Origin of the sequence: Hymenobacter siberiensis, from assembly GCF_018967845.1 — a bacterium.
Classification (GTDB): domain Bacteria; phylum Bacteroidota; class Bacteroidia; order Cytophagales; family Hymenobacteraceae; genus Hymenobacter; species Hymenobacter siberiensis.
This window is the reverse complement of sequence record NZ_JAHLZZ010000001.1, coordinates 3,736,028-3,793,698: the sequence shown is the minus strand read 5'-3', so window position 1 is coordinate 3,793,698 and position 57,671 is coordinate 3,736,028. Positions and strand designations below refer to the sequence as shown.

39 protein-coding genes are annotated in these 57,671 nt (G+C 61.2%); 20 read left to right on the top strand and 19 right to left on the bottom strand.

Going from position 1 to position 57,671, the window contains the following annotated elements:
• The first annotated feature begins 348 nt into the window (after nt 1-348).
• The 3 genes from KQ661_RS16550 (at nt 349) to KQ661_RS16540 (ending at nt 7,918) form a co-directional block, all read left to right on the top strand.
• Nucleotides 349-1,464 carry a sensor histidine kinase gene (locus KQ661_RS16550; protein ID WP_216727529.1) on the top strand — a complete coding sequence of 372 codons (1,116 nt, stop codon included), beginning with the start codon at nt 349-351 and terminating at the stop codon, nt 1,462-1,464.
• Between the two features lie 73 nt (nt 1,465-1,537).
• Nucleotides 1,538-2,272 (top strand): LytR/AlgR family response regulator transcription factor, encoded by a 735-nt coding sequence (locus KQ661_RS16545; RefSeq protein WP_216727528.1) that lies wholly within the window; start codon nt 1,538-1,540, stop codon nt 2,270-2,272.
• A gap of 1,173 nt (nt 2,273-3,445) precedes the next feature.
• A complete protein-coding gene (locus tag KQ661_RS16540) occupies nt 3,446-7,918 on the top strand; it encodes a T9SS type A sorting domain-containing protein (RefSeq protein ID WP_216727527.1) in 4,473 nt (1,490 codons plus the stop codon).
• A 162-nt stretch (nt 7,919-8,080) separates the two neighbouring features.
• Here the strand turns inward: KQ661_RS16540 and KQ661_RS16535 are convergent, their stop codons facing one another.
• The 4 genes from KQ661_RS16535 to KQ661_RS16520 form a co-directional block, all read right to left on the bottom strand.
• Entirely contained in the window at nt 8,081-8,407 is a 327-nt protein-coding gene (locus KQ661_RS16535; RefSeq protein WP_070728920.1) for a HesB/IscA family protein, read from the bottom strand.
• A 123-nt stretch (nt 8,408-8,530) separates the two neighbouring features.
• Nucleotides 8,531-8,923: a hypothetical protein gene (locus tag KQ661_RS16530; protein ID WP_216689335.1), complete on the bottom strand. Its 393-nt coding sequence runs from the start codon at nt 8,921-8,923 to the stop codon at nt 8,531-8,533.
• Between the two features lie 96 nt (nt 8,924-9,019).
• Nucleotides 9,020-9,430, bottom strand: coding sequence for a Fe-S cluster assembly scaffold IscU (gene iscU, locus KQ661_RS16525; protein ID WP_046244756.1), 411 nt, complete (start codon nt 9,428-9,430; stop codon nt 9,020-9,022).
• A gap of 104 nt (nt 9,431-9,534) precedes the next feature.
• Nucleotides 9,535-10,749, bottom strand: a complete 1,215-nt coding sequence (locus KQ661_RS16520; protein WP_317196124.1) for an IscS subfamily cysteine desulfurase — start codon at nt 10,747-10,749, stop codon at nt 9,535-9,537.
• Between the two features lie 209 nt (nt 10,750-10,958).
• Here KQ661_RS16520 and mce point away from each other — a divergent pair, with 209 nt between their 5' ends.
• The 3 genes from mce to KQ661_RS16505 all read left to right on the top strand — a co-directional run bounded on the left by mce (nt 10,959) and on the right by KQ661_RS16505 (nt 13,642).
• The gene (gene mce / locus KQ661_RS16515; protein ID WP_216727526.1) at nt 10,959-11,372 is read left to right on the top strand and encodes a methylmalonyl-CoA epimerase; all 414 of its coding nucleotides are present in this window, start codon (nt 10,959-10,961) and stop codon (nt 11,370-11,372) included.
• Between the two features lie 150 nt (nt 11,373-11,522).
• A complete protein-coding gene (locus KQ661_RS16510) occupies nt 11,523-12,095 on the top strand; it encodes an L-threonylcarbamoyladenylate synthase (protein ID WP_216727525.1) in 573 nt (190 codons plus the stop codon).
• Nucleotides 12,096-12,202: 107 nt separating this feature from the next.
• A complete protein-coding gene (locus tag KQ661_RS16505) occupies nt 12,203-13,642 on the top strand; it encodes a CCA tRNA nucleotidyltransferase (RefSeq protein WP_216727524.1) in 1,440 nt (479 codons plus the stop codon).
• A 98-nt stretch (nt 13,643-13,740) separates the two neighbouring features.
• Here KQ661_RS16505 and KQ661_RS16500 read toward each other — a convergent pair whose 3' ends face one another.
• Together KQ661_RS16500 and KQ661_RS16495 are read right to left on the bottom strand one after the other, a co-directional pair.
• Nucleotides 13,741-16,416 (bottom strand): PspC domain-containing protein, encoded by a 2,676-nt coding sequence (locus KQ661_RS16500; protein WP_216727523.1) that lies wholly within the window; start codon nt 16,414-16,416, stop codon nt 13,741-13,743.
• 61 nt (nt 16,417-16,477) lie between these two features.
• Nucleotides 16,478-16,825 (bottom strand): PadR family transcriptional regulator, encoded by a 348-nt coding sequence (locus KQ661_RS16495; RefSeq protein ID WP_168673967.1) that lies wholly within the window; start codon nt 16,823-16,825, stop codon nt 16,478-16,480.
• Nucleotides 16,826-17,200: 375 nt separating this feature from the next.
• On the opposite strand from KQ661_RS16495, the gene KQ661_RS16490 reads away from it, so the two are divergent.
• A complete protein-coding gene (locus KQ661_RS16490) occupies nt 17,201-18,316 on the top strand; it encodes a putative type IX sorting system protein PorV2 (protein WP_216689330.1) in 1,116 nt (371 codons plus the stop codon).
• Nucleotides 18,317-18,389: 73 nt separating this feature from the next.
• Entirely contained in the window at nt 18,390-23,582 is a 5,193-nt protein-coding gene (gene porU2 / locus KQ661_RS16485) for a putative type IX secretion system sortase PorU2 (protein ID WP_216727522.1), read from the top strand.
• Nucleotides 23,583-23,662: 80 nt separating this feature from the next.
• On the opposite strand, the gene KQ661_RS16480 is transcribed toward porU2, so the two are convergent.
• From KQ661_RS16480 to KQ661_RS16470, 3 genes are all read right to left on the bottom strand, one after another.
• A complete protein-coding gene (locus tag KQ661_RS16480; RefSeq protein ID WP_216689328.1) occupies nt 23,663-24,151 on the bottom strand; it encodes a dihydrofolate reductase in 489 nt (162 codons plus the stop codon).
• Nucleotides 24,152-24,269: 118 nt separating this feature from the next.
• Entirely contained in the window at nt 24,270-25,211 is a 942-nt protein-coding gene (fmt, locus tag KQ661_RS16475) for a methionyl-tRNA formyltransferase (RefSeq protein ID WP_216689327.1), read from the bottom strand.
• A 45-nt stretch (nt 25,212-25,256) separates the two neighbouring features.
• A complete protein-coding gene (locus tag KQ661_RS16470; RefSeq protein ID WP_216689326.1) occupies nt 25,257-26,480 on the bottom strand; it encodes an exo-beta-N-acetylmuramidase NamZ family protein in 1,224 nt (407 codons plus the stop codon).
• 110 nt (nt 26,481-26,590) lie between these two features.
• Here KQ661_RS16470 and KQ661_RS16465 point away from each other — a divergent pair, with 110 nt between their 5' ends.
• Nucleotides 26,591-27,814 (top strand): ABC transporter permease, encoded by a 1,224-nt coding sequence (locus tag KQ661_RS16465; protein WP_216689325.1) that lies wholly within the window; start codon nt 26,591-26,593, stop codon nt 27,812-27,814.
• Nucleotides 27,815-27,976: 162 nt separating this feature from the next.
• Here KQ661_RS16465 and KQ661_RS16460 read toward each other — a convergent pair whose 3' ends face one another.
• Nucleotides 27,977-28,663, bottom strand: coding sequence for a peptidoglycan DD-metalloendopeptidase family protein (locus KQ661_RS16460; RefSeq protein WP_216689324.1), 687 nt, complete (start codon nt 28,661-28,663; stop codon nt 27,977-27,979).
• Nucleotides 28,664-28,859: 196 nt separating this feature from the next.
• On the opposite strand from KQ661_RS16460, the gene KQ661_RS16455 reads away from it, so the two are divergent.
• Together KQ661_RS16455 and KQ661_RS16450 are read left to right on the top strand one after the other, a co-directional pair.
• On the top strand, nt 28,860-29,960 hold the full coding sequence (locus KQ661_RS16455; protein ID WP_216727521.1) for a ferredoxin--NADP reductase: 1,101 nt from the start codon (nt 28,860-28,862) through the stop codon (nt 29,958-29,960).
• A gap of 242 nt (nt 29,961-30,202) precedes the next feature.
• Nucleotides 30,203-31,945, top strand: coding sequence for a M3 family oligoendopeptidase (locus KQ661_RS16450; RefSeq protein WP_394369629.1), 1,743 nt, complete (start codon nt 30,203-30,205; stop codon nt 31,943-31,945).
• 77 nt (nt 31,946-32,022) lie between these two features.
• On the opposite strand, the gene KQ661_RS16445 is transcribed toward KQ661_RS16450, so the two are convergent.
• Both KQ661_RS16445 and KQ661_RS16440 read right to left on the bottom strand, forming a co-directional pair.
• Nucleotides 32,023-32,190, bottom strand: coding sequence for a hypothetical protein (locus KQ661_RS16445; protein WP_216689322.1), 168 nt, complete (start codon nt 32,188-32,190; stop codon nt 32,023-32,025).
• A gap of 103 nt (nt 32,191-32,293) precedes the next feature.
• Complete coding sequence (locus KQ661_RS16440) at nt 32,294-32,914, bottom strand: hypothetical protein (RefSeq protein ID WP_216689321.1); 621 nt, start codon at nt 32,912-32,914, stop codon at nt 32,294-32,296.
• A gap of 302 nt (nt 32,915-33,216) precedes the next feature.
• Here KQ661_RS16440 and KQ661_RS16435 point away from each other — a divergent pair, with 302 nt between their 5' ends.
• From KQ661_RS16435 to KQ661_RS16415, 5 genes are all read left to right on the top strand, one after another.
• Entirely contained in the window at nt 33,217-34,350 is a 1,134-nt protein-coding gene (locus KQ661_RS16435) for a T9SS type A sorting domain-containing protein (RefSeq protein WP_216689320.1), read from the top strand.
• Between the two features lie 165 nt (nt 34,351-34,515).
• A complete protein-coding gene (gene thiL, locus KQ661_RS16430; RefSeq protein WP_168674145.1) occupies nt 34,516-35,547 on the top strand; it encodes a thiamine-phosphate kinase in 1,032 nt (343 codons plus the stop codon).
• Between the two features lie 326 nt (nt 35,548-35,873).
• The gene (locus tag KQ661_RS16425) at nt 35,874-36,395 is read left to right on the top strand and encodes a glycine zipper domain-containing protein (RefSeq protein WP_216689319.1); all 522 of its coding nucleotides are present in this window, start codon (nt 35,874-35,876) and stop codon (nt 36,393-36,395) included.
• A 122-nt stretch (nt 36,396-36,517) separates the two neighbouring features.
• Nucleotides 36,518-36,982, top strand: a complete 465-nt coding sequence (locus tag KQ661_RS16420) for a YybH family protein (protein ID WP_216689318.1) — start codon at nt 36,518-36,520, stop codon at nt 36,980-36,982.
• A gap of 229 nt (nt 36,983-37,211) precedes the next feature.
• Nucleotides 37,212-38,255 carry an LLM class flavin-dependent oxidoreductase gene (locus KQ661_RS16415; RefSeq protein ID WP_216727520.1) on the top strand — a complete coding sequence of 348 codons (1,044 nt, stop codon included), beginning with the start codon at nt 37,212-37,214 and terminating at the stop codon, nt 38,253-38,255.
• A 145-nt stretch (nt 38,256-38,400) separates the two neighbouring features.
• Here KQ661_RS16415 and KQ661_RS16410 read toward each other — a convergent pair whose 3' ends face one another.
• The 5 genes from KQ661_RS16410 to KQ661_RS16390 all read right to left on the bottom strand — a co-directional run bounded on the left by KQ661_RS16410 (nt 38,401) and on the right by KQ661_RS16390 (nt 48,855).
• Nucleotides 38,401-38,775 (bottom strand): hypothetical protein, encoded by a 375-nt coding sequence (locus tag KQ661_RS16410; RefSeq protein ID WP_216689316.1) that lies wholly within the window; start codon nt 38,773-38,775, stop codon nt 38,401-38,403.
• Between the two features lie 11 nt (nt 38,776-38,786).
• The gene (locus KQ661_RS16405) at nt 38,787-39,323 is read right to left on the bottom strand and encodes a hypothetical protein (RefSeq protein WP_216727519.1); all 537 of its coding nucleotides are present in this window, start codon (nt 39,321-39,323) and stop codon (nt 38,787-38,789) included.
• A 2-nt stretch (nt 39,324-39,325) separates the two neighbouring features.
• Nucleotides 39,326-40,738 carry a 23S rRNA (uracil(1939)-C(5))-methyltransferase RlmD gene (rlmD, locus tag KQ661_RS16400; RefSeq protein ID WP_216726496.1) on the bottom strand — a complete coding sequence of 471 codons (1,413 nt, stop codon included), beginning with the start codon at nt 40,736-40,738 and terminating at the stop codon, nt 39,326-39,328.
• Nucleotides 40,739-40,981: 243 nt separating this feature from the next.
• Nucleotides 40,982-46,489 carry a T9SS type B sorting domain-containing protein gene (locus tag KQ661_RS16395; RefSeq protein WP_216727518.1) on the bottom strand — a complete coding sequence of 1,836 codons (5,508 nt, stop codon included), beginning with the start codon at nt 46,487-46,489 and terminating at the stop codon, nt 40,982-40,984.
• 149 nt (nt 46,490-46,638) lie between these two features.
• Nucleotides 46,639-48,855, bottom strand: coding sequence for a GEVED domain-containing protein (locus KQ661_RS16390; RefSeq protein ID WP_216727517.1), 2,217 nt, complete (start codon nt 48,853-48,855; stop codon nt 46,639-46,641).
• 327 nt (nt 48,856-49,182) lie between these two features.
• Here KQ661_RS16390 and KQ661_RS16385 point away from each other — a divergent pair, with 327 nt between their 5' ends.
• The gene (locus KQ661_RS16385) at nt 49,183-49,992 is read left to right on the top strand and encodes an SDR family oxidoreductase (protein WP_168674137.1); all 810 of its coding nucleotides are present in this window, start codon (nt 49,183-49,185) and stop codon (nt 49,990-49,992) included.
• A 108-nt stretch (nt 49,993-50,100) separates the two neighbouring features.
• Here the strand turns inward: KQ661_RS16385 and KQ661_RS16380 are convergent, their stop codons facing one another.
• Nucleotides 50,101-51,756, bottom strand: a complete 1,656-nt coding sequence (locus KQ661_RS16380) for a S8 family peptidase (RefSeq protein WP_235726998.1) — start codon at nt 51,754-51,756, stop codon at nt 50,101-50,103.
• 112 nt (nt 51,757-51,868) lie between these two features.
• Entirely contained in the window at nt 51,869-52,267 is a 399-nt protein-coding gene (locus tag KQ661_RS16375) for a hypothetical protein (RefSeq protein WP_216689306.1), read from the bottom strand.
• 494 nt (nt 52,268-52,761) lie between these two features.
• Between KQ661_RS16375 and KQ661_RS16370 the strand changes: the two genes are divergently transcribed.
• The 3 genes from KQ661_RS16370 (at nt 52,762) to KQ661_RS16360 (ending at nt 57,625) form a co-directional block, all read left to right on the top strand.
• Complete coding sequence (locus KQ661_RS16370; RefSeq protein ID WP_216727516.1) at nt 52,762-55,386, top strand: PIG-L family deacetylase; 2,625 nt, start codon at nt 52,762-52,764, stop codon at nt 55,384-55,386.
• Between the two features lie 122 nt (nt 55,387-55,508).
• Nucleotides 55,509-56,885, top strand: coding sequence for an aspartate kinase (locus KQ661_RS16365; protein WP_216727515.1), 1,377 nt, complete (start codon nt 55,509-55,511; stop codon nt 56,883-56,885).
• Between the two features lie 98 nt (nt 56,886-56,983).
• Nucleotides 56,984-57,625 (top strand): phosphatase PAP2 family protein, encoded by a 642-nt coding sequence (locus KQ661_RS16360; RefSeq protein WP_216727514.1) that lies wholly within the window; start codon nt 56,984-56,986, stop codon nt 57,623-57,625.
• Nucleotides 57,626-57,671: the final 46 nt, after the last annotated feature.

Genomic DNA, 57,671 nt, shown 5'->3' with positions numbered 1-57,671 from the left:
CCTCCTTACCAAGGAGGGGATGCTGACGCAAAGCGTCAGCTGGGGTGGTTGCGTGCGTTGAACGGTGACAGGGCGGTGCGGAACTGGTCCCGGGTGGTGTTGAACCGGTCCCGGGTGGTGTTGAACTGGTCTCGACCGTTCAATGCCCACAACGCCCACAACCACCCCCGTTTCAGCTTTGCTGAAACATCCCCTCCTTGGTAAGGAGGGGAGTGTCGTCCTTCAAACCCCGCCCACCTGCCCGACGGTAAAACGCTGCCCGCCGTCGATGGAATTGCGGGTGCGGTCGGTTTGGCCCGGCTTTGGAATACGGGACCGGCTATGTTTGTTCCGATTTCTCCCTCATCTATGGCCGTCCTCACGCCCCGTCGCTACCTCACGCCGCTTATTCATGTACTGGTGTGGGGGCTGTTCGGGCTCACGTTTTTGCTGTTTCAGCCGCTCACCGGGCGGCTCACCATGCCGCCGCAGTTCTGGCTGAAGCAGGGGCTGATGTTTGCCGCGTGGGTGGCCACTTATTACCTCACGGCCAACGTTACGGTGCCGCGCCTGCTGCTGCATGGGCGCAACGGCTGGTTTATTCTGGCCCTGGTGGCCACTACGGCGGTGGTGCTCAGCTTCAGTAAGTTTCTGGAATCGGTACTCGACCTGCCCGCCCTCATGGACAAAGCCTTTGAGGCGGCGGCCGGTCGGCCCCGGCTGAACCGAGGCAGCTTCCGCATCGACACCATGGGCCTGCTCACCACCATGTTTGTGCTGGGCATCAGCACGAGCATTACGGTGGTGCAGAAGTGGCAGAACGATGCCCAGATTCGGCAGACGCTGGAGCAGCAGCGCGTGAGCTCGGAGCTGTCGGTGCTCAAGGCCCAGATTAACCCGCACTTCTTCTTCAATACCCTCAACAACATCTACGCCCTCACGCTGCTCGACGGCGAGCAGGCCCGCGTGGCCATTCACCGGCTCTCGCGCATGATGCGCTACGTGCTGTACGACACCGCCGGCGGCCTCACGCTGCTCAGCCAGGAAATTGCCTTCGTGCAGGACTACATCACCCTCATGCAGCTGCGGCTCGATGAGCGCGTGACCGTCACCTTCGACCGCCCCGAGCCCGTGCGCGATGTGCCCGTGGCCCCCATGCTGCTGCTGCCCTTCCTCGAAAACGCCTTCAAGCACGGCGTGGCCGCCACCCAAAGCAGCCGCATCTTTATCGGCCTCACCCAGCCCTCGCCCGATGTGCTGGAGCTGGAAGTGCGCAACACCCTGCTCGCGCTGCCCAGCACCGACCTGGCCGGCAGCAACGGCATCGGCCTTGCCAACACCCGCCGCCGCCTCGACCTGCTGTACCCCGGCCGGTTCAACCTGCTGGTGGATGACCACACGCCCGCCAACGAATTCCGGGTGCACCTCACGTTGCATGTTGGGGACAAGGAAAAGGGTATAGGGGATAAGGAATTGAGGGCGTAGTCGCTCCTTTCGTTTCAGCTCCTTATCCTTAATTCCCACGTCCTTATTCCTTATCCCCTGTTCCTTATTCCTTATGACGCCCCTCAAAACCATTGCCGTCGATGATGAGCCCCTGGCCCTGGGCCTGGTCGCGTCCTTCGTTCAAAAAACGCCGTTTCTGGAGCTGGTGGGCAAGTTTGGCAGCGCCGTGGAGGCCCTCAAGTACCTGCACGAGCACCCCGGCACCGTCGATTTGGCCTTCCTCGATATTCAGATGCAGGAGCTCAACGGCCTGGAGCTGGCCCGCGTGCTGGGCCCCACCGGCCCGCGGGTCATCTTCACCACCGCCTTCAGCCAGTATGCCCTCGAAGGCTACCGCGTCGATGCCCTCGACTACCTCGTCAAGCCCTTCAACTACGAGGAGTTTCTGCGCGCCGCCGGCAAGGCCCGCGCCTACGCCGAGCTCACCAGCCAGCACGCCACGGCCCCCGCCGCCAGCCCCGAGGAGGAAGAATACCTCTTCCTGAAAGCCGAGTACCAGCTGGTACGCGTGGCCCTCAGCGACATTCTCTATATCGAAGGCCTGAAGGACTACGTGAAAGTGCACCTCAAAAGCTCGCCCCGCGCCCTGCTCTCCCTCATGAGCCTCAAGGCGATGGAGGAAAAGCTGCCCGCCCGGCGCTTCATGCGCATCCACCGCTCGTTCATCGTGGCGCTCGATAAGATTGAGGCCGTGCGCCGTCTCACCGTCCAGATTGGCGCCATCACCATCCCCGTGGGCGACCAGTACAAAGAAGCCTTCCTGCAGTTCCTCAGCCGCTGGACCTGATGGGGGTGGGGTAGGCGAACCAAAATAGCGCGTCATGCTGAGCTTGTCGAACCATGACCGATGTACTCCCACCGCCGCCAGTGCGCCCTCGCCGAAGCCGTGATTCGGGGGCTGGGCCCGGTGCCCGCGCCTTGTACAGGCTGCCAGGCAAACGGCCGCGCCTGCGGCCATCAATGCCGCTTTCGCTTCCCCGTTTTCCCGTTAGCTACTGCCCGTTTTCCCGGGCCCAAGTCCTGTTGTTTCGTGGCCGGCCCGGCTGCCGGGCCGGGGCCACCCACCCAGTAGTTTTGCCGCTGCTGGCTGCCCCGGCCCACGTAGCCTCCGGCCCGAAACGACAGGCACCACTACACAAATGCCCCCGCCGCCGCGGGGGCATTTGTGGTGTTTAAGCAGCACCCCGGGCGGTACTCCCAATAGCAATCTGAAGTCAGCCGGGAGGGGCCGCGCCGAAGTGAAACCCTCGCGGTAGCGCCGGGCGTGCGCGCTAAGTGCCTGATTTGGGACTGATATGCTGTGTGGCGCTCATTCAAGGGGGATATAATGATTTAATAATTCGAATGAGTGGGTACTACTTGTGCTACTCTATACCTTTACACGTTCCGTGTCCACCCCGCGATAATTTGGTAAACCCCTAAAACACCCGTTTTTATGCGAAACATGTTTACTGTTTTTTCTGCGAGCCTCAGTCGTAGCGCGGCGCTGCTGTTGATACTTATGTTACCCCTGCTTGGGTGGGGACAGAGCACTATTTTTTCCGAGACATTTGGTACTCCCGGTGGGACTACACTCATTAGCGCCTATGCTACTGGCACTGCTCCCGCGACTTTTTCGACTAAAGCGCTTGGCTACACTTATTCTCAAGGCACGGCAACCAATCCTTCTGACATTCGGGCAACTTCTGTATCAAGTGGTTACTCTGGTGCCACGGGTAGCGGGAATACATTTTTTACCTCTACAGCAGGGGAATACGGCTTTGCAATTGGAAACATTAATACCAGCACATTCACTGGCTTGTCGCTTTCATTCGGACTTCGGAAAGAAGCTGCTGCTGCTTATACGTTCATTGTAGACTATTCTACGGATGGCACTACATTCACCCCTGTTACGGTAAGCGGCCTGCCAACAACTGGCGCTGCCATTGGTTGGTACGGAATTACAGGCGTAGCCCTTCCAGTGGGAGCGCAGTCCAGTATACTCACGCTGCGATTTCGTAAACAAGGTGCCACGGGGCTTCGCATCGATGATATAATCCTTTCTGGCACTTCAGGCGCACCTGTCGCTACCATCACCACCGGCACTCTCACGCCCGCCGGCAGCTTCACCACTACCCAAGGCACCGCCTCAGTAGCCAAGTCCTACACCTTAACCGGTAGTAACCTCACCGCCGCCCTGAATGTAGGTCCGTTCGCCGGCTACGAATTTTCGACGGATGGTTTTGCCACGGCCCCAGTCGCTTCGTTGAGCCTCACCCCCGACGCTACCGGCGCGGTATCGGCCACGGTATCGGTGCGTCTCACGGCTGCTACTACAGTTGCTGGTAGTCCTTATAGTGGCAATATTGCCAACGCTAGTACCGGCGCTACTACCCAAAACGTAGCCGTAACCGGCACCGTGAGTGCTGCCGCCACGGTCCCCACCGGTGTGAGCACTACGGCGGCCACGGCTATCACCAGTACTATGGCTACCACCGGCGGCAACATCACCACCAACGGTGGCACGGCCATTACGGCTCGCGGCGTATTGTATTCCACTACGGCCAATCCCCGCCTCGGCGGGGCTGGTGTCACCAACGTGCCCGATGCGGCTAACGCCGTGGGCAGCTTCACGAGCAACCTGACGGGCCTCACGGCCAGCACCACGTACTACGTGGCGGCCTACGCCACCAACAGCGTGGGCACCACCTATGCAACCGACCAGAGCTTTACTACCCTGGCTCCGGCCACCGCGCCCAGCGTGGCCACCACGGCGGCCTCGGCCATCACGGCCAGCACGGCCACGAGCGGCGGCAACGTGATGGCTTCGGGCGGTGCCACCATCACGGCGCGGGGCGTAGTATACAGCACCACTCCCACCCCGCAGATTGGCGGCACTGGCGTGACGCAGGTGGCCAATGCCTCGCCCGGTACCGGCACTTTCACCAGCAGCCTCACCGGCCTGAGCGGCGGCACTACTTACTACGTGGCCGCTTACGCCACCAACAGTGCCGGCACCGGCTACGGCACCGATGTGACATTTACCACCACGGCCCCAACCCTCACGGCCACCCCCGGCAGCCTGAGCGGCTTTTCGAACTACTCCGGCACGGCCTCGGCCGAGCAGACTTACGTCCTCGCCGGCAATGGCCTCTCGGCTCCGATTACCGTCGCGGCTCCTTCGGGGGTTGAAGTTTCGCTGACCACGGGCACCAGCTTCGGTAGCACCGTATCAGTGCCCGCTGCCGGCGGCACGGTGTATGTGCGCATTGCGGCTGCTACGCCGGTGGGTCCGATTAGTGCCATCATTACCAACGTGTCGGGTGCGGCTTCGCAGGATGTGACCGTGAGTGGCACGGTGCTTTCGCCGCCGCTGCTGGGTTACACCTTCCCAGCCACCAGCTCCGCTTCGCCCACCACCCAGGCCGCTAACGTAACAGGCAGCGTCTTTTCGCGGGCCACGAGCCTGACGAGCACGCAGGATACCCCGGACTTCCGTTCCACGGGCTTCCCCATTTCCACGGCTTCGCCGGCTGCGAACTCGGTTACCGGCTATTACCAGTTCACCTTCACGGCCGCTGCCGGCAACACTGCCAACCTGACCACGCTCATTGTTTCGGACCGTAGCTCCGGCACCGGCCCCACCAAGTGGGAGGTCCGCACCAGCCTCGATGGTTACACGGCTACTGTGGGCGCCGTTCAAACTAACCCCACCACCACCCTCACGCCCCGCACCGTGAACCTGACCGGTACGGCAGCCCTGTCGACCGTGACGGGCGCGGTAACCTTCCATATTTATGCCTACGGCGGCTCCAGCAGCGGCAGCGGCACCTTCGCCGTAGATGACGTAAACCTCTTTGGCTCGCTCACGGCCGGCACCCCGCCCGCTGCCGAGCCCACGGTGCAGCCCACCGTCACGGCTTCGGGCGCTACCACCACCACCGTGCTGCTCAGCCTGAGCGGCGGCGATGGCACCAAGCGCCTCGTGGTAGTGCGGCCCAACGCTGCGGCCGCTGCGGCTCCCGTTGATGGCACTATGTACACCGCCAATACCACCTACGGTACCACCACCGGCACCAACCCCGCCACGGGCACCAGCAACTTCGTGGTGATTGCCGATGGCAGTACCACCAGCCTCACCGTAACCGGCCTGGCCTCCGGCACGGCCTACAACGTAGAGGCCTATGCTTACAACGACAACGCCACGGCCGGCCTCGAAAACTACCTGGCCACCTCGCCGGGCACAGCCACCTTCACCACGCTCACCCCCCCGGCCATTACCTACACCTGGAATGGCACCGGCACCAGCTACAGCGCGGCTACCAGCTGGACGCCGCCGCGTGCGGTAACTGCCGCCAGCGACATCCTGCTATTCGACGGCACGGTGACCACCACGGCCAATGTGACCCTCGACTTCACCACCCCCGAAACCATTGCGGCCCTCAAGCTGCAGGGCGGCGTTATCGCTACGCTCAGCACCGATGCCAACCGTACCCTCAACCTGAGCGGTGTGGCTACCCCGGCCAACCTCGTAGTAGGTACTGCCGACTCGCTGCGCCTGTATAACACCGTAGCCAACATGGGCCTCACCATCCAGCTCGCTACGGGTGCCACGGCCAGTATCGACGGTGGAATTGCCGCCGATGGTTCGGCTTTCAGTTCCGGCACCACGCACAAGATTCTGGGCACCAGCGCCACTCCAAACGCTATTGTGTTCCACACGGGTAGCGCCATCACGGCTACCGCCAACTTTGGCGGCAATGTGTTTGGCAGTGCTATTGGCTTTGCTGGCACGGTACTGTTTGAGGCCGGGTCGAGCTACTTCCAGCAGGGGGGGGCTTCGCCGTTTGGCGCGGCCGGCACTAGTGCTTCGGTCACGTTCCAGAGTGGCAGCTACTACCGTTTCGTCCCCGCGATTCTGACTGCCCCTTCGTTCTCGGGCCGCACCTACGGCACCTTTGTCTACAATCCCGGCTTCACCACGGCCCCCACCACTTCGGGGGGCAATCCACTGGTGATTCGGAACGACCTGCGGGTGCTCACCGGCAGCCTGCCTATCAACCTCACTGGTAGCATTTCCATCAAAGGCGATATCAAAGTTGATGGCAACGCCATCCTTTCCTTCCTGCCGGCTTCCACGCCCACGGCTCCCCTACAGCTGAATGGCACCACCGTGCAAACCATCGGTGGCACCAATACCAGCACGACCGGCCTGGCCCTGGGTTCCAACGTAACGCTGCAAATCAACAACGCCCAGGGCGTACTGCTCCAGCGTCCGCTCACAGTGCCGGGTACTTTGCAGCTTACCAGCGGCAACATCACTACAGCGGCCATCAACCTGCTCACCCTGTCCAGTAACGCCACCGGTGGTAGCGCCACCAGCTTCGTGAATGGTCCGCTGGCCCGTGTAACGGATGTGGGCGCAGCCACCACGGTGTTCCCGGTGGGCAAGGGCACATTCTATCGCCCCATCACGCTCATTAGCACGGCCCAGGCTCTTGCTTCGACCTACACCGCTGAGCAGTTCGAAGGCAACCCCACCCGTACCCTGGCCCCGGGCAATGGGCTGGGCACCGCGCCTCTGGCCCGTGTATCGTCGAAGCGCTTCTACACCGTCACGTCCTCGAATACGGACCCGGGCAACTTCAGCGGCACTGTCACCCTCAGCTTCGGGGCCGAAGATTACGTGAACGTACCCAGCAGCACCGATTTCGTGATTGCTAAGCGCGACGCCACCGGCTCATTCGCCAACCAGTGGACCAACCTGGGCCGCTCCGGCAACACGGGTACCGATTCCGGGGCCGGCGGCCCCTCGGTGGCAGGCACGCTCACCTCCGCTTCGTTCTCTGATTTCTCCGACTTCGTGCTCGGGGCACAGAATGACCTGTCCAACACCAACGTGCTGTCGGCCATCAACCCGCTGCCCGTCGAGCTCACCGCTTTCAGCGCCCAGCGCCAGGCCGATAAGACGGTTTCGGTGAAATGGGCCACGGCCACCGAGAAAAATAGCGCCCGCTTTGAGGTGCAGCGCAGCGTCGATGGCCGCGAATTCGCCAAGCTGGCCACCGTAGCTGCCCAGGGCAACAGCATGAACCCCACAGCCTACGCCACCCTCGACAAGGCCGCCCCGGCCGCCAAGCTCTACTACCGCCTGCGCCAGGTCGACCTGGACGGCAGCAGCAGCTTTTCGCCGGTGGTCACGGTAGCCGGTTCCGGCGAAATCGCCAAAGTGGAGCTCTACCCCAACCCCGCCCACAGCCGCATCAGCTTCATCGCCGAAGCCGCCACGCCCTACCGCGTGCTCAACCAGCTGGGCCAGTCCCTGCTGCACGGCACTACCGAAGCCGGCACCGCCAGCATCGGTCTCGAAGCTCTGCCCACCGGCCTCTATTTCCTGGAGCTGCAAACCGCTGCCGGCCGCACCCTGCAGAAGTTTGAAAAGACCACGGATTAGCACGGATTTTAGCGGATTCCACGGATTTCGTGGACGTACGTCAAACTGTTTTAAGCAAATAAAAAAGGCTTGCCAGATGGCAAGCCTTTTTTATTTGCTGTGAGTGAGGATTGGAGTTTCCTCGGCAGCACAAAATCCGTGCTAATCCGTGCTAATCCGTGGTCAGACGGAGAAGCTTTCCCCGCAGCCGCACTCGCGCGAGGCGTTGGGGTTATTGAACTGGAATCCCTTGCCATTGAGGCCGTCGGAAAAGTCCAGCTCGGTGCCGGCCAGGTAGAGGAAGCTTTTCATGTCGACCACTACGCGCACGCCTTTGTCCTCGAATTCCTGGTCCATGGGACGCACTTCGTTATCGAAATCCAGCTTGTAGCTCAGGCCCGAGCAGCCGCCGCCAGCCACTGAGGCGCGCAGGCGGTAGGTATCGTCAAGATGCGCGTCTTCAATCAGGCGTGCTACTTTTTCTTTGGCTTTATCGGATACGGTAATCATGGCAGTAGGAGCGGAGCCGTTCAGGCTTGATGGAAAGTCGAATGGACCCGCAATTTAGACACATTATAAACAAGCGGCCGAATTTCTTTGTTCGCTCGCTCGCTAAACAATTCATCGAAGCCCTTAAGAGCTTGGGTTCAACACTACGCTAAACACGGTAATCGTGTTCAAATCGCGGTCGAAATAAAGCTTGTCCAGTGCCTCATATACGTTGTGTGCCCGGAAGTAGGACGTTTGCAGCTCCCGGTCGCCCCGGGCGCGCCATTGCAGCGTGTAGGAGCTTTCGGTATCGCGGTAGCTGCGCACGTAGGCCAGCATCTTTTCCAGGCACTCCACCTTGTCACGGCCGGTTTCGTAGCGAAACAGGAAGCTTTGCTGATGGCGCGGATTCACCGTAATCAAATCCAGTCGGGTCAGCCCTTCCAGCTCCCGGAACTCGAATTGTAGCTGCGTGGGCTCCAGCCCCAGGTACTGCCGAATCTCGCGCTCCAGTCGGGCAATGTCAAATTCGTCCATGTGTTAATGAAGAATGAGGAATGAAGAATGAGGAATTGAAGAACCAGCCGCAAGGCTAATTCTTCATTCCTCATTCTTCATTCCTCATTAAAAAAACTAGTGGTGCGCCAGCTCCAGGGCGGGCAAACCGTTTTTCACGCGGTAGTCCGAGATAGCCGACTTGATGGCATCTTCAGCCAGTACCGAGCAGTGGATTTTCACGGGCGGCAGGGCCAGCTCTTCCACAATCTCCATGTTGTCGATGGCCAGGGCCTCGTCGATGGATTTGCCCTTCAGCCACTCCGTGGCCAGCGACGACGAGGCGATGGCCGAGCCGCAGCCGAACGTCTTGAATTTGGCGTCGGTGATGGTGTTGGTGGCTTCGTCCACCTCAATTTGCAGGCGCATTACGTCGCCGCACTCAGGTGCGCCCACGAGGCCGGTGCCTACGTTCTTCTTGCTTTTGTCCAGCGTGCCCACGTTACGGGGGTTGCTGTAGTGGTCGATTACCTTATCGGAGTAAGCCATGATTTTGGAGTTATGAGTTAAAAGTTATGAGTTAGGAGTTGAAAAGCAGAGCCATGAGGGCAAATGAAAAACTCATAACTCATAACTTTTAACTCATAACTATTTTAGTGTTCCGCCCACTCGATTTTGCTCAAGTCGATGCCTTCTTGGAACATCTCCCACAGGGGCGACATTTCGCGGAGCTTGGTCACGGCCTCTTTTACATGGCCGATGGCGTAGTCGATTTGCTCGTCGGTGGTGAAGCGGCTCAGGCCGAAGCGCAGGCTGCTGTGGGCCAGGTCGTCGCTCAGGCCCAGGGCCTTGAGTACATAGCTGGGCTCCAACGAGGCCGAAGTACAGGCCGAACCGGACGATACGGCCAGGTCCTTCACGCCCATCATCAGGCCTTCGCCTTCTACGTATTTGAAGCTGATATTGGTAACGTGGGGCAGGCGGTGTTCTACCGAGCCGTTCACGTAGGTTTCCTCCATCGTCATCAGTTCTTTTTCGAGGCGGTCGCGCATCACGCTCAGGCGGGCAGCGTCGGCGGCCATTTCGAGGCGGGCCAATTCGCAGGCCTTGCCCAGTCCCACAATGCCGGGTACGTTGAGGGTACCCGAGCGCATACCGCGCTCGTGGCCACCGCCGTCCATCTGGGCGGTCACTTTCACCCGGGGGTTCTTGCGGCGCACGTAGAGGGCACCCACGCCTTTCGGGCCGTACATCTTGTGGGCCGTGAAGGCCATGATGTCGATGCCTTCGGCAATCACATCAACCGGGATTTTACCCACGGCCTGGGTGCCGTCCGTCATGAACAGGGCGCCGTGATTGTGGGCGATTTTGGCGATTTCGCGGATGGGGTTGATGGTGCCCGTCTCGTTGTTGCCGTACATGATGGTCACGAGAATGGTCTCGGGCGTCATGGCGGCTTCAAGGTCGGTGAGGCTGATGAGGCCCTGCTCATCAACGGGCAGGTAGGTCACCTTGCCGCCCAGCTTCTCGATGTGCTTGCAGGTATCGAGTATTGCTTTGTGTTCGGTGGTGGTGGTAATGACGTGGTTGCCTTTCTGGCTATACATTTCGAACACGCCCTTGATACCCAGGTTGTCCGACTCGGTAGCCCCCGAGGTGAAGATGATTTCCTTTGAGTCGCAGTTGATGAGCTTCGAAATCTGCTCGCGGGCGTAGTCCACGCCTTCCTCAGCGGCCCAGCCGAAGGGGTGGTTGCGCGAAGCGGCGTTGCCGAATACATCGGTCAGGTAGGGCATCATGGTATCCAGCACACGCGGGTCGAGTGGGGTGGTGGAGTTGTTGTCGAGGTAAATAGGGAGCTTCAGCATTGCGCGCAGCGGTATAGCAAAAAGATAAACCAATGAAAGCCTGGTCGGCTCTTAGAACACGGTTCGGGGGCAATCAGTTTTCTTTGGTCTCACAAAAGTAGACACAATCTAAATAAGGAAATGCGCCGACTTCCGGTAACGATGCAAAATGCGCGGTAAAACCCGCTTTTTTGCCCGGTAAGCGGCATTATCTCTTCCACACTCACCTCATGCTTATCAACCTCGAACATCTCGGCCTGGCCGTACACGACCTCGAAGCCGCCACCGAACTCTACACCAAACTGCTCGGCGCGGCTCCCTATAAGAAGGAGCACGTGGCCAGCGAGGCCGTTGATACCGTCTTTTTTCAGGTCGGCGGCTCAAAGATTGAGTTGCTGGCCGGCACTTCGCCGGACAGCGCCATCACGAAATTCCTGGCTAAAAAGCCCGAGGGCATTCACCACGTCGCCTTCGAGGTTGATGATATCCGCGCCGAGATGGCGCGGCTGAAAGAGGAGGGGTTCGTATTATTAAATGAGGAACCCAAGCGCGGGGCCGATAATAAGCTGGTGTGCTTCGTGCACCCCAAGAGCGCGGCCGGGGTGTTGGTGGAGCTCTGCCAATCACTGATTGCCGCTGATTAGCCGTGATTTCGCTGATTTCTTTCGGCGGTAATCTTTGCGGTTTGGTCATTAATTGAATTAGGAGATTGAAATTAATAAAAACAAAAAGCCATGATTTCGCGGGCAATAAAAACCCGGTGAAATCACGGTTAATCAGTGTAAATCAGTAATATGAACCGTTTCCAACAAGAAGTCGATGCTGCCGTTGACGCGCTGCTGCTCCAGCAGGTTATTCTGTACCCCACCGATACCGTGTGGGGCCTGGGCTGCGATGCCGAAGCCCTGCCCGCCGTGCAGCAGCTTTATAAGCTGAAGGGCCGCGAGGCCGGCAAGCCCAGCATCGTGCTGGTGGCCGATTTTGACATGCTGAAGCGCTACGCTGCCGAAGTGCCGGCCGAGCTGGAAGCCATGCTGGCCGCCGATACGCGGCCGACCACTTACATCCTGCCTGCTGGCCGGGCGGTGGCCAAGGAGCTGGTGGCCCCGGATGGCACCGTGGGCCTGCGCGTGGTGAAGGATGAGTTCTGCTTTAAGGTTGTGCGCCGGCTGGGGCATGGGTTGGTATCGACCTCTGCCAACAAAGCCGGCGAGCCGACCCCGGCGGTGTACACGGAGGTGGATGCCGCCATCGTGCGCGGGGCCGACCATGTAGTGAACTGGCGGCAGGACGATGCCACGCGCACCACGCCTTCGCGGCTGGTGCGGCTGGGCGCGGATGGCAAGCTGGAGGTGGTGCGGGCGTAAGTCGCCCTCCGCGTCACCCTCCTCCCCTGACCCCCTCTTTTTTGGAGAGGGGGTCAGGGGAGGAGGGTGACGCGGAGGGCGACACGCCGGGTTTTACCTTTGCGCCCATGAATATGCCTAAACTGCCCGACCTGCCCATTTTCCACACCATTGCCGAAGCGGCGGCCGAACTGGGCCAGCCGGCCTACGTTATCGGCGGCTATGTGCGCGATTTGGCGCTGGGCCGCGAGAGCAAGGATATTGACGTGGTGACCGTGGGCGATGGCATTGCCCTGGCCCAGGCCGTGGGCAATAAGCTGAAAGGTCGGGGCCGAGTGCAGGTATTCAAGAACTTCGGCACGGCCATGCTGCCCACCAAAGAGGCCGGCGACATTGAGTTTGTGGGGGCCCGCAAGGAGAGCTACCGCACCGAAAGCCGCAAGCCGGAAGTGCAGGCCGGGACTTTGGAAGAGGACCTGGCCCGCCGCGATTTTACCATCAACGCTCTCGGCCTGAGCCTGAATCCCGGAAATTTTGGCGAGCTAGTGGACCGCTACGACGGCATGAAGGACCTGGCCGGCAAAACTATTCGCACGCCGCTGGGGCCGGACGTGACGTTCTCCGACGACCCGCTGCGGATGATGCGCGCCGTGCGCTTCGCCTCGCAGCTAAACTTTGATATTGAGCCCGATACGTTCGATGCCATTATTCGGAATAAGGAGCGGATAAAGATTGTGTCGCAGGAGCGGATTACCACCGAGCTGAATAAGATTATTGAGTCGCCCACGCCGAGCTACGGGTTCAAGCTGCTGTTTCAGACGGGCCTTTTGCAGCTCATTTTCCCGAAGATGGCGCTGTTGTACGGCGTGGAAAAAGTGGGTGCCCACGCCCACAAAGACAATTTTTACCATACTCTGCAAGTGCTTGACAACGTGGCCGCCGCCGGCGGCGACCTGTGGTTGCGCTGGGCTGCCGTGCTGCACGACATCGCCAAGCCCGCTACCAAGCGCTACTTCCCCAAAGTGGGCTGGACGTTTCACGGCCACGAGGACAAGGGCGCACGCTGGGTGCCGGGCATCTTCACCGACCTGAAACTGCCGCTGGGCGAGGAGATGCGCATGGTGCAGAAGCTGGTGAAGCTGCACCTGCGCCCCATCGCCCTGGTAAAGGAAACTGTGACCGACTCGGCCGTGCGCCGCCTGCTGTTCGAGGCTGGCGAGGACATTGACCGGCTGATGCTGCTGTGCCGGGCCGATATCACCAGCAAGGACCACACCCGTAAGGAGCGATACCTGCGCAACTTTACGGAGGTGGAAGAGAAGCTGAAGGAGGTGGAGGAAAAGGACCACCTGCGCAGCTTCCGGCCGGTCATCACCGGCGAGATTATCATGGAAACCTTCGGGCTGAAACCTTCGCGAGCCGTGGGCGAGCTGAAAGAAGCCGTGATGGAAGCCATTCTCGACGGCATTATTAAAAACGAAATGGAGCCAGCCCTGGCCTTCCTGTTGCAGCAGGGGGCGGCCAAAGGACTGGCTCCGGAAGGAGGCCTCGTTCACTCACCAAACTAAGCCTGACTTCGTTTTCTGTTTTTCGTCGGGGGAATAGATGTTAATAGTACGGGTAAAGTTGCCTCGATAGCTATAACCCGGCCTAAATCTTCGGTGGGCTACAAACGTTTGATGCTGGACGCACCCACCGCGTCCACTTTCACGGTTGCGGGCTGGCCACTGTAGGCTATTTCGCTGGCACCCACGGCGTCGCCCTTCAGGCTTTCCGTCACGTTGAGGCGGGCTTTGCAGGCCCCGACGAGCGAAACTTTGGCAACGCGCGTTTTCAGGTTGGCCCCGGCCAGCTCGCAGGCCACGGCCGCGTTGAGGGTCAGGTTGTCGGCCTGGCCGGTGGCGGTGGTGCGGCAGGCCCCGGCGAGGTCAATTTTCAGGTTGGCGTAGTTGCCGTTCAGGCGCAGGTGGCTGGCGCCGGCCTGCTCGATGCGCATATTCTCCTGGCGGTCGAAGCCGCCGAGGTCGCCCTGCACCGCGCCGGCTAGCTCAAGATGGTCGATGGTAGGCATCTCGATGCGAATGAGGACTTTGTGGTCGGCATCGCCAAAAAACTTGCGGCTGCGGGAGGGTTTCACCACCAACTCGCCGCCGTTGCGCTCCACGCGCAGGTTATCGAGGGCGCTGTCATCGCCGCCGGTCTCAATCTTGAAGCTATTGCCGTGGCGCACCACCACCCGGTAGCCCCCGGCCACCGAAACGCGGGTGAAACCGGTTTCGTCGAAGGTGCGGCGGCCGCTACCATAGCTGCTCAAATCGGTATTGAAGCTGGGTGCGCCGCCGTAGTTCAGCGATAGGCCACCGCGGCTGTTGCCATCGCTGTTGTCGTTATTATCGTCGCTGTTGTCGTCGGCGCTGTCGCTGTCGTCGCTGTCGATATTGATGTTCACGTTCGAGTCGTCGTTGTTTTCGTCGCGGCCCAGCTGCTCGTTGGTGCAGCTGATGCACTCCAGCTTGTTGCCGCGCAGGCGGTAGCGGTGCTGCTCGGGGTCGCGGGGTCGGCGGTTGCCCACAAAATCATCCTCATCAAGCAGGTCGTTGGCAAAGTTGCGGCTGATGCGGAATGTGCGGTCGCGGGGCAGGCGCAGGGTTAGGCTCAGCTCCTGCTTGCGGTAGGCTGCCTCGGGCAGGAAGGAGAAATGGTCGTCGAACACCAGCGAGGAGTCGCCGCTGGGGCGCACCGTGTAGTTGATGGTGGTGAGGGCCGTGTTACGGGCCACTTCTTCGCTGGGGCCTTTGGCACTCAGGGTGCGCAGCACTTCCACCACTTTGCCGCTGTCGACGGCGGCGAGGCGCAGGTCGACGTGCTGCTCCCACTGGCGGTCTACGCGGCGCGAGTCGAACATGAGCACGGGCGAGGTGAGCTTGGGAAACTGCTCCAGCTGCTCTACTTCGGCATCGTACTGGTACTGGCGGCTCTGCTGGGCCACGCCGGCTACCACGCCCACAATGCTCAGCAGCCACAGGCCCAGCAGCGACAAGCCTACGGTCCGCGTCAGAATCGTGTGGCGGAACAGCAGGTTCAGCCCGCCCAGCAGCAGCCACAGGGCCGGAATGCCTGCGGCTAAAAAGCCTGCCAGCAGCGCCCAGCCGGGAATACCGTGCAGCATGACGTAGGCCGGGGCATCGCCCATCACAATGTTCTGCGAAGCGGGCAGCAGGCCAATGCCCGCCCCGGTGCATACAACCACGGCCAGCAGCAGGCCAAACCCTATGATGCTGAGCAGCACGCCCGCCGAAACCCGAATGGCCGAGCCCGCGAAGTTCACCAAAGGCCGCAGCCCACGGGCCGCATCTTCCACAAAGGCACCTACGGGGCGGTTAGTGGTGGCCGCCCCTTCCGTAAAAGCCGGGTCACGCAGGCTGCTGTCGAAGCTTTCCAGCGTCATCGCGCCGCCGCGCATCCGCAGCTTGTCCGAGACCGTTTTGGCCTCGGGCAATACTATCCAGAGAATAATGTAGAGCAGGAAGGTGAAACCTCCGGCAAAGAGGCCAGCCAGCAAAATCACGCGCACCAGCGTCACATCAATGCTGAAGTAGGCGGCCAGGCCAGAGGCCACCCCGGCTACCTTGCCCGTGCCGGTGTCGCGAAACAGGCGGCGGCCGGCCAGCGGGCCCGTGCTCAGCAGCGCCTCGGTAGGGGCGGGGGCATCGTAGCGCTTGGGCAGCAAAATCCAGAGCACCACGTAGGCAACCACCAGCCAGCCGCCAAAATCGACGCGCATGTTGTGGCGCGACCAGATACTGATAGCGGGCGAAAACACGGTGCCGAATATCAGCGCCAGCCGAATCCACAGCGGGTTCACCATGAAGTACTGCGCGATGCCGGCCGCCACGCCCGCCACCTTGCGGTTGGCCATGTCGCGGTACAGGCGCTTGGTTTCGCCGGGAGCCGAGGGCTCGCTGCTGTTGGCAAACGCACCTTCGGGACTAAACGGGCCCTTGCGACCAAAAGCGCCTTCGGGGCCGACAGTATCGCTTGAGGGAGCAGTGGCTTCTACCTCGTCGTCCTCATCGGCATCGGGAGCGAAGTCGCTCACACGGCCCATTTTAGCCGTCATGGCATTCACGTCATCGAGGCTGATGACCTGCTGCATGGGCGAGAGGCGGGCGGCGAAAAGCTCCGCGACGCGGCCTTCGATGTCGGTCACGATGTCCTGGTGGCCGCGGTAGCTGGCAAAGTGAGCTTTCACCTCGGCCAGATAGCGACTCAGAACGTCGAAACCGTCTTCCTCGATGTGGAAGATGATGCCTTGCAAGTTGATACTGATGTTCTTTTTCATGTGAAAGAAGGCCGAACGGGCCAATTGGATGCTGGTGAGTGAAGCAGAAAAAGAGGTAGGGTTAGCGGCTGTCGCCGGGTGGCCGGCTGTGGCGGATGATGCCCACCGAAGCAGCCATTTCCTCCCAGGTGTCGCGCAGCTCCGCCAGGAACTTACGGCCCTCCTCGGTGAGGGTGTAGTATTTGCGGGGCGGGCCGCTGGTGCTCTCCTTCCACACGTAGTCGAGCAGAGCAGCATTTTTGAGGCGAGTGAGCAGCGGGTAGAGCGTACCCTCCACCACTATCATGCGGGCCGAAGTCAGCTCCTCCAGCATGTCGGAGGCGTAGGCTTCGCCGCGGGCGATAATTTCCAGGATGCAGAACTCAAGGATTCCCTTGCGCATCTGAACCTGGGTGTTCTCGAGTTTCATGGGCGAGTAGGTTGACTAGTGGGTGACGAACAGTACAAATGTATGGTAGGTACTTTGTAACGCAAGGTACTGGATAAATAATTCCATCAAATCCAATTGAATATGATATTACGTATTGATTATCAGCGATAAAATTTCGATAATTAAGGCGGTGCCCCCCCAAAATACCTGCTTTTGCCTGGCTATGAGTGGGTAAAATGGTCCGTGCCTTGCCCGAACCTCGGCGTTGCGGGCCGTCAAAAGCCGGGCAACGCCACTTCTGCCGTTGGCCGAACAGCGCGTATCCGGCGGTTTGGCCCGAAATTCGCAGGGCCGGACGCACTATAATGAAGTAACTTGCGTTCCGTCCGCGCAAACTTTACTAGTCGCCTTTCTATGTCCCAATTTTCCTCTGTTGCCCGCGGGCTGGCCCTCGTGGGAGCCACCGCCGCGCTGGCCCTGCCGGCCGCCGCGCAGTCTACCAAAACGCCCAAGTACAGCAACGAATTTCTGAACATTGGCGTGGGGGCCCGGGCCCTGGGCATGGGCAAAGTGCAGGTGAGCCTGGCCACCGACGCCACCGCCGGCTACTGGAACCCCGCCGGCCTCACCAACCAAACCCACAAGTACGACGGCGTACTGATGCATTCCGAACTGTTTTCGGGGGTGGTGAAAAACGACTACGCCGCTTTCTCCATGCCCATCGATGATAAGAGTGCCTTGGGTGTGAGTGTGTTGCGCCTTGGCGTAGACAACATCGCCGATACCCGCGCCCTGGTAAACGAGTACGGTTACGTCGACTACAGCAAGATTGAGTACTTCTCGGTGGCCGACTACGCGCTGCTGCTTTCCTACGCCCGCAAGCTGGGCGTGGAAGGCCTGAGCGTGGGCGGCAGCGGCAAAATCATCTACCGCAACATCGGCAAGTTTGCCCACGGCTACGGCTTTGGTATTGATGCCGGGGTGCAGTACAACCACAAGGGCTGGAACATGGCCCTGATGGCCCGCGACATCACCACCACGTTCAATTCCTGGAACATCAACTCGGCCGAGTACGTGAAGGGGCTGAACAGCAACGTGGCTATCAAGTCGGATTCCATCCCGAAAAACAGCACCGAAATCACACTGCCGCGCTTCGTGCTGGGTGTGGGCCGTCGCTTCGACCTCCCCAAGCAGTTCTCCGCTCTCGTCGCCGTCGACCTGGAGGCCACTACCGATGGCCAGCGCAACACCCTGGTTTCCAGCAAAACCGTGAGCGTGGACCCGCGCCTGGGCGTGGAGTTGGGCTACAAGAACCTCGTGTTCCTGCGTGGTGGGGCTGGCAACTTCCAGAAAATCAGCAGTGTGGTTGACCAGTCCCTGCAGTGGAAGGGCCAGTACAGCCTTGGGGCCGGCGTAGCCGTGAGCGGACTGCGCATCGACCTGGCGCTCTCGCGCCTGGCCGTAGAGAAACTGGGCAGCGCGTCCCAGACCAACTCCCTGATTGTATCACTGGGCTACGGCTTCAAATAGCAGCCCAGGTTGGTAAATAGCTGCATAGGTGCCTGATGGATAGTATTGTAAATAGATGAATTTTCAAAATAGAATGAATAAAAAGTACACGTATTCGACGCGGCGATGGGTAGTGCTGTTGATGTGGGTGGGATTGTGGCTGAGCAGTACTACCGCCCAGGCCCAGTCCGGCCCGGTGGGCAATGAGTGGATTGTGCCCGGCCAGACGTACTATAAAATGAAAATAGTGCGGGATGGATTATATAAAATTGATTATCAGTACCTGACCCAAGCCGGTATTACCGGCGTGGTGCCCAACGAGCTCCAAATCTGGCGGCGCGGCCGGGAAATTGCCACCTACGTGGGCGGCAGTCGCACCACGCTGGATGCCACTTCTTTCATCGAATTCTACGCCGTGCACAACGATGGCCGGCTCGATGCGGAGCTCTATAAAAACCCCGCTGACCAGCCGCATCAATACTTCAGCCTGTACACCGATACGGCCAGCTACTTCCTGACCTGGCGCGCCGGCACCGCCGGTCGCCACATGCAGGAGCCGGTAGCAGCCGGCGGCACCGTGCATCCCACCAGGATGCTGAATACGCTGGATTTGAAGCAGAAATATTTCGTCGACCTGCCCCACGAACAGTATACTTATCTGCCATGGTTTGAAGCAGGCGAAGGCTTCGTGATGGATTATGTGCACGACGAAGTCACCGATACCATTGTAGCCTCGGTGAACCCAGTAGCGAGTACGACTGCGCCGCGGGTGGAGGTATCGCTGTTTGGCGCTTTTGACAATGCCATCCGTTCCGGGGGCGGGGGCGTACAACACAATACGCAGGTATATGTGGTGCCCCCGAGCGGTACCCCGCGCCTACTGGGCACCATGAGCTATAGCGGCTTGGTGCGTATCCGGCGCATCTTTCAAATCCAGGCTTCCGACATTAGTAACCGGGGCAAGATTACCATCAAGCTGAAAGCGCAACTGCCGCTGGCCGCGAATGACTACTTTTTCCTGAACTACATCCGCACGGTGGTACCTCAGGCTAATGCCTGGCCAGCCGGTGGGCGCAGTCTTGCTTTTGAAAACGACTCGTTGCTAACAGGCCCGGCCACGTACGAACTACTCGGCGTACCGGCCACAGTGGCGGGTTTCGATATTCAGGATTTGTACAACGTGCAGCGTGTGACCAGCACAGTTGGGTCTAGCGCCAGCCTTAGCCGCTTTATTTTTCCCGGGGCCAATGCCTCGGCCACGCACCGGCTACTGATGAGCGACGAGGCCTACCTGCTGGTGCCGTCGGCCGCCCGCCGCGTACGGTTCCGGGTTATAAACCCTGCACTGGCCAACTTCGTTATCATCACCCACCCGCAACTGATGCGGCCAGCAGGCACAGTGCCCAACGCGGCTCTTGAATATGCCAAATATCGTGCTTCGACTGCTGGCGGTCATTATGATACGCTGATGGTGACTAGCCAGCAACTGTATGATCAGTTTTTTTATGGTGAGAAAAATTGGCTGGCCCTGCGCCATTTTTCGCGGTGGCTGGCCGCCGCTAGTCCAGCTGGTAGCAACCGCTTTTTGATGCTATTAGGCAAAGGAATAGTACCCAGCGAACCTGTAGGCGGGGGCAGTGTCCTGAACTACGTGGCCCGAAGCGGGGAGTTTGGTCTGGACCTCGTTCCCACCAGTTCCCGTTCCGTATCGGATAACCTGCTGACGGCCGACTACTTCAACAACGATTTTGTGGCCCGGCTGCACACTGGCCGCCTCACCGTGACCACTCCGCAGCAGATAATGAACTACCTGAATAAGGTAATCGACCAAAATGCGCAGAATCTGGAGCCCCTGGGGTCCCAGCCGTGGCGCAAAAATGTGCTGCACTTGGTGGGAGCTAAGGATGCCGGTGAAGCAATTGAATACAAATCGTATATGGACGCTGCGAAGGCCCGGGTCGAGCGGCCGCTGTTCGGAGGGCACGTCGAAACGGAGGTCCGGAACACGCCGCTGCCGGTTGCCGTTGATATTTCGTCCCAGCTAAATGCTGGCGTTTCATTGATTTCTTATTTCGGGCACGCGGGTTCCACCGCTTTTACGTTGAACTTTGGCATGCCGTCCACTATGCCAGCTTTTACCAATTACCGCAAGTATCCATTTTTATTTCTGACTGGTTGCTTTGCCAATGCCACCTTCACCAGGTCCGCTACAGTGGTAGAAGACTGGCTGTTTGCCGACCGCAAGGGCGCACTGGGCTCGCTGGCAGAATCGGGTTTCAGCTACGCTACTCCCTTGAGTATTGCCCAGGACACGCTTTATAAACTCCTTTTCAACGACCCGGCCTGGTACGGTAAGCCTATTACGGTAGTACACGACGAGGTGGTGCGCCGCCTGCAAAGCTCTTTCACGCAGGACTACGAAAAAGAACAGCTGCTGTGTACCGGCTGGCAGGGTGACCCTACCCTGAGCCTGTACGCGCCGCCACTGCCCGATTTCATTGCCAGTGCGGCCAGGCTGTCCATTGTGCCCGCTCCGGGCCAGACCGTAGTGCGGGCTGATTCGCACGACTTTGTGCTGAACGTAGGTGTAGCCAACCCCGGCAAAATTCCCTACGAGCCGTTGGAAATTCGGGTAACGCGGAAGTTTCCCGCCGCCCTGAACCGAGCCGACTCGGTGTTTAGCTTCACCCGGCGGGCCGCCTGGGGTCCCGATACTACCTACGCCCTGCCCATGCGCAACAGCGTGGGAACCAGCGGTGGCAGCACGTTTGTGGTGATGCTGGACCCGAACAACCGGATTGCGGAATCCAACGAAAACAACAACTCTGCCCAAATCGATTATACTTTTCTGAGCGGGGGCGTTTCGATACTGAACCCCACGGAGTTTGCCATCGCCGGCTCGAACCAGCCCCGGCTGGTGGTGCAATCGAACAACCTGCTGGGCGCACAGCGCGACTACGATTTCGAGATTGATACCGTGGCCACCTTCAATGGAGCCGTGCAGCGCACCACCATAACGGCGGGCCTGCTGGCGGAGTGGACGCCCACGCTGCCCGCCCGCCTGGGCCAGCGCGACAGCTTGGTATGGTACTGGCGCGCCCGTTTCCACACCCCGGGGACCGGCGAAAGCGGTGATTGGGCCACGTCCTCGCTGCGCGTAATTCCGGGTAGCCCCGGCGGCTGGTCGCAGAGCCACTACACGCAGTTCCGGCAGGATACGCGCATCGGCGTAGAAGTGAAGGCCCCCACCAAGCGTTGGGAGTTTGCCGCCACGCGGGTGCCGCTGGTGTTGCGCACGCAGGGTGGCGGCCCTCTCCGCAGCCTGCCCAACTTTGTTTCCCTGAGCGGGGCGGGTATTTACATTCGCACGGCGGCGGGGCTGCCCTCCGTGTACGGGTGTGGTGTGCGCTCGCCCAACCTGCTGATTGCCGTGTACAACGGGGCTTCGCTGCTGCCGGTGGCCATGCCGGCCAGCTACCAGCGGTGCGGGCAGGCTCCGGATAATTTCTACTACTTCTCGGCGGCCGACCCGGCCAACGGCAACACGCCGGTCGATACCCTCGACAACCTGAACTACAGCGCTATTCGTCAGCAGCAGCTCAGTGCTTTCCTGACGGATATTCCGGCGGGCTCCTATGTGGCCGTGGTATCGGCCAACCGCCTGCGCTACACCTTGCTTCCGGCGGCCCTCAAAACCCGTCTGCAAACCCTGCTGGGCTCGCAGCTCATCGGCCGGCTGGCCGATGGGGAACCTCTGGCCCTGCTCGGCCAGAAGCTCACGGCCACTACCGGCCGCCTGGTGCACGAAATTGGACCGGATGCCAGCAGCACCATTGCCAAAAATATTCAGACCATTGTGTTGCGCGACACCTTGCAGCTGGCCAGCTCTTCGGGCCGCATCCTTTCGATGCGTATTGGCCCGGCCAAGCAGTGGACCAACCTTTACAGCACCATTCGCAACCTCACGCCCAATGGCCAGCACACGCTGAGAGTGGTGGGTATCGACTCGCTGGGCCACGAAACTGTGGTGCTACCCAATGTGACGGCCGCCGTGCAGCCGCTGACCACCCTGGTTTCGGCCAAAGCCTATCCCTACCTGCGCCTGGAGTTGGCCCTGTCCGACGCCGTGACCCGCATTCCGCCGCAACTGGAGCAGTGGCTCGTCACCTCGCAGGGTGTGCCCGAAGGCGTGGTGCGGCGCGACCTGGCCACTGCCGCCGACTACGACCCGGCCAAATTTGCGCGGCAGGCCGCCGACTCGGCCTACATCAGCTTTCCGGTGAAATTTGAGAATATTTCGGATGCGCCCTTTGCCGCGCCGCTCATCACCCGTGTGAACCTGCGCTCAACCGGTACGGGCCAGCCGATAGCCAAGTCGATAGATCTGACCACGCGCACGGTGCTGCTACCGGGCCAGACGCTGACCATCCCCGTCAAGCTTGACATGACCAACCAGTTCGGCACCTTCGTGACGGAAGTGGTAGTGAACCCCCGCCTCCAGCGCGAGCAGAACTACGCCAACAACGAGCTGTCGCTGCCCGCCTTCACGGTAACAGACCGCAACGTGCCCCCGACCCTCGACGTGGCTTTCGATGGCCGCCACATCCTCAACGGCGAGCTGGTATCGGCGATGCCCATCATCAACATTCAGCTCAACGACGAGGACAAGTTTCGCCATATCACCGATGCCTCGTTCTTCACGGTATTGCTGCAACGCCCTGGCCAGACGGTGCCCGCCGTGCTGGATGTGAACAGCAACAGCTTCCATTTTAGCGTCGACCAAACCAACGGCAGCGTGGCCAAGCTCACCTATGAGCCTGGCAAAACCGGCCCGCTACCCGATGGCATGTACACCCTGGAAGTGCAGGGCCGCGACGCCAGCAATACCAGCGCCGGAGCGCAAAACTTCCAGGTGAAGTTTGAAGTGGTGAACGCCTCGCAAATCTCCAACGTGTACCCGTACCCCAACCCGGTGGTGAGCAAGGCCCGCTTCGTATTCACCCTGACGGGCCAGGAGCTGCCCCGCAACATGAAAATCCAGATTGTGACCCTCACGGGCAAGGTGGTGCGCGAGATTTTCATGAACGAGCTCGGCCCGCTGCACATCGGCAACAACATCACCGATTTCGCTTGGGACGGCACCGACACCTACGGCGACCGCCTCGCCAATGGCACCTACCTCTACCGCGTGGCCCTCGACGACCCCGGTGCCCAGTTTGGCCACCGCGCCACGGGCGGCGACAAAGCTTTCAAAAACGACTGGGGCAAGCTGGTGCTCATGCGGTAAATGGTGAACTGGTGAGGTAGTGAACTGGTGAGTTTGATGTTCCATTAGCGCTAATGGAACATCAAACTCACCAGTTCACCTCACCGCCGCCGCAGTGTTACGAAGCTGAAGGCATAGGCGTGGCGCTCGTCGGCTTCGTGGCGCTCGCGGGTTTCTTCGCGCCAGTCGGTGGGGCTGAGGACGGGGAAAAAGGCATCGCCCTCGAAGCTGTGGTGCACTTCGGTGAGGTAGATGACATCGGCGGCGGGTAGGGCTTCGCGGTAGATTTCGCCGCCGCCAATCACGCATACTTCCTCGTCCAGCTCGTGGGCGCGGGCCAGGGCGGCGGGCACCGAGCCGGCCGTTTCGCAGCCGGGGGCGGCCCAGCCGGGCTGGCGCGTCACCACGATGTTAGGGCGCTTGGGCAGGGCCCGCCCGAGGCTGTCGAAGGTACGGCGGCCCATCACCACGGGGTGGCCCAGGGTGAGGCGCTTGAAGTGCTGTAAATCATCGGGCAGGTGGCCCCAGGGCAGCTCACCATCTTTTCCGATGGCATTGTTTTCGGCTACGGCTACGACGAAGGAAACCATTAGTTTTGGGGGAGGAGTTAGAATTGAACGGTGTAGGGGCGGAGCGACGCTCCGCCCGTCGCTGAAGGGAATCGTTGAAATGGAGCGGACGGCGGAGCGTCGCTCCGCCCCTACATACTTATGCCGGCAGCTTAAAGCCACGCAGCAGCTCCTGAACAGGCATCCGCTTCTTGCCCTCCAGCTGCACATCCAACAAATCAAGCCAGGCATCGGCGGCGGCTACGCGCAGATATTTTTTGCCGTCCGAAGCCCAGGTGCCGGCCGGGGCGGCGGGGTTTTCATCACCGAAAGGCAGCGTGGCGGCGCGGAAAATCTTGATTATCCGGCCATCGGCCAGGGCGGCGAAGGCAGTGGGGATGGGGGAGAGGCCGCGCACCCAGTTCACCAGCTCAGCGGCGGGGCGATTGAAATCAAGGCGGCCGGTTTCCTTCTGGAGCTTGGGCGCGGGGCGCAGGTCGGTGCTGTACGCTTGCGGGATGCTGGGCGCGGTACCGGCCGCGATGGCCTCCACCGAGCGGCGGGCCAGGGCGGCGCCCACCAGTTTGAGCTTGTCGTACACGCTGCCGAAGTCGTCCTCTGGCGCGATGGCTATTTTATCCTGGAAAATGAGGTCGCCGGTATCAATTTCGTGGCGAAGGAAGAAGGACGTGACGCCCGTTTCCTGGTCGCCGTGCATCAGCGCCCAGTTGATGGGGGCCGCGCCCCGGTACTGCGGCAGCAGCGAGCCGTGAATGTTGATGGAACCCAGCCGGGGCATATCCCACACGGCTTCGGGCAGCATGCGGAAGGCCACCACCACCTGTAAATCGGCGGTGTAGGATTTCAGCTCGGCCTGAAACTCGGGTGCTTTCAGGTTGGTGGGCTGGAGCACGGGCAGGCCGTGGGCTTCGGCGGCCTGTTTCACGGCCGAGGCCTGCAGCTGCCGCCCGCGCCCGGCCGGCCGGTCGGGAGCCGTGACGATGGCCACCACCTGCCCGCCGGGCCAGGCCAGCAGGCTTTCGAGGGTGGGCACGGCAAAATCAGGGGTGCCCATGAAAACCAGGCGCAGGGGAGTATTCATGGTGCAAAGAAAACGCCGAATGGCCACAACGCGCAGGAGCCATTCCTACCGCTCCGGGTACAGCAGGTATTTCTTGCGCAGCGCCTTGAACTTGTTCAGCCCCGGTGCCCATGAGGCGCGGATTTCTGCCTCCGTCTTACCCGCGATAATCTGCTCGCGCATGCTATTCGTGCCGGATAACTCCTCGAAATACTTTCCGAAAAAATGGGCCTTGTCAGTACTCTGCTGATAAAAATCGAGCAGATAGCTCAGCACCAGGCCGCCCGACGCGGCGCGGGTGGGCACACCGGCCAGGTTGAGGCCGTGGCAGACCTGGCCCTTTAGGGGCGGGCTGGGCGAGCCGGCATTGGGAGCGGGCGTGAAGGTGTAGGGCCGCGTGGCCGGTTGCGTGGGGCTGCCAATCACCTCAAACGGCGTGCTGGTGCCGCGCCCCACGCTCACGTTGGTGCCCTCAAACAGGCAGATGCTGGGGTAGAGGGCCACGGCGTGGGCGGTGGGCAGGTTGGGCGACGGGGCAATGGGTAGCGCGTAGGCCGTGGCGTGGGTGTAGCCGGCCGCCAGCGGTACCACCGTGAGGGCGCACTTTTTGCCTCCGGCCAGCCATTTTTCGCCGTTAATCATCGTGGCCAATTCGCCCACCGTGAGGCCGTGGGCAATGGGCAGCGGGTCGAGGCCGACAAAGGATTTGTGGGCCGGCTCCAGGATGGGGCCGTCCACGAGGTCGGCGTTGGGGTTGGGGCGGTCGAGCACGATGACGGTTTTACCCTGCTCGGCGGCTGCTTCCATCACGTAGTGCAGTGTGCTGATGAAGGTGTAGAAACGCGCCCCCACGTCCTGAATATCGAAAATTAGCACGTCCACGTCGGCCAGCATTTCGGGAGTGGGCTTCTTGGTTTTGCCGTATACCGAGCGTACGGGCACACCGCTGCGGGCATCGCGGCCGTCGGTGATGGTGGCCCCATCGGCCTCCTCGCCCCGGAAGCCGTGCTCGGGGGCGAAGATGGCCGTCACATTTATGCCCCGGGCCCGCAGCGTATCCACGAGGTAGGCGCGGCCCACGCGCGAGGTCTGGTTGATGACCAGGCCCACGCGCTTGCCCTGCAGCTGCGGGAGGTATTTTTCCAGGCGCTCGGCTCCCACGGTGAGCGCGGCAACGCGGGGCGGGGTGCTCAACGTATGCGGCGTGGCCGGTGCTGCCGGGCGGGCGGTGCTGCAAGCCGGCAGGGCCAGCAGCATCGACAAGGTGATTTTAACGGATAACCCAATCATTAAACAGTACGAAAAAGGCGAAAAAACAGAACCCGGTTTGGGACCCGGCCGGGCCTTGAAGCCGGGAGCGCGGCTGGTACCGGTTCAAAACGTAGCTTTACGGCCGAACAATGAATGTCTCCCGCTACATTTCGCAGAAGATTGACGGGGGAGCCGATTCCGGCTCCTTCACCGCGTCGGTCACAAAAATAGCCATCATCAGCATTGCCATGGGCTTGGCGGTGATGGTGGTGTCGTTTGCCATCCTGCAAGGGTTTCGCAACGAAATTCAGAATAAAATCTTCTCCTTCGGCGCGCACCTCCAGATTTCGCGCTACGACACCAACAACTCGCTCGAAGTAGCCCCCATCGCCGGCCCCAAGCTGGTGAAGCAGCTCCACGCGTTTCCCGAGGTAAAATTCACGCAGCCCTACGCCGTCAAAACGGCCATCATCAAAACCAAAGATGAAGTGCTGGGCGTGGTGCTCAAGGGCATTGCCGAAACCGACGGCCTGTCGCCCATGCGCGAGAACTTGGTGGCCGGCAAATTCCTCAGCTTTCCCGACTCTGCGGCCAGCGATGATGTGCTGATTTCGCGCAAAGTGGCCGATAAGCTGCGTCTCGCGGTGGGTGAAAAAGCGCTGTTCTACTTCATTCAGAATCCGCCCCGCATCCGGCAGTTTCGCGTCAGCGGCATCTATTCCACCGGCCTCGATGAGTTTGACGAGGTGTACGTCATCGGCGACATTCGCCAGATTCGGGAGTTGAACTCGCCGGCCTGGCCCGACTCGCTGGTGGGCGGTATGGAAGTGGTGCTCAAGGACTTCAAAACACTCGATAAAACCGCTGATAATTTCTACGAGCGCCTGCCCTACGACCTCAAAATCGACAAAATAACGGAGCAGTACGCCCAGCTTTTCGACTGGCTGCAGTTGCTCAACCGCAACGTTATTATCTTCCTGCTCCTAATCATTTTCGTGGCCACATTCAATATGGTGGCCACCATTTTTATCATGATTCTGGAGCGCACCAACATGATTGGCATCCTGAAAGCGCTGGGGGCCACGGACAACCAGATTCGGCGGATGTTCTTCTTCCGGGGCATCTCGCTCACGGTACGCGGCATGCTCATCGGCAACCTTGTGGCCGTGGGCTTCTGCGCCATCCAGTATTATTTCAAAGTCATTCCCCTCGACCCCGAGAACTACTACATGGACCGCGTGCCGATTTCCTGGGACCCCAAAATGCTCATCCTGTTGAACGTGGCCACCTTCGCCGCCTCGCTGCTGGCCGTGCTGATTCCCACGTACTTGATTTCGCGGATTAAGCCCGTGGTGGCCATTAAGTTCGACTGACCACGGATTGGCACGGATTTCACGGATTTTGTAGTCGATTATTGGCTGCTGCCCAACAGAAAAGGCTTGCCACCCGGCAAGCCTTTTCTGTTGGGTTCCTGTTGGTTTTGGCTGGCTATTTGATTGGCTACAAAATCCGTTTAAATCCGTGCCAATCCGTGGTCAGATATACCGGCTGCGCAGCACCAGATTCGGGTCAGGGCACAGGGCTGCCCACGCCTCGCGCTCGCTAGGCCGCGCCACGCCGGGAAAGTCGCCCACCCGGCCCTGCATATCGGCCATGAGCTGAAAGTGCAGGTGCGCCGGCCAGTCGCCATTCTCCGGGAAAGGGCCGACGATGGCAAATGCTTCGCCTTTTTGCAGTACCTGGCCCACGCGCAGCGCCTGCCACTCGGCGCGGCTGAGGTGGCCGTAGAGGCTGTAGAAAACCGTCCCTTCCAGTTCGTGCTGCAGGATGACGGTGGGGCCGTAGTCGCCGAAATTATCGTTGTCGGCCAGGCTGTGGACCGTGGCTGGTAGCGGGGCCAGTACTGGTGTGCCGGCCGGTAGCCATACATCCACGCCCAGGTGCAGGGAGCGGGGCTCCTCGGCCGCACCCGGCCCAAAATGGGTGCTGCGGCGGTAGATAACCCGGTTTTCGAGGTAGCCACCGATGCCAATGGTGGCGTTTTTCTCGGCCAGTATGGTATTCACGAGCTGGTCGAAGGCGGCAGTGTCGCGCAGGTCGGCGCTGGTTATCTGGGGGTTATTGGCGGTGAAATCGAGGCGGGCGACGGCGGGGTCGTTGAGGTCGACGGGCAGTACAGGGCCAAAGCTGGCCTGGTGACGTTGGAGCAGGGTGGAGAGCAAGCGCTGAAAGACTAAAAAACGTGAAACAACAAAGGAAAACGGCCCGTCCGCAAACCCGTAATATGGCTGGCAAGTTACCTTTGCCGGTGGGCCGGTGGGAATGTTTTTATCATCCGGTCCGCATTTCTGTTACCGCTTTACCGCGAACGAGCGCGCCGCCCCGTGGCCCCTCGTTTCCATTCGCTCATCTCGCTCAATGTACCATACCCTCACCGTCGTTGCCCTCACCCAGGAAACCGCCGATTCTGTCACCATTCACCTGGAGCGGCCCGACCGGGCGCCCATCGCCAGCCGTCCCGGCCAGTTTCTGACGCTTATCGTGCCCTGCGGGCCGGGCGGCAAAAAGGAGCGCCGGGCCTACTCGCTCAGCAGCACGCCCACGGAGGCCCCGCGCCTGTCCGTGACGGTGAAGCGCGTGGTGGGCGGCCTGGTGAGTAACTATTTGCTTGATACCGTGAAAGTAGGCCAGGAAATAGAGGTAATGGAACCGCTCGGCAATTTCACCCTCAGCCCCAGCCCCAAGGCGGCCCGCTCGCTGGTGCTCATCGGGGCCGGCTCGGGCATCACGCCACTCATGTCGATGCTGAAAGCCGTGGTAGCGGCCGAGCCCCAGAGCTACGTGCTGCTGATTTATGGCAACCGCAACGAGGAATCCGTGATTTTTCAGCAGCAGCTTGCCGAACTCGAAGCCCGCTCCAATGGCCACCTGCAGGTAGAGCACGTGTATAGCCAGCCCCTGCAGCCCATGGCGCCGCACCGCCACACCGGCCGGGTAAACCGCACCATGCTCCTGCGCATTCTGGAGCAGCGCCACCAGTTTCCGGCCGAGCAGGCCGAATACTTCATGTGCGGCCCCGAGGGCCTGATGGCCGAGGCCCAGGCCGCCCTCAGCCTGCTGAACGTGCCTGAGGCCCGCATTCGCCGCGAAAGCTTCGTGGCCAGCGCCGACACTGCCGAGCTGGCCGCCGCCCAGCCCAGCGGCCACGGCGACGTATCGGCCCGCCCCGATGATAAGATAAAGAACACCCGCACCGTCACCATTCAGTACGAAGGCAGCGAGTACCTCATCGAAGTGCCCGCCGGCAAAACCATTCTCGATACTGCTCTCGACCAGGATATTGACTTGCCGTATTCGTGCCAGGCCGGCCTTTGCACCGCCTGCCGGGGCAAGTGCCTGAGTGGCAAAGTACACCTCGACGAGCGCGAAGGCCTCTCCGATTCGGAGCTGAAGCAGGGCTACGTGCTCACCTGCGTAGGCCACCCAATGACGGATGATGTGGTGATTGAAATAGGGTAGAAGGCAAAGTAGGAACGTCATGCTGAGCGCAGTCGAAGCATCTTGCGTGCCACCACTAATCCTTTTTAACCGAAGGTCGGCATAGCCAACAATTGAATTACTACTCCCACGCGAGATGCTTCGACTGCGCTCAGCATGACAGACGCGAGCCACCCTTAAAAAAATAGTCCGGCCCGGCGTTTGTTGCCGCAAGTGAAGGTTACTAAAGCTTATCCTGGATTTCGTTCTACTATACTTGTAATATGATGCTTCTTGCTGAACCTACCGCCGAGTCGGCTACCAATACGAGCCGGCCGCCCCGCCACTATTTGCCCGAGGACTTTATCGTGACCGACTGGGCCACGATTGAGCCCTTCTTCCAGGAATTGCAGGCTCGGCCGGTGCACACGCCCGCCGAGCTGGAGCGCTGGCTGCTCGACCGCTCCGAGCTGGAATCGGCGTTGAGCGAAGACCTCGCCTGGCGCTACATCCACATGACCTGCGACACGCAGGACCCGGCGCGCTCCGAAGCCTTTCAGTATTTCGTGAACGAAGTGGAGCCGCTGGTGGCTCCCTACGACCACGCCCTCAACGAAAAGATGCTGGCCTCGCCGCACCTGGCCGGGCTGGATGAAGGCCGCTACGGCGTGTTTCTGCGCTCGGTACGCCGCGCTTCGGAAATTTATCGGGCCGAAAACATCCCGCTCAAAACCGACATCAGCACCAAGCAGCAGCAGTACGCCGCCACGGTGGGGGCCATGAACGTGACCCTCGACGGCTACGACCTGACCCTGCCCCAGGCCGCCGACCGCCTCAAGAACCCCGACCGGGCCGTGCGCGAAACGGCCTGGCGCGCCATTCAGGCCCGCCGCCTGCAGGACGCCAAGCCCCTCGACCAGCTCTTCACCGAACTCATCGGCCTGCGCCACCAGGTGGCACTGAATGCCGGTTTCGCCAACTTCCGCGACTATATGTTTGCCGCCCTGGGCCGGTTCGACTACACGCCGCAGGACTGTTTCAACTTCCACGCCGCCATCCGCGAAACGGTGGTGCCGCTGATTGACGATTTCGACCTGGAGCGCCGCCAGGACCTGAACCTGCCTGCCCTGCGCCCCTGGGACCTCGACGTGGACCCCAGCGGCCAGCCCCCGCTGCGCCCCTTCGGCACTGGCGCGGAGCTGCTGGAAAAGACCATCACCGTCTTCGAAACGCTCGATAGCTACCTCGGCAACTGCCTGCGCACCATGCGCCAGATGGGCCACCTCGACCTGGAAAGCCGCAAGGGCAAAGCCCCCGGCGGCTACAACTACCCGCTGGATGAAACCGGCGTACCCTTCATCTTCATGAACGCCACGAGCTCGCTGCGCGACGTGGTGACCATGCTGCACGAAGGCGGCCACGCCGTGCACAGCTTCCTCACGCGCGGCCTGCCACTGGGAGCCGATAAGCACCCGCCGTCCGAAGTGGCTGAGCTGGCCTCAATGAGCATGGAGCTGATGAGCATGGACCAGTGGCACGTTTTCTTCCCCAACCCGGAAGACCTGCGTCGCGCCAAGAAAACCCACCTCGAAAGTGTACTGGAAACCTTCCCGTGGGTAGCCACCATCGACAAGTTTCAGCACTGGGTGTACGAGCACCCCACGCACACCGAAACCGAGCGCCACCAGCGTTGGGTCGAGATTTTTGACGAGTTCAACCAGCGCACCGTGGACTGGGCCGGGCTCGATAACTTCAAGCCCTACCTCTGGCAGAAGCAACTGCACCTCTACGAAGTGCCGTTCTACTACATCGAGTATGCCATGGCGCAGCTCGGGGCCATTGCCGTATGGCGCAACTTCCGCCAGAACCCCATCGAGGGCCTGGCCGCCTACAAGCGCGCCCTGTCCCTGGGCTACACCGCGCCCATCGGCCAGATTTATGCCGCCGCCGGCATCCGCTTCGATTTCAGCACTGAGTACCTGCGCACCCTGGCCGACTTCGTGCGCGAGGAAATGGCCGCGCTGTAATCCAGTCAGCATTTGGTTTAAAACAGAGAAGGCCGGCAATTACGCCGGCCTTCTCTGTTTTAAACCAAATGCTATTCTTACGAATTACCGCCTGGCGTCGTGCCGGAAGTAGTAGTCGGGGTTTTTGAGCCGCACTTGCCTCTGGGGCGTGGGTCGTGGTCTTTGCAGCCCTCGCACGAAGCCAGTGCGAGGCTGCTGAGGAGCAGGGCCGGCAGCAGCCGGCGGAAGAAAGTAGCGGTGTGCATATAGGCGGGGCGTTTGATGAATTGTATTGATTGCCTGAGGCTTGAAGATACCTGATTGCCGCTCTATATCAATGCTGCTCCACTTGAATAGTGAGCCTCCGGCTTACTTGTCCCCGATGGTGAAAAACGACAGCGGCTGCAGGTTGGCGTACTTGCTGCCGAGCGATTCCAGCTCGGCGCGGTGCAGCTTGAGGTAGTCGTTGTACTGGTGCACGGCGCGGTCGTACTGCACCCGAAATGCCACCACGCCCGCATCGAGCTGCTGAATGCCCTCCACGAAGTTGCGAGCATTTTCGGTGGGCGCGTTGCCGTTGGGGGCGGCCACGGGGTACACGGCTTTCAGTAGCGAGTCCTGGGCGGTGTCGTACTGGTCAATCAGGTCGGAGCTGGCCATGGTTTGCTGGGTGTAGCGGCGGGCCTTGAGGTGGGTATTGGCGCGGTCGAGGTCCTGCAGCTGGGTGGCAGTGATGCCGGGCTGGCCCTTCAGCTCGCGCAGCAGCAGGCGGGTGATGCCGATTTTCTGGTCGTCGCTTTCCGTCATGTTGCGCCATTTGATGTCAACGGAATCGCGCAGCACATCGAACTGCGCTTTGGCCGCTGCCGCCGAAGCCGGGTCGAAGGACGCCGTTTTGGCCCCATCGCGCTTGCAGGAAGCCGCGCAGCCCGCAAAAATCAACAGCGAAAGCACAGCGGTTTTAACCGGGGAAGAAAAGAAAGTGCGCATAAAAGAAAAAAGCCTGGAAGGAAAAAGCCCCGACATGGCAAAGCTACGGGGCCAGGTGAAAAAATGCGTGGCCGGGCCAAACGGGGGCAGCCCCGATGCCGATGGGGCAATGCGGGCTGCAACGCCCAAACGAGGCTATTCGGTATGTGCGGCATGCCCATCGGCTCATCTCACTCGGGTTATGTAGAGTAAAAGTGATTTTTGTGTACACCGTATCGTAATCAACCCAGCTATAAAAAGCTTGTATCTTTGCCGTTGCACTGACATTACACATTCCAAAAAATATGAAAAAGCAATACTTAATGCTCTCTGCTGCTTTGCTGCTGGCCGGAGCTGCCCATGCCCAAGGTACGGAACTGTTTTTCTCGGAATACAACGAGGGAGCCCACCAGATGGGCGTAACCTATGGCGGTACGGCTCCCTCGACCGGCAACGAGCGAGCCCTGGAGATTTTCAACCCGACCAATAACACCGTCAGCCTGAACCCATACTCGGTGCGGCGCTACTCCAACGGCAGTTTAACGGTAGTGGAGGAAGAGAAATTGTTCCGCAGTAACCAGGCACATGCCGCTGTGGGGATAAACAGTATGAATGCCCGCACAACCTTCGTGCTGGCCTGCGGTCAAGCGACCATTCCGGCTATTGTGAACGTCGCAAACCAGTTCAGCGCCGAATACGGCGTGACCACCCTTCCCACGGTAATCCTTGGTGGTGGCCCTATTTATTTCAACGGCGACGACGCAATGGCCCTGGTGCGCTACCCCAGCGGCACGGCGGGCTCCGGCAATGGCGTGATTGTGGACCTGATTGGCGTGATTGGTGAAAGACCTGTGTTGCAGACCTGCGCAACGGGCGGCAACTGGAGCGGCACCAACCCCCTGGACGGTACCGGCACCAACGCGGTTTTCGTGGCTTCGGCCAACCAGTCCATCACCCGTCGGGCTACCGTATCGCGCGGCCTCCGGGTTAACCCATCTCCTCAGAACGTTGTTCCCGCTACCTGCCCACCCACCCGTGCCGCGGGCGGCTATAACATTGCCGACGAGTGGGTGATGTACTCTACGGCCTTCAACGGTCCAAATGGGACTTCAAACCCCGCCGGCCAGCTCTACGACCAGCTGGGCAGCCACAACGACTACGTAGGTCCCTTCGGCACTTACCAGGCCGTGCTGAGCACGCTGGGTAAGTTCGACAAAAACATCAGCGTGTACCCCAACCCGGCCCATGGCTTTGCTACGGTTGAAATCAAAGATGCCAAAGTGGGCCGCGTTACCGTGCTGAACAACCTGGGCCAGGCCATCAGCGCCGAGGCCAAAGGCCAGGGCCAGGAAAAGCTCCAGCTCGACATCTCGGCCCTGAAGCCCGGCCTGTACTTCGTGCAGATTCTGAGCGCCGACGGCCAGACCAAAATCTATAAAGAGCTGGTGGTTGAATAAACGGCCGGTTATCTGAAAGCGAAAAAGGAGGGAAGCAATTCTCTCCTTTTTTTGTGGGCGTACTTTTGTGCGGTAGTTGTCAGCTGCTCGTGGCCGGTTGTCCGGCTGTTTGGCGGGTGGGTTGATGCTGACAACTGCCCCCGAGCAACTGACCACCAACAACCTATGTCCGATAACCTCACGCCCCTTTCCGCCATTGGCGAATTTGCCCTTATCCGCCGCCTGCAGGCCAATATCACGGCCCGCCAGCCCGGCACCGTGCTCGGCATCGGCGACGACGCGGCCATCATCCGGCCCACCGCCGGCACCGATACCGTGATGACCACCGACCTGCTGGTGGAGGGTATTCACTTCGACCTCTCGTTCAGCCCGTTGCGCCACCTGGGCTACAAGGCCGTGGCCGTGAACGTGTCGGACGTGGCCGCCATGAATGCCCTGCCCACGCAGCTGGTGGTGGCCCTTTCGGCCGGCCCGCGCTTTACCGTGGAGGCCATTGAGGAGCTGTATGCCGGCATGCGCCTGGCCTGCGAGGCCTACAACGTAGACCTGGTGGGCGGCGACACCACCGCCAGCCGGGGCGGTCTCACGCTGGCCATCACGGTACTGGGCGAAGTGGCTACCGGCGAGGCCGTGCGCCGCAGCGGCGGTCAGCCCACCGACCTGCTCTGCGTGACCGGCGACCTGGGCGGCGCTTTTCTGGGCCTGCAGGTACTGGAGCGCGAAAAGCAAGCCTACCTGGCCGACCCCGAAACCCAGCCCGAGCTGGCTAGTTACGAGTACATCGTGCAGCGCCAGCTGCGCCCCGAGGCCCGCCTCGACATTGTGCACGAGCTGCGCGAGCGCGGCATCCGGCCCACCAGCATGATTGATATTTCGGATGGGCTGGCTTCGGAAGTGCTGCACCTGTGCACGGCCAGCGGCACGGGCGCGCGGGTGTTCACCGAATTCCTGCCCCTGGCCAACCCCACGCTGGAGGCGGCGGCCGAGTTCAACCTCGACCCGCTCACCTGCGCCCTCAATGGCGGCGAGGACTACGAGCTGCTGTTCACGGTACCGGTTACGGACCACGAAAAAATCAAGAACCACCCCGATATCACTATCATCGGCCACCTCACGGACAAATCTGACGGGACCAACCTGGTGACCAAGGCCGGGCAGGCAGTGCCGTTGCAGGCGCAGGGCTGGACTAGTTTTTAACTAATGAAGCTGTTTAGAAAGTCCCCGAACGGTCATGCAGCGCGCAGCGCTGCATGACCGTTCGGGGACCTTTTGTGACTTTCTAAACAACTCCAATGCTATGCAGTGGCTTATGTAGCGGCTGTTTCTGATTGCTCGTTGAAACACCGGGCACAAGAGCTGCCGGCGTAACATCCGTTTTTAAATTTAGATAACGGGTCCGATAATAAACTTTTAGGGCCCGCTACCGTTTAGCCCGGCAACTGCCCCTTTCGGAACTGGCACACTCCTTGTCAAGCCGACTCTTACGTTCCGAGTAAATCTCTCATTCCCTAATGACTTCGGCCATGAATAAGCTCCCGTATCTCTTCGCTTTCATTATCCTGCTCACCTCGTTTCATGCTCCGGCTGCCCATGCGCAATGGAGCCCACAGGCCAAAGGTGCCGTTATCGGTGGCCTGGGCGGGGCTGCTGCCGGAGCCATCATCAACAAGCGCAATCGGGTTGTGGGTGGCGTGGTAGGTGGCGTGGCCGGTGGTGCTATTGGCTACGGTATTGGTAAGCACATCGACAACAAGCGCAAGCAGCGTGCCGCCGCCGCCGCCCAGCAGCGCGCCGTGGCCGCCCGCGAAGCTAACTATCGCCGCGAGCTGGCCCTGGCCCGCAACCGCCCGACCGTTACCACTACCCGCACCACGCAAACGGCCCTGGTGCCCGCCAATAGCCTGACGGCTTCCAGCACCATGGTGGGCGGCATGCAGCCCGCCGCGCAGCCGGCTCCCTCAAACGCCGCTTACCTGCCCAACCCTGCCTACGGCGATGCTTCGCACCCCTATGGCACTTCCGAGTATCGCCGGAAAAGCTGGTAATTGCCACTTCGCATTATTTTGCAACCCCTGGGCGCCCGCGCCCGGGGGTTGATTGTTTCTGACCAGTTGCCGCGGTGGGCACAGCTGCCCGCCACTATTTCTTTCACCAATTCCCCGGATGTATGAAATCCCTCGTTTGTAGCCTGTTGCTGGCCGCCGCCGCCCTCACTTCTTCCTGTTCGAAAGCGCCCGCCGACACGGCCAACGTGCAGAACCTGAACCGCGACTTTGTCACGGCCTGGAATAGCCGCGACACGGGTAAAATTACCGGCATGATGGCCGATGACATCACCTTTGTGCAGGGCAATGCCCACTGGAAGGGCAAGGATGAAGTAGGCCAGAAATGGGTGAGCGCCACGATTCCGACCATCGCCAACCTGAAAACCAGCGTGAGCAGCAGCAATACCGACGACAACAGCACCTACGAGGCCGGCACGTTCTCGGTAGATGTGCAGCCCACCGCCCCCGGCGAGCCCGCCGGCTTTGGCGAAGGCAACTATATTTTCTTCTGGAAAAAAGCCGCCGATAATACCTGGAAGCTGAGCTACGCGCAGCTGGAAGACCTGCCGGTACAGCGCCGCAATTAAAAGTAGCGCGGACTACAAAGTCCGCGCTACTACGCTACCCACTAAGTGAAAGCCCCAACGGGCACCCCAGATGTTCGCCAACGTCTGGGGTGCCCGTTGGGGCTTTTTGGCTTTGATAACAGAAGCAAAAGAATCAATTGCCCGCTTGAAGCGTTATACATCGTCCGCCACGGCCCCTTTGCGGCTTGTAGCTGCTGGCCGGCGGCCTCTTCCTTCTAATTCTCCGTTCATGACAACTGATTCGTTTGCTCCCCTGGCCTACTCCGTGCTGGATTTGGCCCCTATAAATGCCGGCAGCACGCCGGCCGATACTTTCCACCACAGCCTGGACCTGGCGCAGCAGGTTGAGAAGCTGGGCTATACCCGATACTGGCTTTCCGAGCATCACAACATGGCGAGCGTGGCCAGCTCGGCGCCGGTAGTGCTGATTGGCTACATCGCGGGCGGCACCAGCACGTTGCGGGTGGGCTCGGGCGGCATCATGCTGCCCAACCATGCACCGCTGGTGGTGGCCGAGCAGCTGGGCACGCTGGCCTCGCTCTATCCGGGCCGCATTGATTTGGGGCTGGGCCGCGCGCCTGGTTCCGACCAGGTGACGGCCCAAGCCATTCGGGGCAGCCGCTTCGGTGGCCCGCAGGATTTCCCCCGCGACATTCAGCAGCTGCAGGCCTATTTCTCGGCCGCCAACAGCACCGCCACCGTGCGCGCCATTCCGGGCGAGGGGCTGGAGGTGCCCATCTGGATTCTGGGTTCCAGCACTGATAGCGCCTACCTGGCCGCCGCGCTGGGGCTGCCTTATGCGTTTGCCAGCCACTTTGCGCCGGGCCAGCTGTTTGCGGCGCTAGAGATTTACCGCCAGAACTTCCGGCCGTCGGCCGCGCTGGCCGCGCCCTATGTTATTGCCTGCGTGAACGTGGTGGCCGCCGATACCGATGCCGAGGCGCAGCACCTGGCCACCTCGCTCAAGCAGTTTATGCTGGGCGTCATCAAGGGGCGGCCCGCGCCGTTGCAACCGCCCGTCGAGTCGATGGCCGGGCTGTGGGAGCCGGCGCAGCAATACGCCGTGGAGCAGATGCTGGCCTGTGCCTTCATCGGTAGCAAGGCCACCGTTGAGCAGGACCTGCAGGCGTTTGTGGACGAGACGCAGGTGAATGAAATCATGGTGGTATCCAACATTTTCAGCCACGAGGCGCGGGTGTATTCCTATCAGCTGCTGGCGGAGGCGCTGCGGGGGATTCTGCAGCCGCAGAGTGAGCAGCAGCTGGTGGGCTAAAGCCCGCCGGAATATTAAAACCAGAACGTCATGCTGAGCGCAGCCGAAGCATCTCTACCGCAGTAGTAAATAATTACTCTCGCGGTAGAGATGCTTCGGTTGCGCTTAGCATGACGTTCTTTTTTGTTCGACTGCTTGGTTTCGGTTAATCCTCCGGGTAGGGCACGAAGACAAACTTCGTGAACTCCTTATCGAGCACGAAGAGGCAGCAGAACTCGTCGGGGTCTTTGTAATTAGCCTGGAAATAGGCCAAGCCGTCGGGTTCAATGATGCCTTGCTGCATGAAGAGCTCCAGGTAGCTGGCGAAGACGTGCCAGTCCAGGTTCAGGTCGTCGGCGTTGACGAGGAGGCCGCCGAGGGGCACTTCCTGCTTGGCAAAGACGAAAATGGGGTATTGGCTGAAGTCGCCCTTGCGAATCTGGGAAGAGGCTTCGAGCAGGGTGTCGCACACGACGACGAAATCCTTGGTGATGGTGCCGAGGTATTTGCCGTTGAGTTCGGGGTCGTTGAAGTAGTCCATAATAGTGGTCACTAAAGCTTATTCAGTTGCTCATTAATCTTATTCACCAGCAGACTCAATTTCTCGTTATCGCCTCTTCGGAAAAATGGAAATCTGCCTTTGGTACTGCTAATTTCCACTATAGCCAAATGCACAGTGTTATCTGAAATTAGCGCAATTGCCTCCCGGTTCAATTCAGTCCATTTATTCGAAACGGAGGCTTGAATAATCGTTAGATTATTCTGTGAAGTACTCCAGTCCAGTTGTTTAAATGTGGTTGTCAACAACTGGTGATTATTGGCTGCGCTCAAGCCAGTTTGAATTTGAAATAATTTTCGCTCATGGAGCAGGTTATATACTCCATAATAAGAGAGGCAGCTAAGCCCTGCAAAAACCATTATAAACAAGACCTGAGCTGGAGTAAAAGAATCGAAGAAGAGAATTGAGCCGCAAGCTATCCAGAGAAGGAAGCAGATAAACACACCTACAAAGCCGCCATACCAATCAACGGACTTAGGTAACATACCTTCTTGAATTGCTTTAGCAACTTTCTTCTGATTCAGCCACATAATCATTTCAACTCCAGCGCCACCACATTCTCCACATGGTGCGTGTGCGGGAACATATCTACCGGCTGCACGCGCGTCACGCGATACGCGGCATCGAGCAGTTCCAAATCGCGGGCCTGGGTGGCGGGGTTGCAGCTGATGTAGACGATGCGAGGGGCGCGCAGCTCCAGGAGGCGGGCCACCACGTCGGGGTGCATGCCGGCGCGGGGCGGGTCGGTGATGAGGACATCGGGGCGGCCGTGGCGGGCGGTGAAGTCGGCCGTGAGGATGTCCTTCATGTCGCCGGCATAGAACTCCATGTTGGTGATATTGTTGATTTCGGCGTTGACGTGGGCATCAGCCACGGCCTGCTCCACGTACTCGACGCCGATGACTTTGCGGGCCTGGTGGGCCACGAAGCTGGCGATGGTGCCGGCCCCCGTGTAGAGGTCGTACACGAGCTCATCGCCTTTGAGGGCGGCGAAATCGCGGGCTACTTTGTAGAGCTGGTGGGCGCCTTCGGAGTTGGTTTGGTAGAAGGACTTGGGGCCGATGCGGAAGCGCAGGCCTTCCATCTCTTCCTCGATGTAGGGCTTGCCTTTGTAGGTCACCACTTCCAGGTCGTGGAAAGTTTCGTTGCCCTTGCTGTTGAGGACGTAGTTGAGGGAGGTGATGCTGGGGAACTTGGCGTAGAGGGCGTCGAGCAGGGGCTCGATGCTCTCGTGGGGGCGGTAGCACTGCAGAATCACCATGATTTCGCCGGTGCTCTGGGCGGTGCGGATGATGAGGTTGCGCAGGTTGCCGGTCTGGCGCACCATGTTGCCGAATTCGAGGCCGTGCTCGCGGCCGTAGTCGCGGATGAAAAGGCGGATTTCGTTGCTGGGCTCGGCCTGGAGGTGGCAGTGCTGCACGTCGATAATCTTATCGAAGCGGGCGGGGGTGTGGAAGCCCAGCACGTTGCGGTCGAAGGTCTGGGTGTCGTCGTTGATTTGCTCGGTGGTGAGCCAGCCGTTGTCCGAGAAGGTGTATTCGAGCTTGTTGCGGTAGTAGGTGCGCTGGGGCGAGGCGAGGATGAACGGAATCTCGGGCAGCTCAACTTTGCCGATGCGGGTGAGCTGGTCGATGACCTGCTGCTGCTTGAAATGCAGCTGGGTATCGTAGCCGATGTGCTGCCACTTGCAGCCCCCGCAGGTGCCGAAGTGCTGGCAAAACGGCGTCACGCGCAGCTCGGAATACTGGTGAAACTTCACCGGCACGGCTTCCAAAAAGGTCTTCTTGGCTTTGGTGACGTGCAAATCCACGACATCGCCGGGGGCGACCTGCGACACGAAAATGACGAGGTTCTCGACGCGCACCAGGCATTTGCCTTCGGCCACCATGTCCTGAATGGTGACGTTGCGGAGTAACTCGGGGGCTATTTTTTTGGCTCGGCTCATAAGGGTGCAAAACTACTGTCTGAACCGCGGATTTATCGGATTGGTCGGAATTATCGGATTTTGTGGGCGGTATGCAATCCGGAATCGCATACGATGGAAACGAGCTTGCACACCGTGGAAACGAAGTTGCCGTTGCGTTAGCCAACAAGAAAGGCCACCCGATTGGGTGGCCTTTCTTGTTGGCTAACGCAACGGAGTACGGCTACAAAATCCGACCAATCCGATAAATCCGCAGTTCAGACATTACTTTACCACCTCGAACCAGTTCTTTACGCTCGTGCCGTTGGGCAGGGTGAGGATGTAGAAGTAGTTTCCGGCGGGCGTGTTGTCGTCGCCACCCCAGTTGTTCTGGTAGTTGGTGGTTTTGTACACCTCGCGGCCCCAGCGGTTGAAGATGGTGAAGGTGTTGCCGGGGTAGAGGCCGATGTTGTCGATGACGAGCACATCGTTCTGGCCGTCGCGGTTCGGGGTAATGACGTTGTAGGTCTTCACGGCGTTGGCGAAGCTCACGCTGGTTTCGTTCGAGTTCGAGAGCAGCGGGGTGGCATCGGTGCTGGCGGCCACTACCCGGAAGTTCTGGCTGAAGCCCAGACCGGTGGCCGTGCTGTTGGGGTCGGTGTTGGTGGCCGTGTATTGCAGCGTGGTCGGGCTCACCGTGGCAATAAGCACCGGCGCGCCGGCGTCGGTGCGCCGGTAGATGCGGTACTCCTTCACCGCGAAGCCCACGAAGGCATTCCAGGTGAGGGCCGTGCTGCCTTGGTCGCGGCCGCCGGCGGTGGCGGTAGCAGTGGCTTGCAGGCGGATGGTCTGGGCCACGCCGGTAGTAGTAACTGTGCCGCAGCCGTTGGTGAGGCTGAGCTGGTACTCGTAGGAATTAGCGTTGGCATCTACCGCGCTATTGTCGGTGAAAGTGGTGGCCGAAGCCGCAACCGTACCCACCGGCGCGAAGCTGCCCGCGCCCGCCACGCGGCGCAGTACCTGCACCGGGTTGGGCGTGTTGGCGCTGTTGAGCGTGCCCAGCGAGATGATGACGCGGCTGTTGCTGGCGGCATCTACCGAGGCGTTGGTCAGGGTCAGCGTCGGGCTATCGAAGAGGATGGTGCGGATGGTGGCCGGGCCGGTGCAGGACGCAGGCGCGGCGCTGATTTCAGCAGCGCTCACCGTGTAGGGTCCGGTGGCGTTGAAGCGCACCGTAACCTGGCTGCTGGTGCCGCCGGCTGTGACGGTGCCACCCACAATGGTCCACTGGTAGCTGGCGCCGGCCGTGGGGTTGGCAATGGCGTATTGCTGCGGCGTAGCCACATTGCACACGAAGCCCGAGCCCGAAATAGTGGGCGCGGTGGGCGTAGGAGCCACCGTGAATGGCGTAGTGTACACCGGGCCGGTGCAGCCGGCCGAAGTGGTTTCCTGCACCGTAAGAGTGTAGGTGCCGGGGGCGGGCAGCGTGGCGAGCACGCGGGTATTGCCGGTGCCGGCCAGGGTAGCGCCCGCCAGCTGGAACACGTAGGTCGAGCCGGTGAAGCCGCCGGGCAGGCCGAAGGTCACGGGGCCGTTGGTCTGGCACACGCGCACCGGGGCGGTGATGGCCAGGGTGGGGCGCGGCGAGGGGTTGATGAGCACCTTGAGGGTATCGGAAGTGCCCAGGCAGCGTACGCCGCTGGCGGGGTTGCTGGTTTCCGTCACCACGATTTTGCCGATGGTGGGCACCGTCACCGGAGCCCAGTTCACGGTCACCGTATTCTGTAGGGTACTCACCTGCGTACCGCCGATGATGGTCCAGGCATAGCTGGAGCCGTTGGCGAAAATGCCGCTCACGTAGCGATAGGGACCATCAGCCTGGCACACGGCGCGCGGCAGCGGGGCTACGGCCACAATGTCGCCGGGGCCGGTGGGCCGCACCGTTTGCAGGCGGGGATTGATGATGATGGGCAGGGTAGTAGTATCGGACGAGCAACCCTGGGCATTCAAGCTGAATACCTTGAGGTAGCCGCCGGTGCTGGCCACGCCCCAGTCCACGGCGATGGCCGGGGTGCCCTGGCCGCTGGCAATGGTACCGCCACGAATCAGCCAGGTAAAGGCCGTGCCCACGGGGTTGGCCACCGAATAGGCAATGCCCGTAACCGTGGGGCACACCGAAGCCGGCCCCACAATAGCGGAAGGCAGCGGGCGCGGGTTGATGGTGATAACTACGGCACTGGTGCTCACGCAGCCATTGGCGGTGGTGGCCGTCACGGTATAAGTGCGGGTAGTGGGTAGGGCCGTGGTGTTCGAGGCCGTGAACACGGGCTGGGCGGCAGTGCTGCTGCTCAGGCCCGTAGCCGGGGCCCAGCTATAGGTGTAGCCGGTGCGGGCCGGGGTACCCAGGGTAATAGTTTTGAGGTCGCAGACGGCGGCGGCGGGGCCGGCATCGGCCACGGCGGCGGGGTTCACGGTCACGGTCACGGGGCTGGCGGCCACGCAGCCGTTGGCGGTAGTGGCGGTCAGGGTGAAGATGATGGGGGTCGGGGTGGCCGTGGTGTTGGTTAGCGTGAAGGTGGGGTTGGCCACGGTGGCGCTGCTCAGGCCGGTGGCCGGGCTCCAGCTGTAGGTGTAGCCCGTTACCGGGGCGGCGCCCAGCGTAATGGTCGAACCCGAGCACACGGCCTGGTTGGCTCCCGTCACGGCCACGGCGGCCGGGTTGATGGTTACCACCACGGTGTTGGTGGCGGTGCAGCCGTTGGCGGTGGTGGCCGTCAGGGTGTAGGTCTGGGTGATGGGGGCGCCGGTCAGGTTGGGCAGGGTCACGGTCGGGTTCAGCACCGAGGCACTGCTGAGGCCGGTGGCCGGGCTCCAGGCGTAGGTGGTGCCGGCCACGGCTGCGCCGTTGCCGATGGCCACGGGCACGTTCGAGCAGGTCGCCTTGGCCAGGCCGGCATCGGCCACGGCGGCGGGGTTGATGGTTACTGCCACCGTGTTGGTGGCGGTGCAGCCGTTGGCGGTGGTGGCCGTCAGGGTGTAGGTCTGGGTGATGGGGGCGGCCGTTAGGTTGGGCAGGGTCACGGTCGGGTTCAGCACCGACGTGCTGCTCAGGCCGGTGGCCGGGCTCCAGGCGTAGGTGGTGCCGGCCACGGCCGTGCCGTTGCCAATGGCCACGGGCACGTTCGAGCAGGTCGCCTTGGCCAGGCCGGCATCGGCCACGGCGGCGGGGTTGATGGTTACCACCACGGTGGCAGGGGCCGAGGGACAGCCGAGGGGCGAAGTGGTAATCAGGGTATAAGTCCTCACGATGGGCACGCCCGTCGTGTTAGTGCCCGTTACCGTGGGGTTGGCAATAGTCGGGTCACTCAGGCCAGTGGTCGGGCTCCAGCTATAGGTAGTGCCGGCCACGGGCGTAGTCGTGCTGCCCAGTGGGGCCGAAACCGTACCCGAGCAGAAGCTAATGGCCGGGCCGGGAATGGCCACGGCCGCAGGGTTGATGGTGATGATGACCGTCGAAGTCGCGGTGCAGCCCGTACTGTTAGTAGCCGTCACGGTATAGCTCTGGGTGATGGGCGTGCCGGTCAGGTTGGGCAGCGTCACGGTGGGCTGGGCCACGGTGGCGCTGCTCAGGCCGGTGGCCGGGCTCCAGCTATAGGTGTAGCCGGCCAGCGCCGGGGTGCCAATGGCGGCCGAAGCCACTCCCGAGCAGGTCGTACGGACCGGGCCGGCATCGGCTACGGCGGCGGGGCTCACCGTCACCACCACCGAAGAGGTGCTGGAGCAGCTCGGGCCGGAGGATACGGTGAGCGTGTAGGTCTGGGTGATGGGGGCGCCGGTCAGGTTGGGCAGCGTCACAGTGGGCTGGGCCACGGTAGTGCTGCTCAGGCCCAGAGCCGGCGTCCAGGCATAGGTAAAGCTGGTGACAGCTGCCACGCCCAGCGGCGTAGAAGCCACGTTGGGGCACACGGTGCGGGCAGGGCCGGCGTTGGCCACGGGCGGAGGCGTCACGGTCACCGTCACGGTAGCCGTTACGGAGCAGGTGCCGTCGGTGCCGGTCACGGTGTAGGTGGTGGTGGCGGTGGGTATTACCGTAACGGTGGTGCTGGTGGAGCTAATACCGCCACCGGACCACACGTAGGTAAGGCCCGCCAGGCCCGTCACAGTCAGCGTTGTTGAGGTGCCCAGGCAGATGCTGGGCGCGAGGGCCGTGGCCGTGAGGGCCGGCAGGGGCCGGATGTCCACGGATTTAACCACCGAGTCCGACAGGCAGCCGTAGGTCGAAATGCCCTTGAGCGAGAGCAGGCCGGTGGTATTGGCGTTGGCCCAGGTTACCTGCACCGCATTGGTGCCCTGGCCGCTCGTGATGGTGCCGCCCGTGATGCGCCAGCGGTAGGAGGCCGGCACGGGGCCGGCAGCGGTGTAGGTACGCACCGTGGCGGGGTCGCACACCGTGGTGGGGCCGGTAATGGCGTTGGGGCCGGCAGCGCGGGTCACCGTCACCCGGAAAATATCGGAAGCCAGCTTGCCGCCGCAGCCGTTATCCTTTACGGTCACGCCCAGGTCGTAGGGTGTGGTGCGGGCCTGGCCGCAGCCGGAGCTGTAGATGAACGTGCCCGATACCGTGCCGGTGCCGGTGGCGGTAGCCGTGCCGGTGAGGTTGCCGGGCTGCACCGTGCCCGTACTGCCATTAAAGGTGGTGTTGAACGGTCCGCTGCCATCGAGCAGGGCACTGTTCACGGTGAGCACCAGCGGGTGGTTGCCGCTGGCCTGCGTGGCCGTAATCGGAATGGTCAGCGACTGGCCTTCCTCAATGGTATAGCTGCGGGGAGTGAGGGTAGGGGCCGGCAGCACCGGCGCCGTGGTGGGCGGGCAGGTCGATACCACCAGCTGCAAGTCTCGTCGAGTGGTGCCAATCAGCACTTCCACGCCGTTGATGGTGCGGTATTCTGCCACATCCACCGCTACTACGTAGAGGCCGTTGGTGCGGGCCCCATATTTGGCGATGCCCGTACTGGCATTGATGGTCGCAAAGTTGCCCGCGCCCGTCCCAAAGGGGTTGGCCGCGCTGTAAGCCGGGTAATAGGGTACCGCTTGGGGAAAGGGTGGGAAAGTGCCGCCGGGGGTTGGGAAGCCGTAGGGCGTACCAAAAGAGTACACCAGGCGGTCGCCGTCGGGGTCAAAGGCATTGTTGAGCGAAATGGTGGTATCGTTCTGGCACACGATGGCCACGGCCGTATCCGAAAATACGGGCGAGCGGTTGTAAATCAGCGGCGGGGCCATGCTCACGTACAGCGTCAGGGGCACGTTGCCGCCGGTACCCCCGCCGGGGTTGTTCACGTTGGTCAGGGTGTTGTTGCGGGCACCCACCGAGTACACGGCGTAGTAGCCATCGAAGGACACCGGCAGGTTCACCGTCTGCACGTATTTGCACAGGTAAAACGGCTGACTGGGGCCGCTCACGGCGCAGCCCTGCGGCACGGGCGGGGCAATGGGCGGCGGCAGGTTGGCGTTGGTAGCCGTGGGTGAGGTACGGCTGAAAGTATAGTTGGCAATGCGCACCCCGGTGGTGCGATTGTATATTTCAATCGGCGCGCTCACCGGGGGAGCCGCGATGCCGTTGGGGTTGGCATTGGTATACAGGCCGTTGCTGTACACCGTCAGGGTTATCTCATAGCGAAAGGGCGTGGCGGCCGGTCCGGTGGCGTCGAGGTAGCGGTAGCTCATCTCGCCGCCCAATAGGTGCGAGGCCTGCGCCGGGCGCGTGCCCAGCACCAGCAGCGCCAGGAGTAGCATCGGCCCAAAAAAACGCCGTAGTAAGGTTGTAGGCATACAATAAAATGAAGGGGGGGGGGGAGCTGAAAAACTGCCCCGGCCACCAGAAGGCGGCCGGGGCGGCTGGAAATTGAGGGCGGGCCGGGTGTCGGCTCGCCAGAAATTGTCGGTTACTCGCGTACCACGCGGCGCCGGGCGGTCTGGCCTTGCGCGTCGCGCAGGCGCAGCACATACACGCCGGCCGGCAGGGCGCTCAGGTCCAGCTGGGCATCGGCGGCCGGGCCCAGGCGCAGGGCTGTGCGCAGCACCGTGGTGCCCAGCAGGTTCTGCACCTCGGTGGTGTAGAGGCCGGCGGCGCTGGCATCGGGCAGACGCAGGCTCACCCGCCCGTCAAGGGTAGGGTTGGGGAAGAGGCTGAGCGTGGGGAGGGCCTGGGCATCGCGGGTGGCCAGGGGCAGTATCCGCAGCTGGTAGTCCTCCACTTCGGCGTTGATGAGATTGGTGGCGCAGGGGTTGGGCGTGCCGCCGGTGGCGTTGGCCACCACCATCACCCGCATGCGGGGCGTGCTGCCCGCCATGCCGGCGGGCACCGTGAAGGGCGCGGTGAAGGTGTTGGCGTTAGCCGTGCCATTCACCACCAGCTCGGAGGCATCAAACGTGCCGTTCATGTTCCAGTCTACCCAGGCCGAGGTGCGGTGCTGCGCGGCCAGGTTGGTGCCCACCGTCAGGCTAAGGGAGTTACCCACGCTGGCCGACAGGGTCAGGCTTGTGTAGTTGGCGTAGCCACCCGTGGCAACGCTGCTGTTATTGATGAAAGCCGGGGTGGCATTGGCAATGCCTACGGTGGCGATGAAGAACGGACTGGGCATCTGCTGCCCGCCGGGACCGGTGCCCCCCGTGCCGTTCGACGCGCAATACGTGAGGCAGGGCACCTGAATGGTTACCGCGTTCAGGCGCGTCACGCTGGCCGAGGCGTTTGTATTGGTGGCCGAGAGGGTGATGTTGTAGGTGCCCGAGGCGGTGTAGGTGTGCGTGGGGTTTTGCAGGGTGCTGGTAGTACCATCGCCGAAGCTCCACAGCCAGGAAATGGGTACGTTGGTGGTGAGGTCGGTGAACTGAATGGGATTCACGCAGCCGCCAACCACGTAGTTGGTGCTGAAGTTGATGATGGGCGGCAGCGTATTGGGCCGGGCAATGATGGTGTAGTCTTCTACCTGGCCGCTCACGGGGCTCACGCAGGGACCGGCCGTGTTGCCAATGGCGTCGGCAATCACGCGCAGGCGCAGGGGCTGGTTGAGCACGGTGCTGGTGGGCAGGGTGAGGGTGGTGGTGGCTCCGGGGCTGGCCGTGTTCAGGCCGGTATAAATCAGCTCGGACGTAGCAAAAACGCCGTTGTTGTCCAGGTCCAGGTACACCCGGATGTCGTGCGGGTTCACGCCGCCCGTGGTGATAATCATCGGGTTATTCACGCCCACAATCAAATCGGTGCGCTGCGGGCAGGTGAAGTCCTGGTAGCCGGCGCTGCCGTCGGCCGAGGTATTATCGATGCTGCCCAGCCGGAAGCGGGTGATGCCGTAGTTGGCGAAGTAATTGGTGGTCTGAGGCGAGCAGCCGGCCGCCAGCGGCACCGAGGCGTTATAAACAATGCTGGTGGCGGCGCTGGTGTTGTTGCCCACGGCGTTGGTAGCGCGCAGGGTCACGGCATAGGTGCCGGCCGTGGTGTAGGTGTGCGAGGGGCTTTGTAGGGTGCTGGTGGTGCCGTCGCCAAAGGCCCAGAGCCAGGCGGTGGGCAGGTTCTGGCTGGCATCGGTGAACTGCACGGTGCCGGAGCAGGTGGTGGTGCCATTGGTGGTGAAGGCCGCCACCGGGGCGCTCACGTTCGACGACAGCCGCACGCTGTAGTCTTCAACCTGCGAGTACTGGGGCGTGGAGCACGACGTGGGCACGGTGCCCAGCGCGTAGTCCGACGCCACCCGCATGCGCAGGTTGGTGCTGAGTACGGCCGTGGCGGGCGGCGCAAACGTGCCCGTGTGCAGGATGCTGTTTGGCCCATCAAACACCAGCTCGCTGGTGCCGGTGAAGGCCCCGTCGTTGTTGTAGTCAATCCAGACCTTCACGTTCTCGTTCGTGTTCGGGCCGGTGCGCACGCTGATGGTGTAGATCTGGCCCACCGTCAGGGCGGCGTTGAAGGTGCAGCCGTAGTCGCGGTAGCCGTCGATGTAGTTGCTGGTGGTGTTATTAATGAGGTTGTTCCCAACGGTAACGTTGAGAATACCCATACCGTAGAGGTTGGCCTGGCCGTTGGTGGCACTGCCCGGCGTGCACACGGCCGCAATGGGGCAGGTGGTTTGGGCGGCGGCCTCTGAGCTCACGCCCAGTCCCAGCAAAACAGCAATAAAACCCGGCGTGAACCGGGACCAGGAACGTAGGTGTGGATGCATGCGGTACTTTGAAATAAAGCAATTGAATTCAACGGATAAATGTAAGCAGAAAGCGGGGATGGCCTGCCCACAATCGGCCGCTGCCCGCTATGAGTCGCCCACTCAACCCACCGGTTCGCCTACTGCCCACCACCGCCCGCCCGGCAACTACCTGACCAGAACCCGGGAAACAGGTTTAATCGGGCGGTGCAAAAATCGCACCAGCCACCCGTAAATTTGCCAATATTATTTGCCCGTCTTCTCCCGGTCCGACCGGGCCACTCCTTTTAGTTTATGGCAACTCCTACTGTTCTTATCACCGGCGGCACTTCGGGCATTGGCCGGGCCTGCGCGCTGGCCTTTGGCCGGGCCGGCTACCAGGTGGCCGTCACCGGCCGCGACGAAGCTAAACTCGCCGATACCGCCGCCGCGCTGGCCGCTGCCGGCGTGGCCCACCTCACCATCCGGGCCGATGTAGGCGACGAGGCCGCCGCCGAGCGCGCCGTGGCCGAAACCGTGGCCCGCTTCGGCGGCCTCAGCGTGCTGCTCAACAACGCGGGCATCAGCATGCGCGCCCGCTTTCAGGATGCCGACCTCGAAGTCATCAAGCGCCTGATGCAGACCAACTTCTTCGGCACCGTGTTCACTACCAAGTTTGCCCTGCCGCATTTGCTGGCCAGCAAGGGCAGCATCGTGGGCATCAGTAGCATTGCGGGCTACCGGGGCCTGCCGGGGCGCACCGGCTACTCGGCCTCCAAATTCGCCATGAACGGCTTCCTCGAAGCCCTGCGCACCGAATTGCTCGACCAGGGCGTGAACGTGCTCACGGCCGCGCCCGGCTTCACCGCCTCCAATATCCGCCAGACCGCGCTGGCCGCCGACGGCTCCTCGCAGGGCGAGTCGCCGCGCGACGAAGGCGCTATGATGAGCAGCGAAGCCGTGGCCCAGGAAATCCTCAAAGCCGTGCAGCAGCGCAAGCGCACGCTGGTGCTCACCGGCCAGGGCAAGCTGGTGGTTTTTCTCAACAAATGGCTGCCCGGTCTGACGGACCGGCTGGTGCTAAGCAGCTTCCAGAAAGAGGAAAAAGGGGTGGATGTGGGGTGATTTGAGTTAAGAGTTAAAGGTTAGGAGTTAAGAGTTGAAAAAGCCCGCCCGGTGAATCCTGGCGGGCTTTTTCAACTCTTAACTCCTAACCTTTAACTCTTAACTCCTTTATAGTGATGCCTTCTGCGCCAGCTTCACGGCTTCGTACATATCCACCACGCCGCCGGTTACGGACAGCGTCGAGAAATCGACCTGCTTCTCGCCGCCGGGCGTCTGCACTTTGGTGTGGTGCACCTGGGCCGACTGCATGATGATGCGCTTCAAATCGACCGCCGTGAGCTTGGGGAAGTATGATTTCAGGACTGCTGCCACGCCGGCCGTGACGGGCGAGGCCATGCTGGTGCCGCTTTCGTTGCCGTAGGTGCTGCCGGGCAGCGTGCTGTAGATGCCCACGCCGGGCGCGAACACATCAACGCCCTTTTTGCTGTAGTTCGAGAAATCGGCGGTCAGGTTCACGTTGTCCTTCGGGCCGGATGCGCCCACCGTGAGCAGGTTCGGGATGGTGGTGTTGTTCAGGTAGAACGAGGCCGGGTAGTTGTCGGCCACGTCGAGGTTGTGGTTTTCGTTGCCGGCGGCGTGTACCAGCAGCACGCCTTTCTGGGCGGCGTACTTGTAGGCGGCCTCCACGGCCGGGCGCTGGGGCGAGAATTCCTTGCCGAAGCTCATGTTGATAATCTGCGCGCCGTTGTCTACGGCGTAGCGGATGGCGTTGGCAATGTCCTTGTCGCGCTCGTCGCCGTCGGGCACGGCCCGCACCATCATGATGCGCACCGGGTCGGGGGCGAGGCCCATGATGCCGAGGTTGTTGGTCCGCACCGCCGCGATAATGCCCGAAACGTGGGTACCGTGCATGGGGTCGGGGCCGTGGAGGTCGTTGTTGCCGTAGAAGCGCTGACTCACGTCCTCGGGGTCGTCCTTGATGATGTCGGCCCGGGGATTAAAGCTCAGGTTCAGCGAATTGTCCAGCATGCTGCGCTCCTGCTTCATGCCCTCGTTCAGTTCCTTGAGCAGGGCATCGGCATCGGCGGCCCCGGTCTGGCGCATCATGTCGAGCATGCCGGCCACGGCGCGTTTCAGGTTGGGGTCGCTGGTGTTGGCATTTTTGAGGGCGGTGGTGTCGAGCTTGTCGGTGCCCAGCGCCTGCTTCATGTTTGTCACCATCATGGTGAGAGGCCCCGACATTTCTTCGACCTGCTTGCTGCGCTCGGTTTCCTCCTTGAGGCGGGCCGAATACGCTTTCTCGGCTTTCTTATACAGCGCGTAGTCAGCCTTATCGGCGGGCTTCACGGTTTTGGCCGTGATAGTTTTAAAGCGCTTGCGGCCGGCGGCCACGATGCGCGTCATCTCCAGGGTTTCGGCGTTCACGTTGCGGCCGTCGGCCCCGCCGAGGAAGTTCCAGCCGTGCACGTCGTCGATGTAGCCGTTCTTATCGTCGTCGATGCCGTTGCCGGGAATTTCACCCCGGTTCACCCACAGCACGGGCTTGAGGTCGACGTGGGCCGTGTCAATCCCGGAGTCAATGACGGCCACGATAACGGGCGTTGGAATCAGGTTTTTCAGAATTTCGGCGTAGGCGCGGGTGGCCCCCACGCCGGGCACGTTGTCGAGCTGCGGGTCTTTGAGGTACCACTGGGCGGCGCTCATATCGCCGGTGGGGGTGGCGGGAGTGGGGGAGGGTGCATTCACCGCCTGGGCCTGGACCAAGGCGGGCAGCGCCAATAAGGCCAGCGAAAGCGACCAGCGGCGGAAGGGAAGAATCGTCATAAACAAAGGAAGTGGCCGCAAGTGGGCAGCCGGTGTGGGTGATAAACCGATTTTCACACAAATGAAGTTCAGCCGCGCCAAAGACGCACCCGCCCGGCCCGATGTTGCGCCGCTAGGCGACCGGCGCGGGCGTGGGCAGCCCCACCACCACCAGCAACAGGGCATCTTCGGCGGCGCGGGTGAGGTGCCAGTAGCGCCAGAGGCTGCGGTATTCCCAGGTGAGCAGGTCAAATTCGCCGAGGCGCACGGCCACGCGGGCGGCGGCCCGGGCGGGCAGTCCGGATGCTTCGGCCAGCTCGGCGGTGGTGCGCTCGGGGTGCTGCATCAGGGCCAGCAGCATCAGGCTTTGGCGCAGACGGCCGCGCTTGTCGCGCACTTTATAGGTCTTCAGCAGCCAGTTTTCGAGGCGGGCCTGCACGGCGGCGGGCTCCTGGCTGAGTGGGGGCGGTGGCGGCGGGTTGTCGCGCTCGGCTACGCGGCGGGCAAAGGCGGCGGGTAGGGTTTCGGGCATAGCGTATTGATGGAAATGTAAATCCACGGGCTAATTTAATTCAATTTCAGGCTAAGTAATTGCAACACCTGGCTAATTAACTACATAAACCGGCTAATTAGTTAAAATACCTGGCTAATTAATCGCAGAATCTGGCTGAATAACTACTAAACCAAGCTGATTAATTGCAATGCCTGGCTAACTAGCCGCAATATCTGGTTAACTAGCCAAAATGTCTGGCTAATTAACTACAATGTTTGGCTAACTAACCACAACACCTGGCTAAATAACTGCTCCCGTACTGTTGCGCGACCGTGCGCCCCGTTGCTGGCGCGCGTCTGCGACACGTGCCGACCGGCCCCGAGCCTCTGGCTCGGGTAAGGGGTTACGTATGGCAGCGTCTTCATTGCCCGAGCCACAGGCTCACCGCCAGTCAGCACGTGTCGCAGACGTGCGCCAGCAACGGGAGGGCCGGCGGCTGGTAACTTCACGCCCTCAACCCCGGTTTCCCGCGCATGTTCCGACTCCTCCGCCCCATTGCCGTCCTCACGGCATTCCTCACTCTTCATTCCTCATTCTTCATTGAGACGAAGGCCCAAACGCCGAAGTCCTACACTTCCTCCGAAATCCTGCTGGGTCTCAAGAAGCTCAACGTCCTCGGTTCGGTGATGTACATCGCCGCCCACCCCGACGACGAAAACACCCGCCTCATCGCCTACATGGCCAACGAGCGCCTGCTCGAAACCAGCTACCTGAGCGCCACCCGCGGCGACGGCGGCCAGAACCTCATCGGCCCCGAGCTGCGCGAGGGCCTGGGCGTGATTCGCACGCAGGAGCTGCTGGCGGCCCGGCGGCTCGACGGCGGCCGGCAGTTCTTCACCCGCGCCAACGACTTCGGCTTCTCCAAAACCTCCGACGAAACCTTTCGCATCTGGGACAAGGAGCAGGTGCTCGCCGACATGGTGTGGGTCATCCGCCAGCGCCGGCCCGATGTGCTCATCACCCGCTTTCCGCCCGATGCCCGCGCCGGCCACGGCCACCACCAGGCCAGCGCCATCCTCGCTGCCGAAGCCTTCGACGCCGCCGGCGACCCCAAGCGCTTCCCCGAACAGCTCCAGTACGTGCAAGCCTGGCAGCCCAAGCGCCTGCTTTGGAACACCGGCAGCTTCTTCGTGAAGCCCGGCGAAAACATGGACGGCTACCTCCGGCTCGATGCCGGCGGCTACAACCCCCTGCTGGGCCAGAGCTACGGCGAAATCGCGGCCCGCAGCCGCTCCAACCACCGCAGCCAGGGCTTCGGCTCGGCCGCCCAGCGGGGCGAGGCGCTGGAGTATTTCCAGCCCGTGAAAGGCGACAAAGCCACCAAAGACCTGTTCGAAGGCGTGGACCAGACCTGGAACCGGGTGCCCGGCGGCGCGGCCGTGGGCAAGCTCATCGAGGAGGTGATTCGCAAGTACGACGCGAGCAACCCCAGCGCCAGCGTGGCGGGGCTGCTGAAGGTGCGGGAGCAACTAATGGCCTTATCAAATAAGTCTGATAAAAACTCGTCAGACCAAACGATGTACACCCATTTAGATAATAATCCCAGGAATGTCTTTTGGCTAAAAGAGAAAATTGCGGAAACGAATCAACTGCTGCAAGCAGCATCAGGACTTGCTATTGAAGCAACCGCAGCCACTAATTCTGTCGCTACTTCTGAAGGCAACAACGTTCCTATTAAGGTTGATTTTGAAGTTGTAAATCGGTCGTCTGCGCCTATAACATTGCTATCGATAGCAGCAAATCATCAAAACGAAACCCGACTTCCAATTTTCCAAGCTATCCAACCAAACACATTACAAGTAAATGGAGCGGCATTTCAGAAAACTGTTTTATCACAGAATAAAAAGGTAGTTGGGAATTTTGCTATTACCGATTTTAGCAAAGAACAGATAACACAACCATATTGGCTTCGTAAATCCGGCACGATTGGGATGTATTCTGTTCAGGAACAATTGTCAGTTGGCGAAGCACAAAATGCGCCGCCATGCGAGGTGTATTTCGATGTGCAAATGGGGACTGAGAAATTAACATTCACCATCCCCGTGCAATACAAGCACACCGACCCCGTGCTGGGCGAACTCTACCAGCCGCTGGCCGTGGTGCCGCCCGTGCTGGTGAACCTGCCGCCCGCCCGTTCCTACATCTTCGCCGATGCCCAGCCCAAGACCGTGCCCGTCACGCTGCGGGCCGGGCGCGTCGGGGTGAGCGGCAGCCTGGCCCTGGCCCTGCCCGCCGGCTGGAAGTGCGAGCCCGCCACCGCCGACTTCGCCCTCGCCGCCAAAGACGAGGAGCTGACCGTGAACTTCCAGGTGCAGCCCCTGGCCGGGGCCGCGCCCGGCCGCGCCGAGCTGCGCGCCACCGCCACCGTGGCCGGGCAGGCCTACACCCGCGGCATCCAGAAAATTGAATACCCGCACATCCCCACGCAGTTCCTCTTCCCCGAGGCCGTGGCCCCGCTGGTGAAGCTCGACCTGAAGCGGCGCGGCCAGAACGTGGCCTACCTCATGGGTGCCGGCGACGAAGTGCCCGACGCCCTGCGCCAAATCGGCTACACCGTCACCCTGCTCAAGCCCGAGGAAATCAGCGCCGCTCGCCTCAAGGAGTTCGATGCGCTGGTGGTCGGCATCCGCGCCTACAACACCGTCGAGGCCCTGAAAACCAAGCAGCCCGAAATCCTGAAATACATCGAGGCCGGCGGCAACGTGGTGGTGCAGTACGTGGTGGACCGGGGCACGGTGCTGCCCGAAATCGGCCCCTATCCCATGACGCTTTCCCGCGACCGGGTAACCGTGGAAGACGCCCCCGTGACCCTGACGAAGCACCCGCTGCTGGCCGCGCCCAACAAAATTACCGAGCAGGATTTCAAAGGCTGGGTGCAGGAGCAGGGCCTGTACTACCCCTCGAAGTGGGACCCGAAATACCAGACCGTCATTTCGAGCAGCGACCCCGGCGAGGCGGCCAAGGAAAGCGCCATTCTGGTCACGGATTACGGCAAGGGCCACTACATCTACACGGGCCTGTCGCTGTTCCGGGAGCTACCGGCGGGCGTGCCGGGGGCGTACCGGCTGATTACGAACATGATTTCGTACGGGAAGTAGCGCAGTAGAGACGCATATTTGCGTCTCGTCGTTGAACGAGCGGAACTGCGCCGACAACCCACAGACTTAACAACATCAGCAACGACGAGACGCAAGTATGCGTCTCTACATGCAACACACCCGTGCTCACAGTAGAAAAAATCGGCGGCACCTCGATGACCGCCTTCGCCGACGTCCTCGACAACATCATCTTCCACGGCCGCGAGGGCGCGAAGCTGTACAACCGCATTTTCGTGGTGTCAGCCTACGCCAACGTCACCAACTGGCTGCTCGAAAACAAGAAAACCGGCGCTCCCGGCGTGTATCACCACATCACCCAGGGCCAGGAGTTTAGCCGGCCGCTGCAGGACGTGGCTGCCCAACTCAAAGAGCTGAACCAGCAGTACGAGCCGCTGGGTCTCGATTTGGCCGTGGCCGATGTCTTCATCCAGCAGCGCATCGACCAGGCCCAGACCTACCTCGAAAGCCTGGTGAACGTGCTGGCCTCCGGCTACGTCAACAGCGTGAATATCCTGCAGGCCGCGCGTGAAATCCTAGCCTCGATAGGGGAGGCCCACTCGGCTTTCAACTCCGTGAATATCCTGCAAAACCGGGGCGTGCACGCCACCCTGGTCGACCTCAGCGGCTTCGACGACGCCCAGCCGCTGACCATTGACGAGCGCATCCGGCAGGCGTTTACGGACATTGATTTTCCGCGCACCATCAGCATTGCCACCGGCTACACCAAGGGTACCGAGGGCATTATGCGCGAGTTTGACCGGGGTTATTCGGAAGTCACCTTCAGCAAGATTGCCGTGGCCGTGCGGCCCCAGGAGGCCATTATTCACAAGGAATACCACCTGAGCTCCGCCGACCCTAACCTGGTGGGCGTGGACCAGTGCCACCCCATCGGCTTCACCAACTACGACGTGGCCGACCAGCTCGCCGACGTGGGCATGGAGGCTATTCACCCCAAAGCCTCGAAGCCGCTGGAGATAAACGCCATCGACCTGCGCATCAAAAATACCTTCGAGCCCGAGCATCCCGGCACGCTCATCACCCGCGACTACATCTCGCCCACCAAGCGCATCGAAGTCATCACGGGCACCGAGAAAGTCGTCATAATCGACATTCACGACCCGCTGATGGTGGGCGCGGCCGGCTTCGACCTGCACCTGATGCAGGTGTTTTTCAACCTCGGGGTGAGCTACATCTTCAAGGCCACCAGTGCCAATAGCATTTCGCTGCTTATCTGGGAAAAAGACCTCAAGCCGCAGCTGGTAGCTGCGCTGGAAGCCAAATACGAGAACGTGACCGTGCAGCCGGCCGCCCTGGTCTGCCTCATCGGCTCCAACATCGACGAGCCCGGCCTGCTGGCCCGCGCCGCCGGCGCCCTGGCCGATGCGGGCATCAACATCCGCAGCGCCGGCTTCGCCCTGCGCAAGGTGAATATCCAGTTCATCGTGGGCCGCGAGGATTACAAAACGGCCATCATCGCCCTGAATCAGGCGCTGGGGTAGCAGTAGCGCGGACTTTTAGTCCGCGAGTAACAAGCCGTGAAAAATTGTTCCTGCCACGCCCGTTTGGATTCGCGGACTAAAAGTCCGCGCTACGACTTATGACCTTCCGCCAGTTCCTCGCTTTCACGGCTCTCACGCTACCCGCCTGCGCCCTGCTGATAGTGTTCGGCGACCAGCCGCTGGCCCGGTTCATTCACGGGCATTTCGGCGGCGCGGCCCCGTTTTTCGCCACCCTCACGGCCACCGCCGATAAAATCCACGATGCGCTGATGATGCACGTTGTGGGCCTGCCCATCATCTTCCTGGCGCTGGGGCTGGCCTTCGCAGTGGGCCGCTATGGGCTGAAAAGACGCGGGGCCACTATCTTTCTCATCCTGTTGCTCACCCACGAGTTCAGCATGGTGCTGGCCAACGTGCTGAAGGGCACAGTGCACCGCCTGCGGCCCGAAGTGCTGTTTGGCACGGGCTACGCGGGCACGGGTCTGTGGGCCACCGGCCCGCACAATGACTCGTTCCCTTCTACGCACACTGCTACTTATTTCAGCCTGTTTTGGCCGCTGGCGGTGGCTTTTCCGAAGTATCGGGGGCCGCTGCTGGTACTGCCGGGCCTCATTGCGCTGGGCCGGCTGGTGCTGGGCGCGCACTACCTGAGCGACGTGTGGTTCTCCATCTGGCTGGTGGTGGCGCTCACGTTTTTGTTCGGCCTGCTGGACCGGCCGCGTAAAACAGCTGCGATGTAGCGACGTATCCTTGCGTCTCGGCGTTGAACGGCCTGCAAAGGGATAG

Bases quoted from the DNA above. Each gene is read 5' to 3' on its own strand.
- KQ661_RS16550 (WP_216727529.1), top strand. From the start codon at position 349: ATGGCCGTCCTCACGCCCCGTCGCTACCTCACGCCGCTTATTCATGTA.
- KQ661_RS16545 (WP_216727528.1), top strand. From the start codon at position 1,538: ATGACGCCCCTCAAAACCATTGCCGTCGATGATGAGCCCCTGGCCCTG.
- KQ661_RS16535 (WP_070728920.1), bottom strand. From the start codon at position 8,407: ATGATTACCGTATCCGATAAAGCCAAAGAAAAAGTAGCACGCCTGATT.
- KQ661_RS16530 (WP_216689335.1), bottom strand. From the start codon at position 8,923: ATGGACGAATTTGACATTGCCCGACTGGAGCGCGAGATTCGGCAGTAC.
- iscU (WP_046244756.1), bottom strand. From the start codon at position 9,430: ATGGCTTACTCCGATAAGGTAATCGACCACTACAGCAACCCCCGTAAC.
- KQ661_RS16520 (WP_317196124.1), bottom strand. From the start codon at position 10,749: ATGCTGAAGCTCCCTATTTACCTCGACAACAACTCCACCACCCCACTC.
- mce (WP_216727526.1), top strand. From the start codon at position 10,959: ATGCTTATCAACCTCGAACATCTCGGCCTGGCCGTACACGACCTCGAA.
- KQ661_RS16510 (WP_216727525.1), top strand. From the start codon at position 11,523: ATGAACCGTTTCCAACAAGAAGTCGATGCTGCCGTTGACGCGCTGCTG.
- KQ661_RS16505 (WP_216727524.1), top strand. From the start codon at position 12,203: ATGAATATGCCTAAACTGCCCGACCTGCCCATTTTCCACACCATTGCC.
- KQ661_RS16500 (WP_216727523.1), bottom strand. From the start codon at position 16,416: ATGAAAAAGAACATCAGTATCAACTTGCAAGGCATCATCTTCCACATC.
- KQ661_RS16495 (WP_168673967.1), bottom strand. From the start codon at position 16,825: ATGAAACTCGAGAACACCCAGGTTCAGATGCGCAAGGGAATCCTTGAG.
- KQ661_RS16490 (WP_216689330.1), top strand. From the start codon at position 17,201: ATGTCCCAATTTTCCTCTGTTGCCCGCGGGCTGGCCCTCGTGGGAGCC.
- porU2 (WP_216727522.1), top strand. From the start codon at position 18,390: ATGAATAAAAAGTACACGTATTCGACGCGGCGATGGGTAGTGCTGTTG.
- KQ661_RS16480 (WP_216689328.1), bottom strand. From the start codon at position 24,151: ATGGTTTCCTTCGTCGTAGCCGTAGCCGAAAACAATGCCATCGGAAAA.
- fmt (WP_216689327.1), bottom strand. From the start codon at position 25,211: ATGAATACTCCCCTGCGCCTGGTTTTCATGGGCACCCCTGATTTTGCC.
- KQ661_RS16470 (WP_216689326.1), bottom strand. From the start codon at position 26,480: ATGATTGGGTTATCCGTTAAAATCACCTTGTCGATGCTGCTGGCCCTG.
- KQ661_RS16465 (WP_216689325.1), top strand. From the start codon at position 26,591: ATGAATGTCTCCCGCTACATTTCGCAGAAGATTGACGGGGGAGCCGAT.
- KQ661_RS16455 (WP_216727521.1), top strand. From the start codon at position 28,860: ATGTACCATACCCTCACCGTCGTTGCCCTCACCCAGGAAACCGCCGAT.
- KQ661_RS16450 (WP_394369629.1), top strand. From the start codon at position 30,203: ATGATGCTTCTTGCTGAACCTACCGCCGAGTCGGCTACCAATACGAGC.
- KQ661_RS16445 (WP_216689322.1), bottom strand. From the start codon at position 32,190: ATGCACACCGCTACTTTCTTCCGCCGGCTGCTGCCGGCCCTGCTCCTC.
- KQ661_RS16440 (WP_216689321.1), bottom strand. From the start codon at position 32,914: ATGCGCACTTTCTTTTCTTCCCCGGTTAAAACCGCTGTGCTTTCGCTG.
- KQ661_RS16435 (WP_216689320.1), top strand. From the start codon at position 33,217: ATGCTCTCTGCTGCTTTGCTGCTGGCCGGAGCTGCCCATGCCCAAGGT.
- thiL (WP_168674145.1), top strand. From the start codon at position 34,516: ATGTCCGATAACCTCACGCCCCTTTCCGCCATTGGCGAATTTGCCCTT.
- KQ661_RS16425 (WP_216689319.1), top strand. From the start codon at position 35,874: ATGAATAAGCTCCCGTATCTCTTCGCTTTCATTATCCTGCTCACCTCG.
- KQ661_RS16420 (WP_216689318.1), top strand. From the start codon at position 36,518: ATGAAATCCCTCGTTTGTAGCCTGTTGCTGGCCGCCGCCGCCCTCACT.
- KQ661_RS16415 (WP_216727520.1), top strand. From the start codon at position 37,212: ATGACAACTGATTCGTTTGCTCCCCTGGCCTACTCCGTGCTGGATTTG.
- KQ661_RS16410 (WP_216689316.1), bottom strand. From the start codon at position 38,775: ATGGACTACTTCAACGACCCCGAACTCAACGGCAAATACCTCGGCACC.
- KQ661_RS16405 (WP_216727519.1), bottom strand. From the start codon at position 39,323: ATGTGGCTGAATCAGAAGAAAGTTGCTAAAGCAATTCAAGAAGGTATG.
- rlmD (WP_216726496.1), bottom strand. From the start codon at position 40,738: ATGAGCCGAGCCAAAAAAATAGCCCCCGAGTTACTCCGCAACGTCACC.
- KQ661_RS16395 (WP_216727518.1), bottom strand. From the start codon at position 46,489: ATGCTACTCCTGGCGCTGCTGGTGCTGGGCACGCGCCCGGCGCAGGCC.
- KQ661_RS16385 (WP_168674137.1), top strand. From the start codon at position 49,183: ATGGCAACTCCTACTGTTCTTATCACCGGCGGCACTTCGGGCATTGGC.
- KQ661_RS16380 (WP_235726998.1), bottom strand. From the start codon at position 51,756: ATGACGATTCTTCCCTTCCGCCGCTGGTCGCTTTCGCTGGCCTTATTG.
- KQ661_RS16375 (WP_216689306.1), bottom strand. From the start codon at position 52,267: ATGCCCGAAACCCTACCCGCCGCCTTTGCCCGCCGCGTAGCCGAGCGC.
- KQ661_RS16370 (WP_216727516.1), top strand. From the start codon at position 52,762: ATGTTCCGACTCCTCCGCCCCATTGCCGTCCTCACGGCATTCCTCACT.
- KQ661_RS16360 (WP_216727514.1), top strand. From the start codon at position 56,984: ATGACCTTCCGCCAGTTCCTCGCTTTCACGGCTCTCACGCTACCCGCC.